This is a genomic window from Duganella guangzhouensis (assembly GCF_009674535.1).
GTDB classification, from domain to species: domain Bacteria; phylum Pseudomonadota; class Gammaproteobacteria; order Burkholderiales; family Burkholderiaceae_D; genus Rugamonas; species Rugamonas guangzhouensis.
This window is the reverse complement of the sequence record NZ_WKJK01000020.1, coordinates 1-57,671: the sequence shown is the minus strand read 5'-3', so window position 1 is coordinate 57,671 and position 57,671 is coordinate 1. Positions and strand designations below refer to the sequence as shown.

Sequence of the window (57,671 nt, the reverse complement as noted above, 5' to 3'; positions counted from 1 at the left end):
CTCGATCTCGACCAGCCAGCCCGGATTGCTCAGACCCGCCACCTGCACCACCGCGCGCGCCGGCAGGTTGAGCTGCGGGGCCGGTTGGGCAGTGGCGCCGAAGTACTGCGTGTACGCTTCCATGAAGCCCTTGGTGTCGGCCTTGCCGCCCTTGGCCGGATCACCGACCAGGAACACCGTCATCTTCACCACATCCGACATCTCCAGCTTCATGCCGTTGAGGATTTCCTTGATCTTCTTCAGCACCGTTTCGGATTGGGTCTTGGTGTCGCCAAAAGCTTCCAGCGAATCGGCCGGCGCATCCTTGTTGACCACCGCCGGCACCTGGCCGCTGACGAAGTGGATGGTGGCGGTCGATGGAATGCTGACCGCCAGCGCGATCGGGAAATCGGAGCCAGGAATTTTCTGGCGCACGATGTCCGCTTTCGGTGCCGCGTACGCGCCGCCGCAAGCGGCCGCAATCAACATGCTTAACAGTGCTTTTTTCATCTTTGTCTCTTTCAGTGTTTGTTGGACATGACGGAATTACCGAACGGATCTAAGCCCAGCGTGGCGCGCAGCGCGCTGACATCGTCCGCTTTCAAGCCATCGGCCTTGTTGCCCCAGTTGGAGCGCACGAAGGTCAGCACGGTAGCGATATCACGATCGCTGAGCGAATCGCTGAAGTCGGGCATGCCGCCACGGCCCTTCAGCAGCACGCTGGCCACCTCGCTGCTCTTGCCCTGCACGAAGCTGTTGCCGGCCAGCGCAGGGAAGGCGCCGGGAATGCCCTTGCCGCTGGCCTGATGGCAGGCCGCGCAGTTTTTCAGGAATAGCGCCTTGCCATCCATCTCCTGCGCCCGCGATGGCGACGATGCCGCCGCCGCCAGCGCCGCCACGATCAGCATCGCGGCCTTGATCAAGCCTTCTTTCATGCGCTGGCCCTTTCATGGATCTTGGCGATCTGCTGCCATGCCGATTCAATCGCGCCAGCCTGCCAGCCGGTCAGATAGCTCATGTGCTCACCGGCCAGCAGAATCCGGCCCTCGCCCTCCAGCAGGGTTGGATAGGCTGCCGCGCGGGTCTTGTCGGTCCACTCGGCCCAGCCGCCCAGGTTGTACTGCACGCGGTGCCAGGCCACCGAGAACGCGGTCTCGAAACTCTCGCTGTACTGCGGGAAGATCTTCTGCCCCGCCGCCACCGCGTATGCGGCGCGCTCCTGCGGCGACAAGGCGCTGATCTCGATCGCCTGCGTCTGATAGTGGTAATAACCGAGCAGCACGCCCTTCTGTTTCTGGAAGCCGTAAGACGGCAGCGAAATCTGGTTGATGTTTTTCAGGTCGGTCAGCACGTGGCCGCCGTAGATGTGATCGTCCTCTTCCCAGAAGCGGCGCTTCATCTGCAGGCCGATCTTGCCCACCGGCGCGTACGCCACGGTGGCGACGGCCTTCTTGAATTTGTCCGAAAAATCGGTATCGATCTGGCGCAGCACCGACAGCGGGATGGCGCACAGGCAGAAATCAGCGCTGATGGTGCTGACCTTGTTGGTGCCGGTATCCTTGTAGGTCACCGTCACACCTTTGTCGTTCTGACGAATGGTTTGAACTTCCGACTTGTAGCGGATGTTTTTGCCGACGCGTTTTTCAAACGCCTTGGCGATGGCGTCCATGCCGCCGACCGGCTGGAACATGGTGTTCTGCATTGGGAAATCCTGCACCGCGCTGTACACATTGCCCAGCTTCGATGCCAGCAAATCCTTGAAGCCGAGCGGATCGGACGGCGTGCCCGGATTGGCGCCGGCGCCCGGATTGACCGCCCAGCCACGGCCGCTGCGGCCCTTGTACTGCAGATCGCCGGCGGTCAGCGCGCCTTCGTGCTGCAGATAGTCCAGCAACAGGCGCTGGTCGTCGGCGGTCAGTTCCTGGTCCAGCGCGTGGTTCTTGACCGATTTGGCCAGCAGCTCCGCCACATGGCCGCGCATATCGGCCTTGATCTCCTTGATGCGCATGCGCTTGCCCGCGAACGGACCGGCGTTCTCCGAATAGATATACGAATGATCGTTATCGTTGACCATGACCTCCAGCGGCACCTCAAACTGCTTGGTGTAGTGCAGCGTCGAGCGGTGGTGCAGCGGAATGCGCCATGGACCGTGGTTGATATAGTGGCCGTCGTCAAACGCGCAGGTCTGCTTTTCGCCACCCAGCTCGGTCAGCGAGAAGCCCTTGCGCGCGGTCTGGCAACGGCCGCCGGCAAAGGCGCGCGCTTCCAGGATCTGTACCTTGTAGCCGAGCTTTTCCAGCTCAAAGGCGGCTGTCATGCCGGCCAGGCCGGCGCCCAGGATCAGTACCTTCTTGCCCTTGCCGCTGCCGCTCAGGGCCGGCGGCGCGGAGGCGGTGGACTCGATGCCCATGCCCCAGGCGCTCATGGTATTCAACAGCAATCCGGTGCCGCCAACGGCAGCCACCCGGTACAGAAAATCCCTCCTCGTAAACGAACTAAACGATTTATATGGTTTCACTGTTTTACTATCCATCTGTTCCTCGCCATTCTGCTGAAAAGACCTTGGGTGACTTGCTATCCCATAGTCCCTATTTAGCAAACGGCGTGCCATGTCATGAACAAAAAATAAACATGTTTCCGCCAGCGTGCCGCGATGGGGTGAAACGAAATAAACGGTATAAACAATGTGCAGACTTTATTCGGGCAAAAAAAATGCACCGCACCTTTACGATGCAGTGCATTTCGGTGCCCGGATCGATCAGCCGACCAAGCTGGCGTAACTCTGCGTAGTACTGCGTAGCGCCGCCGCCGGCAAGGCCGCCTGGCCGCGCGGCAGATGCGCGATCTCCGCCGCCGACAAGTGCAGATGGGCGGCGCTGACGTCGGCCAGGTGGCAGGCATGGAACTGCATCGGCGCCGATGGGTCCAGCAGAAACACCATGTCCAGATTGGCCGGATCGTAGGCCACCCGCACATGCCACGCACCACGCAGGCGCGCGCGCTCGAACCAGCGCTCATTGGTGGCGCGGCCGCAGGTGTAAATACTATCGAACAGCGTGATGCCGTCCGCCGTCACGCTGGCCTGCGCCACCGGCATCAGGCTGCAGCGCACCAGCTGTTCCGGATACACCTTCAGACCGCCGCCGCGATGCTCGACACCCCAGTCCCACAACTGGCGCGGCGTCGCGTTGCCGGCTTGCGCCAGCGGCTGGCGGCTGTTGTGGTACAGGACGCAGTCGATGACGATGCGGGTGAACTGGTCGAGGTCCATCACGCCATCCAGCCGGCACGGCATGCCCTCGGCCGTCGGCGCCAGCAGATTGAAACGCTTGGCCAGCACCGCGCGCCACTCGGCCGGGCCATCGTCGGCCGCCACGCAACGCAGGTTGAAGTTGTTGAGCAGGGTGTCGCCGCTCCAGCCCAGCGTCAGGCCGGCGTTGACGAACAGCGTTTCCGGCAGATGCTGCACCGGCCACTGGCCGTCCTCGATGCGACGGCCATACTGCTGCGCGTAGCGCTGCTTGTCGGCGCCGCAGTTGGCCAACGCCAGCATGGCCTGCGGCCACTGCGGCTCGCCGATGCCGACATAGACCCCGCACACCATGCGGCTGAAGGTGTCCGTCACCACGTACACCAGCGGCCGGCCGATGGCCTGGTGGCGGTCCGCGCGCGACACCAGTTGCACCTCGGCGCGCACCGCGTCCAGATAGAAGCCGGCGCCGGGCCGGCCCTGCGGCAGCGCGCTCATGTCCGGCGTCGCCTGCTGCGCCATCGGCATCGCCGCCAGACTATGCTGGCGCCGCGCCACTTCCGGCGGCCGGTCATCGTCGTGATCCAGCCAGTAATTGAACTGGCCGAAGGTCGGCACTTCCTTGGCCGGATGGGCCAGCGCGGTCAGCACGCGGCCACTGGCGGCGTCGATGCGGCGCTCGACGAAGAAATCGTTCAGCATCTGCTGATAAGCGCCCAGCCGCGAGAAGCGCGCGTTGGCGGCCGCAAAGCGCGCGGTGGCGACACGGAAGGTGCGGCGGATCTCTTCGTCAGCGTTCAGGCCCGGCCCGGCCTCGGCGCCGTTCTTGCGCGGCCGCCCGCGCTTGACGCCGGCCGACGATTGACGCACCTTGCCGCGCCCACCCGAGTTGCCATAGTCCGGCAACAGCGCGTTGGGGGTCTGCCCGCGCTGCCAGTAGCGGCGCAGATAGCGATAGATGGTGGGATGCGAGACGTCGTGCTGCGCGGTGGCCTGGGCGATCATCTGGCCGCGCAGCCGCGCCTCATAGATATCCGGCTCTTGCGCCACCAGCGCGCCGATGATTTCCCAGGCGCGCGCGCGCAACTGCAGATGCTTGGCTGGCAGCAGCTCCTGGCTGACCACCATCAGATAGGGGTCGGCCGGCAGCACGCTGGCGTGGCCGGCCCGGATGTCGGCGTGCAGCACCGACAGATGGATCAACTCCACTTCCGCCGAATGCGCCGCCACGTCAAATACATAGGCGTGGCTTTGCTCCGGCGAGATCCACAGGATGCGGAGGGTGCGCGGCGACGGATGCGTGTAGTGCAGCAGGTCGTTCCGCAGCAGCATTAGCGCCCCTTGGAGAAGTTCGATACGTTAAAAGGACGCGTATCGACGTAAATCGAATGCAGCCCGCCTTGACTCGTTTCGCGCAGCAGTTGCGGCTTGATCGAGTCCACCAAGGTCGTCCACAGCTTCCTGAATGAAGTCATTGCCCTACTCCCATGCTTAACGTCTCCAGGTTAGAGGCGCTGGTACAGCCGCCATTAATCACGATTGTGCTGACACATATGCAATAAGTGGGCCAGCCCGGCTTCCCCTATGGGAGCCAGAGTGAGTATGGAATGACAAGCTTGGTTTTGGTGCAATGCAGCACCAACGTAGGGAACGCTGTGGGAAACCACGGGGCAAGAAAAAAGGGGCCGAACGGCCCCTTGAATCACAACATTAGTACTTCTTCGACTTCGGCTTGGCGCCCGGCGCCGGCTTCTTCGGCGGCGTGTGCTTGGCCGATTCCGGCGGCATGCGGTCGACCTGACTGATCTTCAGCTGGGCGCCGCCCACCCACACCTTGCCGAGGTTGCGGAACATATCGTCCGGCATGCCGTCCGGCAGCTCCAGCATGCTGTGGTCATCGAAAATCTCGATGCGACCGATGTATTTCGCTTCCAGCCCGGTCTCGTTGGCGATGGCGCCGACGATGTTGGCCGGGCTGATCTCGTTGTTGCGGCCCACTTCGACACGGAACGCCGACATCGGCACCGACTGCTTGCCCGGCTTTTCCTTTTTCTTCTTGGCCGGCGCTTCCTCCGATTCCTCGGCGGCGGCGCGCACGGTGCGCTCCAGCGGCGAGCCGGCCGGCTTGACCGGCTTGTCGGCGCGCGCCGCTTTGGCGGCCGGAGCGGCCGGGGCGGACGATGCTGCCGGGGCGGCTGGCGCGCCTTCGCCATCGACGCTGATGCGCAGCGACTGGCCGGCGACGCGGATGCCGCCCATCAGCTCCAGCGCTTCGCGGCTCAGCGTGTCCGGCATGTCCAGCACGGTGAAGTCATCGAAGATCTCGATGCGGCCGATGTTCTTGGAATCGATGCCGCCCTCGTTGGCGATGGCGCCAACGATGTTGCCCGGCTTGACGCCGTGCTGGTAGCCGACTTCAATCCGGTAGGTGCGCATGCCCGGCTCGGAATCGCGCGGAATCCGCTCCTTCTTGCCGAAACGCTCGCTGCGCTCAGGACGCTCGCCACGATCGAAGCGCTCGGCGCGCTCCGGGCGGTCGAAGCTCTGGCGCGCCGGACGCTCTTCCCATTCGGTCTTCTGCTTCTTATCCAGCAGCAGCGGCACGTCGCCACGCGACAGCTTGGCCAGCGCGGCGGCAATTTCCACGGCCGGGATGTTGTACTCCTGCTCGTAATCCTCGATCAGCGACTGGAACTGTTCCAGGCCACCTTCGGCCAGGGTCTCGGTGATCTGTTGCTTGAACTTGGCGATGCGCACATCGTTGACCGCCTGGATGGTCGGCAGCTCCAGCTGGCCGATCGGCTGGCGGGTCGAACGCTCGATCATCTTCAGCAAGCCCTTTTCGCGCGGCGTGATGAACAGGATCGCCTCGCCGCTGCGGCCGGCGCGGCCGGTACGGCCGATACGGTGGGTGTAGCTTTCCGGATCGTGCGGCACATCGTAGTTGATCACGTGCGAAATGCGTTCCACGTCCAGGCCACGGGCGGCGACGTCGGTCGCCACCAGGATATCGATCTTGCCATCCTTGAGCATCTGCACCGTGCGCTCACGCTGCGCCTGCTGGATGTCGCCGTTGATGGCGGCCGCCGAGAAACCGCGCGCCTGCAGCTTCTGCGCCAGCTCCTCGGTACCCAGCTTGGTGCGCGAGAAGATGATCATGCCATCGAAATTCTCGGCTTCCAGGATACGGGTCAGCGCGTCCAGCTTGTGCATGCCGGACACCAGCCAGTAGCGCTGGCGGATATTCTCATTGGTGCCGGTCTTGGCCGCCACCGTCACTTCTTTTGGATTGTGCAGATAGGTATTGGCGATGCGGCGGATCGCCGACGGCATGGTGGCCGAGAACAGCGCGGTCTGGCGCGACTCCGGAGTCTCCTGCAGGATGCGCTCGACGTCGTCGATAAAGCCCATGCGCAGCATCTCGTCGGCCTCGTCCAGCACCAGCGTTTTCAGCTTGGACAGATCGAGCGAGCCCTTGTCCAGGTGATCGATCACACGGCCGGGAGTGCCGACCACCACATGCACGCCACGGCGCAAGGCCGACAGCTGCGGGCCGTAGCTCTGGCCGCCGTAGATCGGCAGCACATGGAAGCCGGGGATGTGGCTGGCGTAGGTCTGGAACGCTTCCGCGACCTGGATCGCCAGTTCGCGCGTCGGCGCCAGCACCAGCGCCTGCGGCGCGGTTTGTTTGATATCGATGCGCGCCAGGATCGGCAGCGCGAAGGCGGCGGTTTTACCGGTGCCGGTCTGGGCCTGGCCCAGCACGTCGAGGTTTTGCAGCAGCAGCGGGATGGTCGCGGCCTGGATCGGCGATGGCGACTCGTAGCCGACGTCATTTAGCGCCTTGACTAGCGGCGCGCCGAGGTTGAGATCGGAAAATAGGGCAATTGGGGATACAGGGGATGCAGATGCAGACATGGCGTCACTCACAAAATTGTTCGAATCGCCTAATTGCGAAAGAAATTGCCCGTAGTTTACTCTGTCTTGACCCAACTAGCGTTTTTTTACGTGATTTGACGCCGAAATGCCAGCTTTTCGCACGCCTCCGGCCGCGCCGTGACCAAGCGTGAACTATTCACTTGCGTAAAATGCTATTCTTGCCAAATCGCCAGCCGGCGAACTTTGTTCCTTAATCCAGGATACGTCAGCCAGACGCCAAACGTATGAATGCAACTATCATCGGAAAAAATGATATTTATTCAAATCGCAGTGGTGTTGTTCACCGTGGTACTTGGCATACCGATTCAAATCATCGACTACAAGCATCGCAAGAAAAAAGCGTATGAGCCCGGAGATGCCTGGGCCTATTACTCCAGGCTCAGCAAAGAAGGCAATCCGGAAGGCAAGTTCATGATGGCGGCAACCTATTGCGGCATTGCCATTATCGTAGCGGCGCTAGTCCTTCTCACATATCGACTTTTTTCAATGTAAATGCAGCGCCTGCAGCCCGCCAGTAGCCGTCATTCCCGCGAAAGCGGGAATCCATACTTCGCAGGCACCCTTCTGACCTATGGATTCCGGCCTGCGCCGGAATGACGGCAACGGAGGCGCGATCACTGACACCATGTTTTTTACCATTCATGCCCTATATCTGCCCGTATAGCGCAAGTTGGTAGACGCAGAGTCTGTGCGGCTTATCCTGAGAAAAAGGAGGAGTGAAATGTTTGCCAATGAAAAAATGTACGGCTTTCTGCGCTTGTTTACCCTGTCGCTAGTGGTCACGCTGGTTGCGAATGTATTGGTGCTCAACTACCTGCCAGGTTACGGGCTTATTTTTGTGATGTTCTGTTTTATCGGCGGCCTCGGCATGCTGCCCTGGTTTCATAGCCTGAAAGGGACGACATTCTCGGCGGGGGTCTGTCTAGGTGTAATCTTCGCCACAATGTTCTTCTTCCGAGAAACCCTATTCAGCTGAGGTATGGGGTGATGACCCCATCGCCTTGACAAGCTCAAGCGCAGGACCGCGCGCACGCCGATTCGGGGCTTCGATTATAGTAAGTGTTTTACTTACCCGGAGTACCCGCATGCGCATCCTGCTCACCGCCGCCCTGCTTGCCGGTTCGGCGTCCGCCGCCACTTATGGCCCGCAGCTGGAAGGTTTTACCTACCCGCACCCGGTGCAGAAATACAGCTTCACCTCGCAAGGTCTGAATCTGCAGATGGCGTATATGGACGTGGCGCCGACCGCTAACGCCAACGGCAAAACCGCCGTCCTCCTGCACGGCAAAAACTTCTGCGGCGCCACCTGGGAGCAGACCATCACCGAACTGACCAAGGCCGGCTACCGCGTGGTGGCGCCGGACCAGATCGGCTTCTGCGCCTCGTCCAAGCCGGAGCATTATCAGTACTCGTTCCAGCAACTGGCCGCCAACACCAACGGCCTGCTGAAGAGCATCGGCGTCCAGCAGGCGATTCTGGTCGGCCACTCCACCGGCGGCATGCTGGCCACGCGCTACGCGTTGATGTATCCGGACGCGGTGGCCAAGCTGGTGATGGTCAACCCGATCGGGCTGGAAGACTGGAAGGCGCTGGGCGTGCCCTCGCCCGGCGTCGACACCTGGTATCAGCGCGAGCTGAAGCTGTCGGCCGACAGCGTGCGCGCCTACGAGCGCGCCACCTACTACGGCGGCACCTGGAAACCGGAATACGAGAAATGGGTCGACATGCTGGCCGGCCTGAACAACGGACCCGGCAAAAAGGTGGTGGCGTGGAATTCGGCGCTGATCTACGACATGATCTTCACCCAGCCGGTGGTCTACGAGTTCCCGCTGCTGAAGGTGCCAACCACGTTGCTGATCGGTGACGCCGACACCACCGCCATCGGCAAGGACATGGCGCCGCCCGAAGTGAAGGCCAAGATCGGCCACTACAACGTGCTGGGCAAGGAAACCGCGCAGAAGATTCCTAATGCGCGGCTGGTGGAATTCAAGGGCATGGGGCACGCGCCGCAGATGGAAGACCCCGTGGCTTTCCATCGCGCGCTGCTGGAGGAACTGAATCGCTGATGTGGTAAACGCAATGCAGGAAAGACGGAGTTGGAATCCGTCTTTCCTCTTGCACCGCCCAGGCCCGAAGGGTCCGGGGCGATACGTCAAGCCCGAGGCTTAATTACTTGCTGGCGGCTGGAGCCGAAGCTGCAGGGGCCGATGCGGAAGCCGATGCCGATGCGGCGGCGGCTTTTTCTTTCTTATGATGCTTGGCGGCCTTCTTGGCGGCTGGTGCCGAAGCGGCAGGCGCTGCAGCGGTGGCGGAAGCGGATGCCGAAGCGGCTGGAGCTTGAGCGAAAGCAGCGGAAGCGAACAGACCAACAACCAGGGTAGCGATTACTTTTTTCATGATTCAATCCTCTAGTGATTTATATGGTTTATATCGTTAATTAACTGCTTACTTGCTTGCTGCTGGTGCTGCTGGTGCTGCGGCGGTTGGTGCCACTTCCGCAGTTTTGGATTCTTTTTTGGCCTTGTGAGTTTTTTTCTTGGCGGCTGGTTTCGCTTCGGTTTTTTCCACGGCAGGCTTGGCTTCTGGAGCTGCTGCAGGGGTCGCAGGCGCTTGAGCGAATGCTGCGGTTGCGAACAGGCCGGCGATCAGAGAAGCGATTACTTTGGTCATGATGTTTCCTTTTTCGGGGTTTTCGGCATCGGGACAATTCCCGTGTCGCATGAGCAAAAAACGCGGCCATCGACAGCCTAGTTGACGCCAATTACAATTTCTTACAATCACGTTTTCAGCGCCGCCAGCGCCATCTTTTCCACCAGGCCCGGCGCGATCAGTTTGAGCCAGCGGCCCAGCTTGCCCTTGGCCGACATCACCACCTCGCGCCGGCGCGCCTGCATGCCGGACACGATCAGCGCCGCGCATTCTTCCACCGACATCGCCTTGTCTTCCTTCAGGCTGCTGTGACCCAGCTGACCACCGGCGGCGTTGTAGCCGCGATGCCGGATCTGGGTCGCCACCACGCCCGGATACGCGGTCGTCACGCTGACGCCGGCCGGCTTCAGCTCCACCCGCAGCGCCTCGAAGAAGCCGCCCATGGCGAACTTGGTGGCGCTGTAGGCGGTGCGTCCCGGCACGCCCACCAGCCCGGCCAGCGACGACACCGCGACGATCCGCCCGCGCGCCTGCTTCAGCTGCGGCAGCGCGGCATGCGTGCACCACACACTGCCCCACAAATTAATCCGCATCAGCTCCTCGTACCAGCCGAGGTCCGTCACCTCCTCGAACAGCGCGTGCGCCGAGCGGCCGGCGTTGTTGATCAGCGCATCGATGCGGCCGAAGCGCGCCACGCAGGCCTGCACCAGCGCCTCGCACTGCGCCTGCTGCGCCACGTCGGTCGGTACCACCAGCGTCTGCGCCCCGGCCGCCGCGCACTGCGCCGCCACCTGCTCCAGCATGGCCGCATTGCGCGCCGCCAGCACCAGCGCCACGCCGGCGCCCTGCCCACGCGCCAGCTGACGCGCGATCTCCGCTCCGATGCCATCCGAGGCGCCGGTGATGATGATGACTTCCATAGGTCTCCTGTTTTTGTCGATATACAGTAAGATTATCGCCTTCCGCATCACATCATGGAGTTAAAAATATGCGTCTGCCACTGATCGCCCTCGCCGCCGGACTGGCGCTGCAAGCCCACGCCCAGCAACCCGTCGTCGCCGAGGCGCCGCTGCGCGCCCACCTGTCCTTCCTGGCCGACGACCTGCTTGAAGGCCGCGGCACCGGCCAGCGCGGCGGCGCCCTCACCGTGCGCTATCTGGAAACGCAGGCCGCCATCATCGGCCTCAAACCACTGGCCGGCGGTGGCTACCGCCAGCCGGTCAAGGCCGAAGGCACCAAGCTGCTGCCGGGTAGCTTTACCCGCTTCAACGCCGATAACGGCAAGGTCCTGACACCGGCCAACGGCACCGAAATCGTCTACGGCACCATGAGCGGCAAGGAAGACATCACCATCGACGCGCCGCTGGTGTTCGTCGGCTACGGCGCCGTCGCCCCGGAGGAAAACTGGGATGACTACAAGGGCGTCGACATGAAGGGCAAGATCCTGGTCATGATGGTCAACGACCCGCAGCCGACCGCCGAAGAGCCCAACCGCTTCGCCGGCAAAGCCTATACCTACTACGGCCGCTGGATGTACAAGTATGAGGAAGCGGTGCGCCAGGGCGCGGCCGGCGCGCTGTTGATTCACACCACGCCGTCCGCCTCCTACGCCTGGAGCGTGCCGGCCACCAGCTTCGCGCACGAGCGCTTCCACCTGGCCGGCAGCGGCAACCCGATCGAGGGCTGGCTGCAGGAAGACACCGCGCGCCAGCTGTTCGCCGCCAGCGGCTTCGACCTCGACACGCTGCGCGCCGCCGCCGAGCGCCGCGACTTCCGCCCGGTCGACCTGAAAGTCAAACTGCACGCCGAAGTGAAGAGCAAGATCCGCCAGATTGAGGAGTTCAATGTGGCCGGCATCGTGCCCGGCACCGATCCCAAGCTGAAGGCGGAAGCGGTGGTCTATTCGGCGCACTGGGACCATCTGGGCATCGACGAGAACAAGCAGGGCGACAATATCTGGAACGGCGCCATCGACAACGGCTCCGGCGTGGCCGCGCTGCTGGCGATGGCGCAGGCGGCGGTGCAGCATCCCGCCAAGCGCACCCAGGTGTTCCTGTGGCCGGCCGGCGAAGAGACCGGTTTCCTCGGCAGCAGCGCCTACATCCGCAACCCGGCCTGGCCACTCAACAAAACCACGGCCGACCTCAACCTGGACAGCATGAACTTCGTCGGCAAGACGCACGACATCGGCGTCGCCGGCGCCGAGCGCAGCAGCCTGCTGGAAGCGTCCGCCGTGGTGGCCAAGAAGATGGGCCTGAAACTGGCGCCAGCGGTGCCGGACCTGTCCGGCGCCTACTTCCGCGCCGACCACTTCCCGTTCGCCAAAGCCGGCGTGCCGGCGTTTAACGTGGGCTCGGCGGTGTTCTCCGGCGACGGCTACTTCGACTTCGTGTCCGACCAGGACAAGAACCGCGCCCGTCTGGTGGCCTTCAAGAACGACTACCACCAGCCGTCCGACGAATACCACGCCGACTGGGATCTGTCCGGCATGGTGCAACAGGCGCAATTCACGCTCAACCTGGGCTACGAAGTGGCCAACGCGCCGAAAATGCAAACCTGGAAGGCCGGCGACGCCTTCGGCAAAGTCAAACGTTAAAAAACTGCCACACGGAAACGCCAGCTGAGCGCCTATAATTCAGGCACCCAGTCAATCAAGGACGAATCCGTGTGGCTTAATGTTTTGACCATGTTGCGCCGCGCCACCGCCCCGCTGGCGGCGCTATCGCTGCTACTGCTGCTGGTCCACAGCGGCAGCGCAGCCGCCGCCAACGTCAACTTCAATGGCGGCGCCGTCAGCAATTGCACGCTCAGCGGCAGCACCTATAGCTGCACCAGCATCCCGCTCGGCAGCAGCGACTTTGCCGTCATCGCCAGCGGCTACACGGTGGTGGTCAGCAGCAGCTTCGCGCCAGCCTACAACCAGGGGCTGACCATGAGCGGCACAGCGGTACTGCAGACCAGCGGCAGCAACAACATCGACCTGTCCGCCTCCAACAACCTCAGCGTCAGTGGCGGCACCATCAGTGCCGGCGGCAACTTCAAGCTGGGCGCCAGCACCCAGAGCATCACCGCCAACGTCAACGCCGCCACCATCACCACCGCCGGCTCGGCCACCTACATCACCGGCAACGTCAGCGCCAGCGGCGCCATCAGCTTCGGCTCCAGCACCACCGTTACCGGCTCGGTCAGCGCGGCCAGCATTACCACCGGCTCCGCCACCACCATCACCGGCTCGCTGACCGTCAGCGGCACCGCCGATCTGGGCTCGGCGATCAAGGTCAACGGCAATGTCAACGCCAACGCGGTCAAGACCGGTTCGCCGGCCACCATCGGCGGCAACATCGTCTCCTCCACCACCATCGACCTCGGTTCCGGCACTGCGGTCAGCGGCAGCATCAGCGGCACCACCATCACGACCACCTCGGCGGTCACGCTGAGCGGCAACATCAACGCCAGCACCTCGTTCACGCTGGCTTCCGGCAGCACGGTGACTGGCAACATCACCGCGCCGGTGGTCACGCTCAGCTCGTCCAGCTCCACCGTCAAGGGCGACATCACCGCCACCACCTCGCTCGACATCGGCAGCAGCGATATCGTCACCGGCACCGTCACCGCCGGCTCGCTGAGCATGCGCGCCTCCGGCTCCACCATCAACGGCACCACCAAAATCAGCGGCGATGTCGACATGGCCTCGGGCAGCACCATCAACGGCGACCTGACGGCGCGCAACGTCACCCAGCACGCCAGCAGCGCCGTCATCAACGGCAACGCCGCCGTCAACTCCATTTACATCGACTGGGGCGACAGCGTCAGCAAGACCATCACCTGCACCGGCACCGGCGCGGTCGGTTGCAGCTGCGTCACCAAGGCCGATCCCAACTACCAGCCGACCTGCGGCGCCGCCACGCCCAGCGTGGCCGACCATATCCTGATCACCCACGGCGGCAGCGCGCTGACCTGCCAGCCGCAGAGCGTCACCCTGACCGCCTGCGCCAACTCCAGCTGCAGCTCGACCTACACCGGTTCCACCACCGTGACGCTGACACCGGGCGGCGGCAGCGTCACCTTCACCGGTTCCACCACCGCCACCGTCAGCCAGTCCGCCGCCGGCACCACCAACCTGGCCACCAGCGCCACCACCACCTGCCTCAACACCAGCACCAATCCCAACACCAGCAGCTGCGCCATGACCTTCAGCGACAGCGGCCTGGTGCTGACGGCGCCGGACCATGTGTCGATGGCCAGCGCCACGCTGAATATCCAGGCGCTGAAGGCCAGCGCCAACAGCACCAAGAGCTGCGTGCCGCTGGTGCAGAACAGCACCGTGCCGCTCAAGTTCAGCTGCGGCTACACCAATCCGAGCAGCGGCACCATGTCGCCCAGCATTGCCAGCAGCCCGGTCGCCTGCAATGGCGGCACCACCAACGTCAACGTCACCTTTGATGGCAACGGCCTGGCCACGCCGGCGCTGGCCTATGCCGACGTCGGCACCATGAGCCTGCAGGCCAGCTACACCAGTGGCAACAACGGCGCCAGCGGCAGCACCAGCTTCACCACCGCGCCCGCGTCGTTCAAGATCGACGCCACCGCCACCAGCCCGGTGTCACTGCTGAACGGCGCGTTTGCGCGCGCTTCAGACACCTTCACTCTCAAGGTCTCGGCCATCAACACCAGCGGCGCGGTCACACCCAATTTCGGCCGCGAGAGCACGGCGGAATCGTTCATCATCAGCCAGAACCTGAAGCTGCCCAGCGATGGCGTCAACAACATCACCAAGGGCACGTTTGCCGCCATCAGCAGCGGCGTCGGCAGCAGCACCAGCGGCAACGCCGGCCTGTGGGCTTTCACCGAAACCGGCACCATCACGCTCAACGCCGCGCTGACCAACAGCAGCAGCTACTACCTGGGCAAAACCGTCACCGGCTTCAACACCAAGGGCACAGTAGATCTGCGCTTCGTGCCGCACCACTTCGACACCGTGCTGGTCAGCGGTATTCCGATGAAATGCACCGACGTCGGCGGCTATAGCAATCCCTGCACCGGCAACACCAGCGGCAGCTTTGTGTATTCCAAACAAGGCTTCTTCCTGACCGTCAACGCCTACCGCGACAGCAGCACCATCTCGCAGAACTACCGGCTCAAGACTGTCAGCGCGGACAGCGCCGACGTCTCGCGCGCCATCACGCTGTCCGCCTGGACTGCGGCCGGCGGCACTACCGCCGCCCCCTATCTGAGCTTCACCACCACGCCCGCCTTCACCTTTAGCAGCGGCGTCGGCCAAATCCTCGGCGCTCCCAACGTGGTCGTGCTGCCCATCCTGGCCTTCACCGGCACCGCCGTCGGCCCGACCACCGTGTTCCTGCGCGCGATTGATGCCGATGGCGCCACCTCGCTTCGCAGCAGCGCGGTGGAAGCGCCGCTGACCATCGTCAGCGGCGGCATGATGATCAACAATGCCTACGGCAGCTCAACCAGCGCGGTGCCGGTGGAGGTGCGCGCAATGTACTTTTCCAGCGCCGCCGCCACCTACCTGTTCAACCCGACGTTCTCGCCGGTCAGCTCGGCGGGCAACGCGGTGGTGGGTGCCGCCATCCCGCTGGCCACCAGCGATGGCAGCTACGCCACCTGCACCGGCGCGCTCAGCTGCACCACTTTGCAACTGGTGGCCGGCAAACTGCAATTCAGCGGCGGCAAGGGCAGCTTCTCGCTGGCCGCACCCAAGGCATCCGGCTCGGTGCTGGTGCGGCTCAAGCAAAGCGTGATCGACAGCTACATCCCCTACTTGCCGATGATCAACGGCGGCACCGTCACCACCGGCGTATCCCGGCCCGGCCCGGTGGTCTACACGCGCGAGGTGTATAACTGATATCTTGCCGACCTGCGCTGCAAACTCGGGCAAAACCGGTTACGATGGCCGCTTCCCAAACCACAGACTTTAGGAACAACATGGAAACCAATTCCCAGTGGGTCGATATTGAAACCAGCGAAGGCAAATTCGGCGCCTACCTGTCGCTGCCGCGCGGCGGCAAGGGTCCGGGCCTGGTACTGCTGCAGGAAATCTTCGGCGTCAACCAGCACATCCGCAACGTCGCCGACCAGTACGCCGCCGACGGCTACGTGGTGATCGCGCCGGACCTGTTCTGGCGCCAGGGCGAGCGCATCGAGCTGGGCTATGACGGCGACGACTGGCAGCGCGCCGTCGCGCTGATGCAAGCCACCGACTTCGCCAAGGCGCAGCAAGACATCGCCGACACCATCAAGGTGCTGCGCACCCACGTTGGCGACAGCAAAATCGCCTCGATCGGCTACTGCTTCGGTGGCCGCCTGTCCTTCCACACCGCCGCCAACGGCTACGTCGACGCGGCCGTGGCCTACTACGGCGGCGGCATCCAGAACGCGCTGGAGCGCGCGCCGGAAATCAAAGTACCGGTGCTGATGCACTTCGGTGCCGCCGACAGCCACATCCCATTGGACGCGGTGAAGAGCATCGCCGAAGCCTTCGACAGCAACGAGCAAGTTGAAATCCACGTCTACGAAGGCGCCGAGCACGGCTTCAACTGCAACCATCGCGGTTCCTACAACCAGCGTGCCGCCGCCGAAGCGCGCGGCAACTCGCTGGTGTTCCTCAGCGAACAGCTCTAAGCGGTCGCCAGACCCACTGTGGCGCCCCGCTTCAGGCGCCGCAGCTGCCAGCCGGCGCCCAGCAGGAACAGCACGAACAACGCGCCGGTGATGGCTTTCAGCTCCGGCGCGTCAGCGTTGGGCAGCAGCGGCGCCCCCAGCGGCAAGCGGGTGGTGGTTTCGGTCACGGCCGGAATCAGATGGAACAAAAAGGTCAGCGAATAGCTGACCGTCGATATCGCCAGCGAGCGGGCGCCGAACTTGCGCTGGTCCGCCAGCCAGGCCAGCCCCAACACCAGCAACGTCAGCACACCGAGCGCATGCGGCTTGCCGAAGCCGCCATGCTGGTAAATACCGAATCCCGTCAAGCAAGTCAGTACCGTGGTCCAGATATAGACCTTGCCCAGCGTGCTGGCCGGCGGTATCGCCTGCTCGCGCACGAAGGCGATCAGCGCGGCGGCCACCGCCACCAGGCTGATCAGGGTATGAATAACACCAAGGTAGGTTAAACCGTAGATCATGGCGCGCCCTTTCAGAGTGAGGTGCTCTGATCGTACACGCGAACATGGCCGACTACGTACCCCGAAAAGGGTATTGCAGGCTAGGCTAAAATAGCGAGATTGCAGACAAGGATAGCGCCATGGCCCGCCTCAAACTGGATTTCCCGGACGACCTGTTCATTTACTCGACCCAGCTGACCGTACGCGTCACCGACATCAACGGCGCCAACCACCTGGGCAATGATTCCATGATCTCCATGCTGTCGGAAGCGCGGGCGCGCTTTCTGTACGAGCAAGGCGTGCTGGAAACCGGAGCGGACGGCGTCGGTATCATCGTCACCGACCTTGCCACCACCTACAGGGCCGAGGCGCACGCGCGCGACCAGCTGGTGTTCGAAGTCGGCGTGATGGATTTCAACCAGTACGGCGGCGACATCATCTTCCGCGTCAGCCGCCCGCGCGACAACCGGCTGGTGGCGATGGCCAAATACGGCTTTGTGTTCTTCAATTACAACAGCGGCCAGGTCACCGCTATGCCGCCGGAGTTCCTGGCCAAATTCCCGAAAGTGAACCGGCTCGACTGAGCAGGACTATTTCTGCGCCACCTTGGGCACGATCGCCTTGTTGAACCAATCGTCCAGCATCTGCTTTTCATAGCGCATCGGATCGCTATCAAAATAGCTGCTGCGCTTCCACTGGTAATTCATGTCGGAGATCTGATCGTCGCCGCTGCGCAGCACCTGACCGTTTTCCTCCAGCGTGTAGCGCAGATGCATGCGCGGCCAGTCGGCGCCGCCGTTCATGACGCGGATATCATCGGCCGCACGGCGCGGATACAGGCGCCCGGCCAGATCGATGTCCAGCACCTCGATCTTCAGATTCTGCCCCGGCGGCAGCTTCTTGTTCAGCGTGGCGAAATAATCGCTGAAGTCCTTCAGCGTGCGATCGCGCTCGATCACGCTGCGCGGCACATCGCTGTAATCCTCCGGCTTGACGTAGGTGACAGTCACCTCCGCCAAAGCGGCGCTGGACGCCAGCAGCGCGGCCACGCCTGCCAGCACGGTTTGGGTCATGGTTCGCATGGCGCTCTCCTTGCAAAGTGTACACCAGCCAATATAGACCTTTTCCCCGCCACGCGCCCGAGCTGAATAAGTTTGTTACCAATCGGCGGCCGCCGGCCACGCTGCCCGCGCCGTGTATCAACATGTATCGCACTGTATCGCCATGTCACAACCCTGTCATACCAAATAGCTAAGATTGCCGCCGCTTCGCATGCCCTCATGCGAACCACCAAACACTACAACAGGGTAAACAACATGACCGAACAACTTGATCCATCCCGTCGCAGCCTCCTCAAATTCCTGTCCAGCGCGCCGCTGCTGCCGCTGGCTGGCGGCAGTGCCACCGCCGCCCTGCTGGCCGCCTGCGGTGGTGGCGACACCGCCTCGCCGGCGCCGCAACTGATGTCGGTCAGCTTCTCCGGCATGGCCGCACCGACGCTGGCCAACGCCGCCGCCATGGCCACCACCAGCGTCGCCTCCAGCATGCAGGCGCTGTACTCGGACGGCAAGACCGTGCCTTACAGCCTGGCCTACCAGACCTTCTTCATCACCGGCGCCCAGGTGTCGAACGGCAGCGGCGGCACCATCCTGGCCGGCGGCTACTACGACATCAACAACAAAGCCATCCTCGACAGCACCGACGCCAACAAGCGCCAGTTCTTCTCCGACTGCCCGGACGGCACCTCGCTGATCAAGCTGGCGTCGCCGACCGTGTCCGGCATCAAGGGCAACACCGTGTTTGCCGTGGTGCAGTTCGAATACACCACCCGCAACGTCGCCGGCAGCTCGATGTACGGCATGCTGCCATCGCCGATCGCGATCCTGACGTTGGACCAGGACAAGACCACCGGCGCGCTGTCGCTGGTCAAATACCACAACGTCGACACCAGCCCGGCCAACGGCCTGTGGATCACCTGCGGCGCCAGCCGTTCGCCATGGAACACCCATTTGTCGAGCGAAGAGTACGAGCCGGACGCCACCGTCATCTCGACCAACACCCAGTTCGCCAACTTCAGCACCAATCTGTACGGCGACGCCACCAAGGCCAACCCTTACCACTACGGCCATCTGCCGGAAATCACCGTCAACCCGGACGGCACCGGCAGCTGCAAGAAGCACTACTGCCTGGGCCGCATCTCGCACGAGCTGATCCAGGTAATGCCGGACGAGCGCACCGCGCTGATGGGCGATGACGCCACCAACGGCGGCCTGTTCATGTTTGTCGCCGACAAGGCGCAAGACCTGTCCAGCGGCACCCTGTACGTCGCCAAATGGACCCAGAAAACCGCCGACAACGGCGGCTCGGCCACGCTGACGTGGATCAAGCTGGGCAGCGCCACCTCGGCCGAGATCAAGGCGCTGGCCGACTCGCTGAAGGCGGCCGACATCATCGACGTTAAAACCGCCGATCCAGCGGACACCAGCTACACCAAGATCCCGTTCAGCGGCAAGAGCAACTGGATCAAGATCAAATCGGGCATGGACAAAGCGGCGGCCTTCCTGGAAACCCACCGCTACGCCGCCTACAAGGGCGGCAGCCTGGGCTTCACCAAGATGGAAGGCACCACCGTCAACGCCAAGGACAAGATCGCCTACACGGCCATGAGCTACATCCAGGCCGCGATGACCAACGGCTCGGGCGGCATCTCGGTCAAGGGACCGAACGCCGGCGTGGTGTATGCGTTGAATCTGAAGAGCGGCCAGACCGACACCAGCGGCACCGCCATCAACAGCGAATGGGTACCGGTCGACATGGCCGCCGTGCCAGCACTGGTGGGTGAAGACCTGACCACCGCCGACGCGCTGGGCAATCTGGCCAATCCGGACAAGATCGCCAACCCGGACAACATCAAGTTCTCGGAAAAGCTGCGCACCCTGTTCATCGGCGAAGACAGCGGCCTGCACGTCAACAACTTCCTGTGGGGCTATAACGTCGACACCAAGACCCTGACGCGCATTCTGTCGACGCCGTCGGGCGCCGAATCGACCGGCCTGCACGCGGTGGACGACATCAACGGCTTCGCCTACATCATGAGCAACTTCCAGCATCCGGGCGATTGGGACAGCGCGCTGCACGGCAAAGTGCAGACCACGCTGGATCCGCTGATCCGCGCCAACTACCGCGACCGTTACGGCGCGGCAGTTGGCTACATCACCGGTTTCCCCGGCCTGACCTTCAGCTGATCCGGCTCAGCCGACCACCTGACGCCGGCGCACCACGCCGGCCAGCAACGCCAGCCCGCCCAGCAGCATGGCGGCGCTGGCCGGCTCCGGCACAGCAGTGATGGTGTAGCTCTGCAGCGGCGACTCGTTCAACTGATCGAAGTAGGCATAGTCGCTGCTCCAGTCATACAAGCTGTTGCTCGCCGTGGCATCCAGCACCAGCTTGCCGCCCTGCTCCAGCAGATACAGATAGAAGCCGGCATCATGGCCGCCGACCTCGGCTGGATTGCTGTTGGCCAGGAACACCCACGCGCCATCGGCCGCGCTTTCCGGATACACCAACGTGCTGATCGCCGTGGTCTGCGCCACATCGGTCAGCGTGCCCTGCACCGCCACGATGCCATACGACGAGCTGCTGTCGTACTGGAACTGGCCGCTGAACGAGCCGTTCAGCCAGGTCGCATCCAGCTGATACCAGCCGCTGGCCGCCGCCCACACCACCTGCGGCAGCAGACCGCACACCAACGCAAACAGGATCGCAATTTTCTTCATGGTCAGCCCTTTCATGGCACGATCAATTCATCGATATTGGCCAGGCTTTGGCCGGTGGATTCCAGCCGCAGCGTATTCACCGCGCCCGGCAGCAGATTGACCGATGCCGTCAGCGTGGTCCAGGTGGTCCAGCCGCCGCTGAGACGGAACGTTACCGCCTGCGGCACGCCATTCACGCGCAACACACCGGTGCGTGGCGTCGCGCCGCCATTGGCGTAGCGAATGGTGATGGTCTTGGCGCCGCCGCTGCCACCGTTGATGCGGCCATATTCCGCCGTGCCGCCCGCCACCGGGAAGGCCAGGAAGCCACTGCCGTGATAGCCGCTGCGGTCGGTGCGCGCCGCCGTGCCGCCCGCCACGATGGCGTTCTCCGCCTGTACCGTGCCGGTGCCGTCATACGGAATGTGCACCGGGTCTTGCGGGAAGATGGTCGCGCCCGCGCCCAGATAGAAGCTCGGATGCGGCGGCTGGTTGTAGCCGGCGTTCTGCCCGGCCACTTGGGTGCGGTACTGCGGGTTGTGCATCAGCGTGGTGATGCGGGTGCTGGTCGGGATCGTGGTGCTGAACACCAGCAGCGCGGTATTGGTGCTGTTGCGCAGCACCAGCTCCTCGCGCCAGTCGCCGAACAGGTCGGCCGACAGCACCGGCGTCGCCTTGGTGCCGTTGTTGGAGGCGGCGCCCAGCGATGCCGCGTTCAACAGCGGCGTCAGCGAGCTGCTGGCCGCGTCCCATTTCTGGATCGCGACATTGTCCAGCAACTCGCGCTGCAAGTCGCCATCCCACCAGGTCGCGAAGTTGGTCAGGCCCGGCGTGCCGGTCGAGATCTGCGCACCGGTCGGGCTGCGTTCGCCGCCACGCGTGGCCCAGCATTCCTCGCCTGGATAATTCGGATCGATATCCGCGCACAAGCCCCGGCCAACGTCGGCGCCAGAGCCACTGACGCCCCAGATAATGGCGCCGGTGGCGGCGTCGTGCATCTCCGAGCCGTAATCGCCGTACACGGATGGGGTTTCATGCACCATATAGATTTGCTGGCCGGCGCGGTCCGGGATCAGCTTGCCGAAATGCAGTGCGTCGCCGTGGCCGCGGCCGGTGCTGTACAACAGCTGGCCGTAGCTGCTGATGGTGGCGGCGCCGTACACGATGTCATCCTTGCCGTCGCCATCGGCATCGCCGGTGGCGAACCAGTGTGCGCCTTGGCCGCGCGCGGCGCTGCCGGCGACGTCGGTGTCGAACACCCAGCGGCTGGTCAGCGCGCCGTCACGCCAGTCCCAGGCCGCGATTACGGCGCGCGTGTAGTAGCCGCGCGAGAAGATGGCGCTCGGACGGTTGCCATCCAGATTGGCGACGCCGCCCAGGAAGCGGTCGACGCGGTTGCCGTAGGAATCGCCCCAGGCCGATACCGTGCCGCGCGCCGGCAGATAATCCACCGTCTTCATCGCCGCGCCGGTAAGGCCATTGAACACGGTCAGAAACTCGGGACCAGTGAGGATGTAGCCGGCGCTGTTGCGGTAATCCGCGCTGGCATTGCCGATCACCACGCCCTGACCATCGATGGTGCCATCGGCGGTTTTCAGCATCACCTCGGCCAGGCCATCGCCATCGAGGTCATACGCCACCATCGTGGTGTAGTGGGCGCCGGCGCGGATATTGCGACCAAGGTCGATGCGCCACAGGCGCGTGCCATCCAGCTTGTAGGCATCGATGTAGGTATCGCCGGTGTAGCCCGACTGCGAATTGTCCTTGGCGTTGGTGGGCTGCCATTTGACGATCAGCTCATAGGTGCCATCGCCATCGAGATCGGCGGCGGTGCCGTCGTTGATCTCGTAGGTATAGGCTTCGCCGGTCGGCGTGACACCTGCCGGCGGCGCCGTTACCGGTATCGATTTATAGTAGGAGCCCCAGGTGGCGCCGGCACTGGCGTTGTCCTGCTCGACACCGCCGACCACCGCGCGCACCGTGTAGCTATTGGAAGCGGTGCCGCTGCTGTCGGTGTAGTTCAGCACATTCAGCGGCGAGCCATTCAGCTTGACGTTGTCGCGGTAAACATTGAACAGCGTACCGCTGGCATCGGTGGCTAACTGACGCCAGCTGATGAACACACCGCTGTCGGATTTGATCGCGACTGCGCCGCGATTGAGGAACTCGATCTGCTTACCGGGCGTTGTAATCACTGCGCCAGCGCCGCCCGCCGCCAGCAATGAAATCAGAATAGATGTAGCAATGCGCAATCTCATGTGTGTGTCCCCTATGGTTGTGTTTATTGAATTGCACAGCCATTCTAATGAGACACACTGCTACTTTTTTCATCGCCTAATAAAGAATCACGCAGATGATTAGTCGCCTTAATTTCCAGCCAGCGCGCCCGCGCCTTGCGGACTTTTCTGCGACGCCGACCACAACACCAGTGCCAGCGCCAGTATCGTCAGGCCAGCGCCGGCATACATCACCGCCGCATAACCGAGGTTCGCATTCAGCACCGCCGCACCCGCCGCCGCGCCGATCGCATTACCGAGATTGAAGGCGCCGATATTGACCGACGATGCCAGACCAGGCGCCTCGGTGGCGGCGCGCATCACCCGCATCTGTACCGGCGGCACCAGCGCGAAGGCGGCAATGCCCCACACCAGCAGACCGGCAGCCGCACCGGCCGGCGTTTGCGCCAGCCACGGGAAGGCTAGCATCACCAACGTTTCCAGCACCAGAAAACCGATCAGGGTTTTATCGATCGAACGGTCGGCCAGCTTGCCGCCGAGCGAATTACCGATCGTGAAGCCGATACCGATCAGGGCCAGCATGGCGGTGATGAATCCCGGCGAGGCATGCGTGAACGATTTCAGCGCCGGGTTGATGTAGGTGTACAGCGCGAAGGTCGCACCCGATGCCAGCACGGTAGTCAGCAGCGCTTGCAGCACCACCGGACGCAGCAGCACTTTCAGTTCATTGCGCACATTCGGCGCCTCGCCTTTGCTGCCCTCATGCAGAAACATGAACAGCGCCGCCATCGCCAGCACGCCCAGCGTGCCGATCGCGGCAAAGGACTCGCGCCAGCCCAGGCTCTCGCTGACCCAGGTCGCCGCCGGCACGCCACCGATATTGGCGATGGTCAGGCCGAGGAACATCGCCGCCACCGCGCTGGCCTGCTTCTCGCGCGGCACCAGGCTGGCGGCCACCACCGAGCCGATGCCGAAGAAGGCGCCATGGGTCAGGCTGGTGATCACGCGCGCCACCATCAGGCTGGCATAACCGGGCGCCAGCGCCGACAGCACATTACCCAGCGTGAAGATAGCCATCAACGCGATCAGCGCCTTGCGGCGTGGCCAGCGCGCCAGCAGCAGCGTCATGAACGGCGCACCGACCGTGACGCCGATCGCATAGGCGGACACCAGCAGGCCCGCCGTCGGGATCGAAACATTTACGCCCTGGGCGATGGTCAACAACATGCCCATTGGGCCGAATTCCGTGGTGCCGATGCCAAACGCACCGATCGCCAGGGCTAACAGAGGCAGCGCAGCGCTGCGGGAAGTAGGGGTAGGCATAGCAGTCCTTGCAAAAGGAATTATTCAGGAATGTATTATGCAAGATATCACTTTCTCAGATAAAGTAGGGAATCTTCAAAATACTTTTGCGGATAGTGGAAAAATGAAGCTGGAAATTGACGAACTGGCAGTGTTTCTGGCGGTGGTGGACAGCGGCTCGCTAACGGCGGCGGCGGACCGTCTGGGCCAGCCCGTCTCCACCATCAGCCGTCTGCTGGCGCGGCTGGAAGACAAGTTGCAGACCACACTGCTGCGCCGGACCACGCGCCGGCTTGACCTGACCGACGAGGGCCACTGCTTCATCAAGGATGCGCGCAACATCGTCGAATCGGTGCGGCTGGCGGAGGATCGCGCCATGGAGCGCCGTGGCCAGCTATCCGGCCCATTGCGGGTGGACGCGGTGACGCCTTTCATGCTGCATGTGATGGTGCCGCTGATGCCGGGCTATCGCGATCTGCATCCGCAGGTGGAGCTGGCGTTGTGCAGCAATGAGGGCTATGTCGACCTGTTGGAGCGGCGCGTCGATTTGGCGATCCGCATTGGTGAGCTGAAGGATTCCACACTATACAGCCGGCTGCTGGGACGCACCCGCATTCGTCTGGTGGCCAGCCCGGCGTATCTGAGCCGGCACGGCGTACCGCAAACGGTGGCCGATCTTGAGCGCCACCAACGCCTGGGCTTCACCGAGCCCGACATCCTGAACCAGTGGCCGCTGCGCCACGCTGATGGCAAGCCGGTGCAGATCACACCATCGCTGGCAGCCGCCAGCGGCGAGACGCTGCGCCAACTAGCCTTGCAGGGCATGGGCATCGCCTGCCTGTCCGATTTCATGACCGCGATCGACATTTCCGAGGGCAGATTGGTGGAAGTGCTGCCGCACCAGACCGAGGAAAAGCACAAGCCTATCCACGCGGTCTACTACCAGCATTCAACGGTATCCGCCAAAATCGCCTCCATGGTCAACTACCTGGCCGAATCCATGCGCGTCCCCGAAAGCGTCTGGCCAACCCTAATCACGCGCTGATAGCGCGTGCCTGCCACTCCTGCAGGCGCGCCGTCAACAGCTGCTCATCCGGCAGCAACATCCGGTACTCGCCGGCCATCACCGGCCCCGGCAGACCATCCAGAGCATAACGCGCCTCCGCCTCGCCTTTTTCCGTGCAGAGGATGAGTCCGACCGGTGGATTCTCATCAGGCTTGCACCAATGCGCGCGTGCATAGTTGAGATAGAGATGCATCTGCCCCGCGTCGCTGGCGGCCGACGAAGGCGAAGTCGTCGCCAAGTTCAAGCAGAAAGTCCGCCATATGCTGAACAAGCGCCTCCTCCAGCTCGGACTCTGAATACTCATCTTTCAGATTGAGAAATTCCAGCACGAACGGATCCCTGATGGCCGCTTCCGGCGTGATTACATCCTCCGGTTTCGCCACTGCCGCGTCGCGCAGCATCTTCGCCTTATTAACCGACAGCAACGTACGCTCATAGAACTGACTACTCACCTGCCGCTCTAGCTGCTTAACCGTCCAGCCATTGCGCAGCGCCTCCGCCTCATAAAATTCCCGTGCGGCAGAACTCCTGACCGACATCAGGCGAACATACGCAGACCAAGGCAATTCGAATTTGCCAGACGGTTTCTGGCAAATTTCCGGCCAGCACAAATAGAAATTTCGCATCTGCTGCAAATTGCGCTGGCTGTAACCACGCCCGAAGTGCCTGGTCAAATCAGCAGAAAGTCGGAGCAGCAGTTCATCGCCATAGGCCGCGCGCTGTGCGCTGCGGCACGGCTAACTTATTCGTGCAAGTAGTGCACGGCCGGTGGCGTGGGCACAAACGGCTCGATGCCTAACGTCCGCTCGATTTCAGCGGGATAGATCAGGCGCCCGCGCGTCATCACCAGCGCTACTTTGCGGATGTCCGAAATATTGGTGGTTGGGTCGCCATCAATGAGCACCAGGTCGGCCAGCTTGCCGGGGGTGATCGTGCCGCGTTCGTGCAAAGTCTGCGAATAGCGCGCGCCATTCAGCGTCGCCACCTGCAACGCCTGGGCCGGCGTCAGGCCGGCCCGCACATACAGCTCCAGCTCCGCATGCACGCCAAACACCACCGTATCAGTGCCAGTCACCAACGGCACGCCCGCTTTATAGAGCATGCCAGTCAGATCGATCATCTTTTGATACGACGCCTGATAACGCGCCGCCTTCTCATCCGGCACCTTCATGATGCCGATCGCGTAATTGCGCCGCACATCGGGCGGCATGTACTCCGCAATCGGCGCATACACCTCCGTCACCTCGCCTGCACGCTGCTTCATGAACGCCATCACGCACAACGTCGGATCGACCACAATCTGCTTATCCACCAGCGTGCGAATGAAATCCTGCACCGGCGCCGATTGCAGATCCAGCTCCGCCGCCTTCTCCGCCGGCAGCGTGATGCGCGCCAGCGTGCGGGTATCGGTGTCCGGACCAATCAGAAAATTCAGGATCACCATATTCATGTGTGTCAGCTCATCGTAGCCAGCGGCAACAACGTCTTCGGCCTTCAGCCCATATGGCACATGGCCCGCGACCCGCATGCCACGGCTATGCGCATACGCCACCGCGTCCGGCACCTTCTGCGCCGGGAAGGAACCGTAAATCTTCAACTGCCGATAACCATGCTGCGCATACCAGTCGATCGCGCGCTGCCACTCATCGTCGGTCTTGATGACAAAACCATAGTTGCCAGTATAAGGACTCACGCCATCGACAAATCCGGCCGGCACCACGTTCGCCGCCAGCAGCTTGCCGGCATTGGTCTCATCCATCAGCTGCTGCAACTGCGTGTTCACATTCGCCATATCACGCACCGTGGTCACGCCAGCCGCCAGATCCAGCGCACTGTCCCAGCGCTTGACGTGAGCGTGCATGTCGAATAGCCCTGGCAGCAGCACGCGCCCACCCGCGTCGATCTCCTGATCCACCTCAGGACTCGGCGTCCCGGCCGGAACAACCGTAGCAATGCGGCCGCGTATCACATACACATCCGACGCCGCACCCAGCACCGCCTTCTCGCTGTCAAATACGCGCGCGTTGCGTATCACCGTCAGGCCGGGCAACTTGTGCTGCAATTTTTCCGCCATCTCGGCGAGCAGCCGAGACTCCGCCGCCGCCTGGCGATCCGCCAGCTGCGTGATGCTGTCCTTCCAGCCCTCCTCAATCAGCGACATCTCTGGATTGCTGCCCCGGACAATCGCCGCGAACAGGCGCGGTTTGGCTTCCACCATGGCCCAATAAAACTTGGGCGACAGCCCCAGGCCAGTCTGCGCCAGCAATTGCACCATGCGCTTCTTGCCGCCTGCGCTAATCTGCACCTTATCCAGCACCTGCTGACGCAGCGAACCAAATGGCAGCAGCGGCAGCTCCTCGCCTGGCTTCCTGGCCGCCAACAGACCAATCGCGATCGACGTCGGCGCCAGCGAACCTTTGAGCGGCATATACATCGCCAGGCCGTTGACTTCACGCTCGCCCCGATCGGCGGTGGAACGCCACTCCGCGTGCGTGCCGCTGCGCTGGAATCGTTCATCCACCCTGGAACCGAACATCAGCGTGCCCTGCACCCGATACTCGCCAAGACTGCCGTCCGATGCCAGACGATAGTACTCGTCATATTCCGGCCCACGCCCGTCATCCTTGAAGATGTAATGCACATGGACCACTCCCGCCGCCGACCGCGTCACCACCTGCTCCCCCGCCAGCTTGCCGTTATCCAGGAAGATTTGATAGCGCAAGCTACTGTCGGCCGCTTGAGCCGCAGGCACGACCAGCAAGCCAACCAGCAAAACGGCCAGGAGAGCTTTCATTACTTATCTCCGCCAAACGGAACGATATTAATCGCCGAGTAGATCTGGTCGGGGTAATACACCACGCCGCCCTTCACCACCATGCCGATGCGATGCAGCAGGCTCAGATCCTGCAATGGATCGCCCGGCACCAGCAGAAAGTCGGCCCGCTTGCCACGTTCGATGCTGCCGTATTGCTGGTCGCGGCCGAAGTGGCGCTCGCACTCCAGCGTGGCGATCTTCAGCGCCTCGGCGGGTGTCAGGCCGGCTTTGACATACAGCTCGATTTCACGGTGCAGCAAGAAACCGCTCGGATCATCGGTGCCTGGCCATAGCGCAATACCCTCGCGATGCAGCATGCCGGTGGTCTCCAGCACCTTGGCAAAGGCATCGGCATAGCGCTGCTTCTCCGCGTCGTCCTTGAACTTGATGTAGGAGCGCTTGCGATAACGCTGATAGCCAATCGGCAGATGCTCCAGATACGCGGCCGCGCCTTCCGCCACCTCGCCGGTGCGGCTCATCATCAACTGCTCGACGATCGACAACGTGGTATCCAGGCCGGCGTTACGCTGCTTCATCAGCGCCACCGTGTGCTTGACCGGCGCGCTGTCCAATTGCAGATCGGCCGCGCGCGACAGCGCGGTCAGACGCAGCGGCGTGCGCGTATCCTCACCCGGCTTCAACAGCCATCCCAACATCAGTTGATTGATGTGGGTGACCTCATCGTAGCCCGCTTCCAGCATCTGATCCGGCGTCGCAAAAGCCGGCACGTGCCCCAAGACGCCCAAGCCCAGACGATGCGCCTCAGCCGCCAGCGGCGCCACCCACGCCGGGTTCATCGAGTTATACACCTTGATCCAGCGATAGCCATGATCGGCATACCAGCGCACATCGCGCTTGCCCTCTTCCAGCGTCGCCGGCAGGAAGCCCAGCGCCGCCGAGTAATCGCTGCGGCCTTCCAGGAAACCGGCGCGTATCATGTCCGGGCCAGCCAACTCGCCGGCCTCGGTGCGGCGACTCAGTTCCAGCAAACGCGGATTCTCATTGCCCATGTCGCGCGTGGCGGTAACGCCAGCGGCGATGTAGAACAAGCCGCTCCATGCCGTGTTATGCGCGTGCATATCGTGCAGGCCCGGCACCAGCGTGCCACCCTTGCCATCGATCTCCTTGTCGGCCGCCTCCATCTCGCTACCTTCCGGCGCCACCGTGCTGATCACGCCGCGATAGTAAGTCACGCTGGACAAAGGACCACGCTGGCCGCTGGCAGGATCGAATACATGCACATTCCGTATCCGCACCGTGCCATCGAAACGATGCGCGAGCCGCTGCTGCAAGGACGCCAGGTACTCGCCAGCCAGCGCGTCACCCAAGGCCTTCAACTCCTGATAGTGGTTTTCAAAACCGCCACGCACCAACAGGCTGTCATCCAGAACGGCGAACAGCTGCTGCTGATCATCCAGCAGCAGGAACTTCGGCACCAGCGTCACACCACTGATCACGTACGCGGTCAGCTTCAACGCGCGGCCGTTGTGCTTGAGCGGCACGGCGCGCAGCTTGGCCAGGCTAAGCGTACCGGCTGGCAGCACATCCAGCTTGAGACCGGGCGCCTTGAGCAGCGCCTGCGCGTACATGCCCAACGCCCACGGGCTGGTGTCATTGCCGATGTACAGGCCCGGCGCGGCCAGCTTGCGCTCACCGCTATCCGCCTGACTGGTCCAGCGCAGCGTGCCATCCTGATACGCCATCGACTCCTGGACGTCACCGCCCATCAGCGAATTGCCATTGATCTGCCACGACGACGGCATGCCGCCAGCGCCCAGCACCAGCTGCTCTTTCAGCTTGGGACCACGGCCATTGCTGCTGACGGCGTAGGCGATATCCACCGCCTTGCCCTTGCGGTCGGCCGTCAGGCTGCCGACCTTGGCGCCGTTCTCCATCACCGAATAGCTGTCCACGGCGGCCTGCGAGGCCGACGCGCACAACGCCAGCAGCACCGCCGCCAGCGAACGCGATGGGCGCATCATAATTTGCAGTTCCCTTTGGCGGCGGCCGGGGTAGGTTCCCAGCGCCATGCGGTCACGCCAGCACCACGCGGCAGGTAATTCACCGACAACTTCTCGTCACCGCGCTGCAGTTCCACCGCCAGCTCCTTGCCATCCTTCTCGCGCGCTTCTTTCAACGCCGGTAGCGACAGGATCTTGTCGCCTTCATGCACGCCTGCAGCGGCGGCGGCCGATTCCTTGCGCAGGTTCTTCACTACCCCCAGCGACATTTCATCGAAGCCCAGATCGAACGGACGCACGGTGTACGACACCGCCGTCAGGCATGCGCCCAACGAGTCCTTCTGCGGCACGATATCCTTGCCGGCCGCCATATCGTCAAACTCGGTGCCAGCCACCGCACCCAGCTCCTTGACCACCAGCGCGCGCCATTGCGGCAGGCCGACCTTCTCGTTGGCCTTCTGACGCTTCAACACTTCCTGCACCAGATTGTCCAGGCTACGCTTGCCACCGGACTTCTTGACGATTTCCGCATTCAAGCGCACGAAGTACATGAAGCCACGGCCATACGGCACACGCTGCGCGCGCGCATCGCTCCAGAAGATCTTGCCCGACTCGGTATTGCTCAGCGATTTGTACGGATTGCCCGCATAGTTCGCGGCGCGCTCATTAACATTGGCGAGGTATTTATCCAGATTGATGGCGCCAGCGCGGTAAGCCAGCGAGGTCGAATAGTATTCAGCCGTGCCTTCGGTGTACCAGGCGGTGTCGCTATGGCTTTCATCGCCGTTCAGACGTGGCCAGTTGTGCGCCATCTCGTGGGCCAGCAGCATCTGCTGATCGCCGCCGCTGGCGGTTTCGCCGCCAGGGCCGTAGCCGAACATGAAGGACTTGGCCAGCCCGGTGCCTCCACCCGCAGGATAAGGATTCTGGCGCGCGAACACGCGGTAGCTCGAATCTGGATCGTGGAAGAAGTTGGCCATGTAGCGATACAGCTTCTTCGTATCCGCCGCCAGCTTGGGCATGTCGAACGGCGGTTCCTGCAGCCAGTACAGGCCGAAATTACCCTTGCCATCTTCCGGCTCGCTCTTCACTGGCCCCATGGCGTAAGCACTGAAGGCCAGCATTTCCGCCGTGCCCACCGTATGCTGCTCGCCCTCGCCCAGGCTCCACACGCCGCGCGATCCCGCCGGCAGCTTGGACAAATCCCACTTCACACTCAGCTTGTATGGCTGCTCGCCGGGTGGCAGCGCCAGGAAGTAAACACCCGCGCCCAGCGCACCGGCGCCTTGCGCCCGCAGGTCGAACAACGGACCGTTGCGAGTCTGCGCATTCACCTCGCGCGGCTTGCCGGTGTAGTGCACGGTGACATCGCCCACGGTGGCGCGGTCCACCTGATACTGGCGATAGTTACCGGTCGGCGTAGGCGCCTCATCAAAGACCGTCAGCTTCAGCGGACCGGATGCATCGCTGGCATGAAGCGCTTCGGCCGGATACGCGGCGGTCGGCGTCGACGCCACGAAAGTCGGCATGCGCAACAGCGCCTTGCCCGCTTCCACTTTTGGCTCCTGCACGCGCACCTGCACATCGATGCCATCCACCGTGCCGCCGACGGTGTGCGGCGTCAATTGCAGATCCAGTGCTGACAGTGCCGGCTCGGCGGCGTGTGCGGAAAGACTTTGCATCAACATCGCGATGCCGGCGGATACAGCTAAACGTTGGTACATGGTGAAATCCTCTGTTGGAAATGAAGAGAAAAACAAATCTTTAGCTGGCCTCGTGCCGGCGGCGCGCCAGATACACGATCGCGCCCAGCACCGACCATCCGGCCAGTAGCGCATAGGGACGCCAGTCCGAGTCGAAGCCGATAATCAGGATCAGCACCGTCATCACCGCGCCGATCACGGCGCTGGTCAGCACCGTGTTGCGGCTCAGCGAAAAGCCATCGCACAACTGCGGCTGGGTTTTCAACACCACGCGCGCGGACAGGCAGATGCAAAAGTACTTGATCAGGATCGGCACATTAATCGCCAGGAACAGGAAAGTCAGCTCGGTGGGCAGCAGCAGCCCGCCCACCGCCAGCGCGAATACCGCGATGCAGGCGACGTGCGGCGAATTCCAGCGTGGATGCACCTTGGCGAAAGCCGGCGGCAGCGCACCGCTGCGGCCCATCGCAAACAGGCTGCGGCTGAACACCATGAAGATCGCGTTCATCGACTTGGCAATCGCCAGCACCGCCGCAAACACCACCAGCGGCGTGCCATACGGTCCCATGGCCAGCTTGGCGGCATCGACGATCGGCGCTGGGCTCTCGCCCAGTACCGTGGCGCCAACCAGTCCGAGGCTGGTGCCAGCCACCGCCAGATACACCAGCACCGCAGTGCCGATCGACAGCAGGATGCCGGTGCCGACGGTCTTGCGGCTGTCGGCAATTTCGTCACCCAGCTCAGTCGCGGACTCGATACCGTAGAAAAGATTAATCAGCAATGGCACCGCCGCCACCACACCCGCCCAGCCATGCGGCAGCAGTGGTTCCAGATGCGCCGACTGCCACTGACCGCTGGCCGCACCACAGGCGCAGAACACCGCGAACAACACCAGCAGCCCGGCCATCATCAGCTTCTGCACATTCGCCGCCACGCCAACGCCAATCAGATTGGCAATCAACAGCAGCAGGAAGGCAGCGAACATGGTCGGCTTGACCGGCACCGGGATCAGCATCGACAGATAGCGCGTCAACACCAGCGCCAGGATCACCAGCGCGCCGGCGTTACCGGCGATGCGCAGCCACGAAACGCCAAAGCCGACGGCAGGATGAAGAAAGCGGCGCGGCCATTCGTAGGAAGCGCCGGAGGTCGGCAGCACGCTGCCCATGAACGCATAGGCCACCGCGATAAAGCCCATTGGAATGGCGGCGATCAGCACCGCCAGCAGCAGGCCGGGACCGGCCATCTTGGCGGCCGCGCCCAGCGCGGAAAAGATGGACACCCCCATAGCAGTACCGAGACCGAGGGCGACCACGCCCCACAAATCCACCCGACGACGCAATGCCTGATTGCCTGTTGCCTGAGCCATGCCACCTTCCATTGATGTACATATGATGAGCCATTATAAACAACAAAATGTTCAGGCTTTAAACTTTTTGTTGCAGCCAATGGATGGTGTGGCCAGAATGCAAAAAGCCAGCAAGGTCACCCCTGCTGGCTTGGCATATTGCGGTGGCGTTCAGGCGTTAATGACGCCGCGCTTCAGCTGGTCACGCTCGATCGATTCGAACAGCGCCTTGAAGTTACCTTCGCCAAAGCCGTCATCGCCTTTGCGCTGGATGAATTCAAAGAACACTGGACCCAGCTGGGTCTCCGAGAAGATCTGCAGCAGCAGGCGTGGCTTGCCGCCTTCGGTGCTGCCGTCCATCAGCAGGCCGCGCGCCTGCAGCTGCGCCACATCTTCGCCGTGGCCTGGCAGTCGGCTTTCCAGCATCTCATAGTAGGTCGCTGGTGGTGCGGTCATCAGCGGCACACCGGCTTCGCGCAGCGCGTCGATGGTGGTGATCAGGTCATCGGTCAGCATGGCGATGTGCTGGATGCCTTCGCCATTGAACTGCAACAGGAACTCTTCGATCTGGCCGCCGCCCGCCTTGCTCTCTTCGTTCAGCGGAATGCGGATCATGCCGTCCGGCGCGGTCATCGCGCGCGAGGTCAGGCCGGTGTATTCGCCCTTGATGTCGAAGTAGCGGATTTCCTTGAAGTTGAACAAGCGCTCGTAGAAGCCGGCCCAGTAGCTCATGCGGCCACGATAGACATTGTGGGTCAGGTGGTCGATGATCTTCAGGCCGTGGCCGACCGGATGGCGGTCCACGCCGTCGATGAATTCGAAGTCGATATCGTAGATCGACTGACCATCTTCAAAGCGGTCGATCAGGTACAGCGGCGCGCCGCCGATGCCTTTGATGGCCGGCAGACGCAGTTCCATCGGGCCGGTTGGAATCTCCACCGCCTGTGCGCCCAGCTCCAGCGCGCGCGCGTAAGCCTGGTGCGAATCCTTGACGCGGAACGCCATGCCGCAAGCGGCGGCGCCGTGTTCGGCCGCGAAGTGCGCGGCATTGCTGCGCGGCTCACTGTTGATGATGAAGTTGATGCCGCCTTGGCGGTACAGGGTCACGTCCTTGGAGCGGTGCTTGGCCACCTTGGTGAAGCCCAGCTTTTCGAAAACCGGCTCCAGCACGCCCGGCGTCGGCGACGCGAATTCGACGAATTCAAAGCCCATCAGGCCCATTGGGTTCTCAAACAAGTCTGCCATTATTTTTCCTTAGAGTTGGGTGGTGGTAGTGAGAGGTGCCGCGCGACAGCACGCTGTCCTGCGGCAGAATCATGCCGGGCTCCAGTTCGGACTGTCCCTGCACGCGGTCGTACAGCGGGGCAAAGTCGGTGTGTGCCAGGCTTAAAAGTTCTTCCAGATTGCGGATGACGAAATAGGTTTCCTGGAAATCGTCGATGCGGTAGCGCGTGCGCATCACGCGTTCCAGATCGAAGCGGACGCGGTTGGGTGAGCTGTCGTCGAGCGCAAAAATCGATTCGGTGTAAGAAGACACGATGCCGGCGCCATACAGGCGCAAGCCATCGCGCTGTTCGACCAGGCCGAATTCCACCGTGTACCAGTACACACGCGCCAGCAGATCGAGCACGCCCAGCTCCTTGGCGCGCATGCCGCCGGCGCCGTAAGCCTGGATGTAATCGGCAATCACCGGATGCATCAGCAGTGGCACGTGGCCGAAAACATCGTGGAACACATCCGGCTCCTGCAAATAATCCAGCTGATGCGCGCCACGGATGAACTGCCCGGACGGGAAGCGGCGGTTGGCCAGGTGCTCGAAGAACACCTCATCCGGCACCAAGCCGGGCACCGCCACCACCTGCCAGCCGGTGTGGCGCATCAGCACCTCGCTCAGCTCTTCAAAGTTGGGGATGCGGTCGGCGGCGATCGGCAGCTCGCGCATGCCGGCCACGAATTCATCGCAGGCGCGGCCCGGCAGCAGCTTGGTCTGGCGCTCGTAGAGCGTCTTCCAGACCTGGTGCTGCTCCGGCGTGTAAGCCTGCCAGTTTTGGTCTATGGTCCAGTCGTGATTACGCATTTACGCCTGCTGATAGCGACGGAAGGCTTGGTTGGCCGCTTCAGCCAGCACAAAATCGCGCAGCGTCAGGCCGCTGGCGTCATGCGTGGTGAAGGTGACGCTGACCTTGTTGTACACATTCGACCATTCCGGATGGTGGTTGTGTTTTTCCGCCGCCAGCGCCACTTCGGTCATGAAAGCGAAAGCCTGAACGAAATCGGCAAACACAAACTGGCGGTGGATGGCCAGACCCTGCGCATCCAGATTCCAACCCGGCACGGTGGCCAGTGATTGCTGTACAACGGTGGGATTGAGTTTTTCCATGATGATCACCTGCGTTAGGGTTACGATACGATTACGATAGCGCTGCGATAGCTTGTGCCACATACGGCAGCACATCCTTGGTCAGGGCGGCCACACACAGGCGCCCCGTTTCGATCAGATAGACGCCATGCTGCTGGCGCAGCGTTGCCACCTGCTCGGCACTCAGCCCGGTAAAGCTGAACATGCCCTGCTGCTTTAATAGATAGTCCCAGTCGCGCTGCGGCGCAAGCGTATTCAACTCCTGATGCAGCAATTCGCGCATGGTGCGCATGCGGTTGCGCATCTGCGTCAGCTCCTGCTCCCACTGCGCGCGCAGCGCCGCGTCGCCCAGCACGGAGGCGACAATGCGGCTGCCGAAGGTCGGTGGACTGGAATAGTTGCGACGCACGGTCAGCTGCAATTGGCTCAGCACCGTGGCGGCCTGGCGCGCGTCGGGACAGGCCACCTGCAAGGCGCCGCAACGCTCGCCGTACAGCGCGAAATTCTTGGAGAAGGAGCTGGCCACCAGCAGCGGAATACCCAGATCGTGGAAGTGGCGCACCACGAACGAATCGCCATAGATGCCGCGCCCAAAGCCCTGGTAAGCCATGTCGAAGAAGGGAATCAGGCCGCGCTGGCTGAACAGATCCGCCAGCGCGCGCCACTGCTCATCGCTGAGGTCAGCGCCGGTCGGATTGTGGCAGCAGCCGTGCAGCACCACCACGTCGCCGGCGGGCAGCGCGTTCAGCGCGTCGCACATGGCGTTGAAGTCGACACCCTTGGTCTGCGGGTCGTAATACGGATAGTCGCTGACCGGGAAACCGGCGCCGCTGAAGATCCCCCAGTGGTTGTCCCAGGTCGGGCGGCTAAGCCAGACGCGCGCCTGCGGGAACCAGTCGGCCAGGAAGTCGGCGCCGATGCGCAGCGCGCCCGAGCCTCCCACGGTCTGGATGGTGGCGATGCGGCTGGCATCGGACGCGCCGAACAGCAGCGCGCGCGCCTGCGCGCGGTAGTCCTGCAATCCCTCCATCGGCAGGTAGGGATGCGATGCCTGCTGCAGTTGGGCCTTGGCCGCCGCCACCGACGCCATCATCGGCAACTGCCGGTTGTCATCGAGGTAGACGCCGATGCTCAGATTGACTTTGCGCGGGTGCGTATCCTCGGCAAATTGGGCGTTCAGTGACAGGATCGGGTCACCCCGAAACAGGGCTACATGCTGGAACATCGGCGTCCTTCTGCGGCGGTTGAAAGGTGCAGAAAGCTTAGCTGTGACGCCACGATTAAAGCGCCCGAAATACTCCACGTTTTATATAATTGATGCACATTTTGTGCATGGTTTCGCTAATTGGAGAAGAATTGTGTCGGCAATCACCGTGGATCGCTTTGATTTGCAGCTGTTGAAGGAGTTGCAGCTGGATGGGCAGGCTACCAACCAGGGGCTGGGCGACAAAATCCACCTATCGGCCTCGCAGGTCAGCCGCCGCATTTTGCGCCTGCAGGAAGCCGGCGTGATCGACCGCTACTGCGCGCTGATCGATCCTTCCGCCATCGGGCTGGATGTGATGGCCTTTACCGAAGTCTCGCTGGTGCACCACCACGCCGCCGCCGGCGGCCAGTTCGAGCAGGAGATCGCCCGGCTGCCGCAGGTGCTGGAGTGCTACACCCTGGCCGGCAGCGCCGACTACCTGCTGCGCATCGTCGCTGCCGACCTGCGCGCGCTGTCGGATTTCATGACGCGCCACATCCTCAGCATCCAGGGCGTGGCCAACGTCAAATCCACCATCACCCTCCGCCGCATCAAACAAACCAATGTGCTGCCGCTCGACCACGTGCTGCAACCGCCCGAAAGCAAACGCAAGATTCAGTTCACCAGCTAAGCGATCTGTCACATCCGGCGCAAAATCTGCAACAAATTTAGTTTAGTGATAGCAATATTGCCAAAAACGAAGTATTGTTGAGCGTGCACATAAGCGTTACTGAAGACTAACGCTGCGCCGTCGCAAAATATCGCGTCGTACAATCTTTGCAGCCGAGTGTTGTGCGTAGCAGCAGGAATATTTATTGCCTGTTGTTAATGGCTGTAGGTAAGACTACAATCGAGTGTCATCTTGCTGAAATAACTGCGGAAATTGTTCATATGTCATTCTTGTCTTCTGCTGCGCCCAAGTTAGCACCGTGGAAAGTCCTGTTGGTCGACGATGAGCCGGACATCCACGACATCACCAAACTGACACTGAGCCGTTTCCGCCTCGATGGCCGCGCGCTCAGCTTTGTGCACGCCTACAGCGGCGCCGAGGCCAAGGAAGTGCTGGCGCGCGAGACCGACATCGCGCTGGTGTTCCTGGACGTGGTGATGGAAAAGGAAGACAGTGGCCTGGAAGTGGCGCGCTGGATGCGCGAAGACCTCAACAACCAGTTCACCCGCATCGTGCTGCGCACCGGCCAACCCGGCCAGGCGCCTGAAGAACGTGTGATCGTCAATTACGACATCAACGATTACAAGGAAAAGACCGAGCTCGACCGCACCAAGCTATTCACCACCACCTTTGCCGCGTTGCGCGCCTATCGCGACATCATGAAGGTGGAGGAAGCCCACCGCGCCCAGAGCAATTACCGCGAAGGGCTGGAGCGCGTGATTTCCGCCTCCGCCCACATTTTCCGCCAGCGCAATCTGAAAGACTTCGCCAACGGCCTGCTGCAACAGGTGGTGGCGCTGCTGCGTCTGGAACACAGCATGCTGCTGCGTCTGCGTGGTGCTACCGCTATCAGCGGTCAGAACGATTACGAAATCCTGGCCCAGATCGGCGACGAAGACGGCACCCTGCTGACCGCCGAAGTGCTGGCCCAGCTGGACCAGGCCAAGAGCAACCAGATCTCGCGCGTGCAAGGCGACACCTACATCGGCTACTTCCCCAACGCCAGCGGCAAAGCGTCGCTGCTGGTGCTGAAAGGCGTGGAAGAAATCTCCGAGATCGACACCAAGCTGCTGGAAGTATTCTGCTCCGGCGTCGCCATCGCCTTCGACAACATCCTGCTGAACCAGGAAATCACCGACACCCAGGCCGAGCTGATCCTGCGCCTGGGCGACGTGGTGGAATCGCGCTCCAACGAAGCCGGCAACCACGTGCGCCGCATGGCCGAGGTATGCCATATGCTGGCGCGCGAAGCTGGCCTGCCGGACGATGAAGTGGCGGTGCTCGGCCACGCCGCGCCTATGCACGACATCGGCAAGATCGCCACCCCGGACGCGGTGCTGCTGAAACCCGGCAAGCTGGATGCGGCCGAATGGGAAATCATGAAGCAGCACCCGACCGTCGGCGCCTCCATCCTGGACGGCTCGCAGCGTCCGATCCTGAAGGCGGCGGCGGTGATCGCCCACCAGCACCACGAAAAATACGACGGCACCGGCTACCCGCAGGGGCTGAAGGGCGAAGAGATCCACCTGTACGCGCGCATCGTCGCCGTGGCCGATGTGTTCGACGCGCTGATGCACAAGCGCTGCTACAAGGAAGCCTGGCCGATCGAGCGCGTCACCGAGTATCTGCGCGAGGTGGCCGGCAAGCATCTGGACCCGCTTTACGTCGATCTGCTGATCAAAAACATCGACCAGGCGCTGGCCATCAACGAACGCCTGCCAGACTGAGGTTGCTCTCGCATAAGCATATACACAATTGTTCGTAGGAACTAGATTTCCTTGCTCGTAAGATCGTAGTTTGACCTAGCAAGGAAATCGCATGCCTCACACTCGCCCCACCCTGCGCCTCAGCTCCCTGGCCTGCGCCCTGCTGGCCGCGCTGCCGGCGGCTCAAGCGCAAACCCAGGACAACAGCGGCGACAACGCCGCCGCCATCGACCAGGTCACCGTAGTCGGCTCGCGCGCCCGCAACCGCACCGTGTTCGACTCCGCCGTGCCGATCGACCGCTTTGGCGCGCGTGAAGTCGAGAACGCGCTGTCCAGCGGTGAAGTCGGCGCCGCCCTGCAGGCGCTGTCGCCATCGATTAACTTCGCCCGCATCGAATCCAGCGGCGCCTCCGACTCGGTGCGCGGCATCCAGCTGCGCGGCCTGGCGCCCGACCAGGTGCTGGTGCTGATCAACGGCAAACGCCGCCACGCCAGCGCCGTGCTGGACACGGAAAGCAGCTTCGCCGGCACCGTGCCGGTCGACATCAATGCGATTCCGCCCGGCGCCATCGACCACATCGAAATCCTGCGCGACGGCGCCGGCGCCCAATATGGCAGCGATGCCGTGGCCGGCGTCATCAACATCGTGCTGAAGCAGCAGCGCACTGGTGGCTCGGCCTCGGTCAGCTACGGCGCCAACCACACCGACTTCAAACCCACCAACGAGAAGAAGACCGACGGCCAGACCAAGATCGTCAACGCCGACTACGGCATTCCGCTGGGCGATTCCGGCTTCCTGCGCTTTGGCGCCGAAAGCCGCAGCCGCAACCCGACCCAGCGCGCCGGCTTCAGCGACGCCGGCTGGACTTCGTGGAACTACACGCCAGCCGATCAGGCGCTGGACGGCAAGGTGGTGTTCAAATCCGGCGACTCGCAATCGCACAACAGCTACGCCTTCTACAACGCGCTGCTGCCGCTGAGCGACAGCGTTGAACTGTATTCCTTCGCCACCGGCAACCAGCGCAAGTCGGATGGCAGCGCCTACTTCCGCTATCCGGGCGACCCGACCAATGTGGCAGCGATCTATCCGAATGGCTACCGCCCGGTCACGCATGGCGACAGCAGCGATGTCAGCGTGGTGGCCGGCGTGCGTATCGCCAACGACGGCTGGAACTGGGACATCAGCGCCCGCCACGGCGGCAACATCTTCCGCTACGACGTCAGCAACTCGCTGAACGCCTCGCTGGGCGCGGCCAGCCCGACCAGCTTCCACCTGGCCACCTTCGACTACCGCCAGGACGCGCTGAACGCCGACGTCACGCGCGAACTGAACATCGGCGTGCCGCTCAACCTGGCGCTGGGCGCCGAGTACAGCCACGAGACCTACGTCAGCTCGCCAGGCGACGCCGCCTCTTACGCCGCCGGCGCCTATACCGACGCCTCGCCGGGCGCGCAAGCCGGTCCCGGCCTGCGTCCGCAGGATACGTTTGACGGCAGCCGCAACCAGCGCTCGGTCTACGTCGACCTTGAAAGCGACCTCAGCAAGCAACTGCTGGTGGGCGTGGCCGCGCGCTACTCGGATTACAGCGACTTCGGCAACGCCAGCACCGGCAAGCTGTCGGCGCGCTACAAGTTCAGCGACAACTTCCTGCTGCGCGGCTCGCTGTCGAACAGCTTCCGCGCGCCGGCGCTGGTGCAGACCGGCTTCCGCTTCTCCACGCTCAACTTCAACAGCGACGGCACCGGCCTGCAAACCGCCTCGCTGCTGCCGGCCAGCGATCCGCTGGCACAGGCGTTTGGCGCGCAGGCGCTGAAGCCGGAGAAATCCACCAACCTGTCGCTGGGCCTGGCGTGGAAGCCGGCGCGCAACACCAGCTTCACGCTGGACGGCTACCGCATCAAGATCAAGGACCGCATCACCCGCACCAGCGACCTGCAAAGCGACGCCGTCACCGCCTACCTGGCCAGCATCGACCGCAGCGACATCCAGTCGGTGGCCTACCTGGCCAATCTGCTGGACACCACCACCACCGGCCTGGACGCGGTGCTGAACCACGACCTCAGCTTCGCCGGCGGCAAGCTGGATCTGAACGCCGCGCTCAATCTGAACCACACCAGCATCGACAGCGTGCACCAGAGCTCGGCCGCGCTGCAGAAAATCGACTCGTCGCTGACGGTGCTGACCAACGAAAGCCTGTTCCGCATCCGCAACGCCTCGCCCAAAAACAAGCTGGTGCTGAGCGCCGACTGGCAGGCCGCGCAATGGAGCTTGCTGGCACGCGCCACCCGCTTCGGCAAGCTGATGGACTTCTCCTACGATGAAAACGCCGAAGTCATCGACGGCGTCCACGCGCAGCGCTTTGCCGCCGTGTGGACGGTGGATCTGGAAGCGCAATACAAGCTCACCAAGCAGCTGACGCTGGCACTGGGTGCGGACAATCTCTTCGACCGCTACCCGAGCCGCGTGCGCGAAACCAACGATGCCACCTACGGCGGCGCCCTGCCCTACAACTTTATCAATCCGATCGGCGTCAATGGTGCATATTTCTATGCACGCGCCCGTTACACCTTCTAAAAGGACACCATGAAAAAACTGTTTACCGCTCTCTGCATCAGCGCCGCACTGGCGACCGCCGCCGGCTCGGCGCAAGCCGCCTCCGCGCTGGTGCTGCAAACCGACTTCGGCACCTCGGACGGCGCCGTCTCCGCCATGCGCGGCGTCGCCTACGGCGTCGACCCGAAGCTGACCGTGGCCGACCTGACCCACAACATTCCCGACTACGACATCTGGATCGGCGGCTACCGTCTGTTCCAGACCGCTAACTACTGGCCGGAAGGCACGGTGTTCGTGTCGGTGATCGATCCGGGCGTCGGTACCACCCGCAAATCGGTGGTGCTGAAGACCAAGGCCGGCCGCTACTTCGTCGGCCCGGACAACGGCCAGTTCACGCTGATCGCCGAGCGCGACGGTGTGGCCGAACTGCGCGAGATCGATGAAAAGGTCAATCGCCTGCCGGGCTCGGGCGAGTCCTACACCTTCCACGGCCGCGATGTGTATGCCTACGTCGGCGCGCGCCTGGCCTCGGGCGCCATCACCTATGAGCAAGTCGGCCCGCAGTTGCCGAGCGAATCGGTGATCAAGATCGATTACCAGAAAGCCGTCAATAACAATGGCACTTTGCGCGGCATCGTGCCGGTGCTGGACGTCAAATACGGCAACGTCTGGACCAATATTCCCAAGCAGCTGTTCGCCCAGCTGGACGTGAAGGAACACGACCTGCTGCAGGTGCGCATCTTCCACAACAAAAAGCTGGTCAACACCGTGGTGGCGCCGTTCGAGCACACCTTTGGCGGCGTCGGCAAGGGCAAGCCGCTGGTCTATCTGAATAGTCTGCTGGACGTGTCGATCGCCCTCAACCAGGGCAACTACGCGGCCAAGAACAAGATCGAATCCGGTGTGGATTGGGAAGTGGAAGTCAGCAAGGCGAAGAAATAATCAGCGCCGGTCTTCGCCATTTTTGATCATGCGCTCCAGGCTGGAGCGCAGCGATTTCAGCGCCTGAGTGGCGGCCTCCAGCTGGCGGTCGTCCTCGGCGCGCTGCGGGTCGCTCGACACGGTGGGCACCACGCCAGCCGCGTCGGCATCGGCCGATGCCTGTTGCTCGGCATAAGCGTTGCGGCCCTCGCTATAGACGTCGGAAGTTTCGTTTTCCGCCGATGGCACGCTGGTGTCGGCTGACATAGAGGTGGCATCCGGCAAGCCGGTTTCGGAGGATGCCTGCAGCACGCCAGCCGCCTGTTTCAACTGGCTGCCCAGCTGTTTCAGCTGTTGCAGCACCGCCTTGGCATCCTTGCCGCCAAACAGCATCAACATCCTGCGCAAGGCCTCGATCTGCTCCTTGATTTCCTTCACACGCTGCCGCGCCAGTGCCTTCTGATCCAGATCGGTGCGGCTGGACAGCTGATCGATCGCCTCGGCGTTCTTGCGCGCGTTCTCCATCTGCTTTTGCAGCAGTTCCAGATACGCCTCGCCACTGGTGGCGGAATAGTTGGTGGAAATGGAGAGCATGATGGCACTCGCGAATAGAGACTTGGTCATCTATAACAGGCGACTGGCGCGACCGTTTCGTTAAACTGGTAGATGCCGGCACTGGTCTTTGGGGAGATAAAAAGCACAACATTGCTTGTTAGCATAGCCCTTCCCTATCTGAAAGGACTCTGCCCATGAAAACCGCCTCTGTCCGCCTGTCCCTGCTGGCCGCCACGCTGGCCGCCCCGCTCGCGTTTGCCGCGCCCACCAAACCCACCGTGGTGCTGGTGCACGGCGCTTTTGCCGATTCCTCCAGCTGGGATGGCGTGGTCGCCAAGCTGGAACAAGATGGTTATCCGGTGATCGGCGCCGCCAATCCGCTGCGCAGCGTCAAGGGCGACGCCGCCTCGGTGGCCGCGGTGGTTAAAAGTGTCAACGGTCCGGTGGTGCTGGTCGGCCACTCGTACGGCGGCTCGGTGATCAGCGCCGCCGCCAGCGGCGCCGACAACGTCAAGGCATTGGTCTACGTCGCAGCGTTCGCGCCGGAAGCTGGCGAAACCGCAGTTGGCCTGTCCGGCAAATTCCCCGGCAGCACGCTCGGCCCGACCTTGGCACCGCCGGTCGCGCTGGCCGATGGCGGCAAGGATCTGTACATCCAGCAAGACAAATTTCCCCAGCAGTTCGCCGCCGACGTGCCGGTCGCCAAGGCGCGCCTGATGGCGGCCGGTCAGCGCCCAATCACCGACGCCGCGCTGAACGAAGCCTCGCCGGCGCCGGCCTGGAAGACCATCCCGTCGTGGTTCATCTACGGCAAGGCCGACAAGAACATCCCGGCCGCCGCGCTGGACTTCATGGCCAAGCGCGCACAGTCCAGGCAGACCGTGGTGATCGCCGGCGCCTCGCACGTGGTGATGACCTCGCACCCGGCCGAAGTGGCCAAGCTGATCGAGGCGGCCGCCGCCAGCGTCAAATAATCACTTGCGCTTGACCTTGGGGAAGCGCAGCTTGTAGTGCAGCCCCATGCCCGGCGCGCTGACCACTTTCACCGTGCCGCCCAGCGCGCCGGTCACCAGGTTGTACAGGATGTGTGCGCCAAGGCCGCTGCCGCCGGAGCCGCGCTTGGTGGTGAAGAAGGGATCGAACAGCTGCGCCAGCGTGGCGCTGTCCATGCCGACGCCATCATCGCTGTAATCGAACTCGACATTGTCACCCTCGACCTTGCCGGTGATGGTGATCTTGCCCGACTGCCCTTCCTCGAAACCGTGCACCAGCGAGTTGACCACCATATTGGTGACAATCTGCGAAATCGCGCCGGGGAAACTGGCCATGTTGATGTGCTCGTCGCACTTGATGTCGATCACGATCGGCTTGCCCTTCAGCTTGGGCTGCAGCGACAGCAACACTTCGTCCAGATACTTGCGCAGATTGAAGCTGCGGATATCGTCCGACGACTGATCCACCGCCACCTGCTTGAAGCTGCGCACCAGCGCCGCCGCGCGCTGGGTATTGGTGGTCATGATTTTCAGCGACTGGTCGATGATGTCGAAGAACTGGTTCAAGCCATCCTCGTCCAGCGCGCCGTTGGCCAGATCCTCGCGCGTCAGTTTCAGCTCCTCCACCAGATGGCTGGTGGCGGTGACGCAGATGCCGAGCGGGGTGTTGATCTCGTGCGCGACGCCGGCCACCAGCCGGCCCAGCGAGGCCAGCTTCTCCTGCCGCACCAGCTCGCCCTGCGCATCCTTCAGCGAGGTCAGCGCGTTTTCCAGCGCCGCGTTTTGCTGCTCCAGCGTTTCCTTGGCCTGACGGATTTGACGATCGGCCTGCATGCGCGCGATCGCCACCGCGACGTGGCTGGCCATGAAGGCCAGGATGTCGAGGTCGGCCTGGGTATAGCACACGCTGTCGTCATAGCTTTGCACGATGATCACGCCGTAAGCGTGGTCGCCCAGCAGCATCGGCGCCCCCATCCAGCTGGCGATCTCGACATTGCCCAGCGGATGCTGCATCTCGCCGCTGTCCACCAGCGCCTGGAAGCCGACGCGGTCCAGCAGCATCGCCTGCTTGCGCTGCAGGATGTATGAGGACATGCCGATGCCGTAATCGAAGCGCTTGACCGGCGCTATCTCATCCTTCTCATCGACAAAATAGGGAATGCTGATTTCCTGGGTATCCGGGTGATACAGCGCCATCAGGAAATTCTTGGCCGGCACCAGCTCGCTGATGATCTGGTGCAGCCGCAGATTGAGACGGCTGCCGCCGGTAGCGGTGGCCGACAGATTGGCCAGCTCGTACAGCGCGCGCTGGATGTTTTCGGCACGGCTGCGCTCGGCCACCTCGTGCTGCAGCTGGGCGGTGCGCTCGCGCACCGCGCGTTCCAGCCGGTCCACGCTCTGCAAGCCCTGCAGCGCGCTCGACACATGATTGGCGATCAGCTTGAACAGCGCCTGATCTTCCTCGCCGAAGGTATGTTCCTTGTCATAGCTCTGGATCACCACCGCGCCCAGCACCTGGTGGTCCTGGTCCAGCAGCGGACAGCCCATCCAGTGTTCGGCCACGGTACCGATGCCGAAACCGGCGTTGTCTTCGCGTTTGGAATGGTGTTCGGCGGCGGTCATCACCATGCTCTCGCCGCTCAGCAGCACCGCCACCGTGGGCGATTCGCCAGCCACCAGTTCAAAGTATTCTTCGCGCGCCGGCGGATCGTCGAGCTCGTCGACAAAGTACACAAAGCGCACCAGGTTGACCGGGCCATCCTGACGCGACAGCGCGACAAAGAAGTTGGCGGCATACATGATGCGTCCCAGCGCCGCGTGCACGGCCTGCAGGAATTCGCTGATATCGGTACAACTGCTGGATTTCTGCCCGATTTCGAGCAGCACGTTTTGAACGGCTTCCAGCCGGGTGAGACGACTTTCCATCGGTTTTCCTATGTCCTTTAGATGCGCATAGGAAATACTAGCAGGTCCGGTACGGTCTGGGCCAGTAACTTGCTTGATACTGCGTCAGCCGGGTAGCGCGCACTCCCCGGTCGACGCAATCCGCGCAGAGCGGCTAGTTACGCAACATCCTTACGCTTGCGACGCGCGGCCAGCGCACCCACCAGGCCCAAGCCCCCCAGCAGCATGCCGTAGGTCGCCGGTTCCGGCACCGCGGTCACGGTAACGCCACCGCTGTAAAGACTGGCCGAGCTCGACAGTACAGTACCGCTGACCAACAGGAAATAGCTGCCGGCTGACAGCGTACCCGAGCTCAGCTCCCACTGGTCAACCTTGCCGGTCGACAACAGGGTACCTTTCAACACCTGGCCATCCGCGTTGAACAGGCTCAGGCCCAAAATATCCAGGCCGCCGTTCACGGTACTCGACAACGACGAGACATCAGCATAAATCGTGCTGGCCGAGCTCAGGGTGAAGTTGTAACGCTCGCCAAAGGTATTGCCGGTGTTGTTACTGGTGAACAACGTCCCAAAGATGCTACCACCACTGGTCACATCCAGCGGCGTGTCCGCTTTGCTGATGTCGGCCGCCATCGCGCCCTGAGCCAACAATGCTGCGCCCGCCACCACCACTGCACCTACGATGCGTTTTGCTGTTTTCATTAAAACCTCCCTGTAAATATAAGAAAAACGGTGTAAAAACACCGTCGAGGAGGTTCTGAATTTATCAGCCGAGCTGTTCAAAACAGGGGGCGCACGATTGAGTGTTACATCCCCTTACACGTTTATTTAACGAAATCTTAATTCTGTTCAAGTATTCGAGCTTCCAAGAACTAAGCCGCCGCCGGCTTCTTGAAACCGTTTTCTATCCATCCGGAAGCGGAAGTTGCATTCAGTTTAAAAGTTGGTGCCACCCTTACCTGTGCCAGCTGCTCACCGTACTGATCGAACGCGCTCAGCATCGCGTAGGGGTCGTCCTCGTCCGGGGTGATGTCCAGGCAAACTTTGACCGGACCATCGTCGGTGCCGACCGTGACGTTTTTGTGCAACTGCGCATGCAGTTGCTGCTCGTGGCGGCGGATCACCTCATTGGCGGTCTTGACCAGCGTGTTGAAGGCGTTGACGTCCAGCGGTTTCGGATTCTTCTTGTCGCGGCCCATGGTCCAGGGGCCGACCAGCGCCGGTTCCGGCTCGCCATCCTTGATCATCGCCACCGCCCAGCCATCATCATCCTCGTTCTTGATGACGCGCGCGGTCCAGCCATTGCCTTGCCACAAACGGTCTTGTTGCACCAGGCCATCATCGTCTGCATCGGGGTAGTCATTACTCATACTTATGAATGTGTCGAAAGAAAGTCGGGGCTGGAATAATAAGCGGCTCGCAGCGTAACAACAATAGGAACCCGGCAATGAAGTGCAAGATCATCCCCGCCCTGCTGACCGTTTGCAGCGGTCTCGCCTGCGCCCAGAGCGACGTCACCCTGTACGGCCGCCTCAACGTCGGCCTGGAAAGCCTGCAGAACGATGACCAGCGCGTTGCGCGGTTGAGCAACAACCGCTCGGTGCTGGGCTTCAAAGGCAGCGAAGATCTGGGCGGCGGCACCCACCTGATTTTCCAGATCGAAGGCACCTTGTCGCCCGACACCGGCGCCGGCAGTCCGGCCGCGCGCGACACTCGCGTCGGCCTTGAAGGCGCGGCCGGCACCCTGTTCGCCGGCAACTGGGTCACCCCGTACAACGGCGCCACCGCCGGCCTCGACCCGTGGTATCCGACCACCGCCGGCTACATGAGCATCATGGGCAATGGCGCCGGTGCTACCGTCAACAACACCAGCGACACCTCGTCCTTCGACCGCCGCCAGCAGAACAGCCTGCACTACTGGACGCCGCTGTGGAATGGACTGCAGTTGCGGCTGGCGCAAGGGCTGAGCGAAGAACGTCCGGCCAGCGGCGCCAAACCCGCGCTGAGCTCCGGCGCGCTGGTGTATGAACAGGGAGCGTGGTACGCCAGCGCCGCCTACGAGCGCCACCACGAATACCAGGGCGTCGGCCTGAACGACAGCGGCGCCAAACTGGGCCTGGGCTACCGCTGGGGCGACACCCGCCTCGGCCTGGCCGCCGAGCGGCTGCGCTACGAAACCGCGGCCGGCACCTTGACGCGCAACGACGCCTACCTATCGCTGACCCAACAGATCGGCCGCCACGCCATCAAACTCGGCATCGGCCACGCCGGCGACGGCGGCGGCAGCGCGCCGGACGGCACCACCATCGGCTTCGCGCGCAAGGGTGCCGACACCGGCGCCAGCCATTACACGCTGGGCTACGACTACACCCTGTCCAAACGCAGCGCCGTGTACGCCTACTACAGCCACATCCACAACGAGCGCAACGGCGTCGTCGACTTCGCCATCAACAGCCTCGGCGCCGAGCCCGGCGCGACATTGAAGGGCGTGGTGCTGGGACTGCGTCACAATTTCTAAAGACAAACAAAAAGCCCGCAATACAAGCGGGCTTTGTCTTTTACCGACAGCAACAACTCTAGCAAGTGATACAAGGCGGCCGCTCGGCAATAGGCGGTTTCAGCGGCGTGACGCGCGGATCGATGGCGGGCTCAGGCATCTGATAGCTGAACGGCGTAATGATAATAGGCGGTATCGTGGGCGGCGCCGAAGGCGGGCCTTTAGGGCCACCGCCGGACAGGCGCTGGGCGCTACGCTGGCGCCGTATACATTTCGGTGCCGAAGGGATCGATTGCCCCTCGCTCATTGCTAGCCAAGCCATGTTCATGTCCTCCATGAGCCAGTGAGATTATCAGTTTAGACCACCATATCTTTAAATCAAGGACTTAAATCCGGGGTCAGGTCCATCATTTCTACACGGGCTCTGCTGTGGCGGTCGCCACAGCAGAGCCCGTGTAGAAATGATGGACCTGACCCCGGATTTGCACCGCCTGTGCCGCGATTTTGCCGGTCTGTCGCAATCCGATGGTTGCTGAGGCAGCGCGCCGATACAGTTCGATCATGCCAAACGGCATTCGATAACAAACACATCGGGGTACGCCATGAACATCAACGCAAAAAAACTGGTCTTCGCAGCCTTCATTTTCCTGCTCGTCATTGCCGTCTGGCAGTCGGTGCTGGGCGACACTATGCACATCAATATCGATGGCGATGAATTCGACGGCCCGCTGGGCGCGGTGCTGAGTGTGCTGTTTGGCGGCGCCGGCATGCTGCTGGCCGGCCTGATCATGACCTGTGTGGGGATTTTCCTGTGTGTGCTGTTCGCCAGCCTCGGCGTGCTGGCGGTGGCCGGTGTGGCGCTGGCGGCCACCATCGTGCTGGCGGTGATCTCGCCCCTGCTGCTGCCACTGCTGATTCCGTTCGCGCTGTACTGGCTGCTGGTCAGCCGCCCTCGCAAGCAACGCCTGCAAGCGACGCTGCAACAGCCGGTCTAAGTTTCAATCGGAAGCGGCCGGGACTTGAAGCCCCGGCCGATCCGCCTCGACATCCATCAGTTCCACCCGGTTGCGGCCGCCACGCTTGGCGCAGTACAGCGCCTGATCGGCCCGGCTCAGCGCGGACGCACCACCCGGTGCCTTGCCGCCCAGCGCCGCGATGCCGATGCTGACTGTGACCTTCAGCACCAAGCCATCATCCAGCCGCATCGGCGTCTGCTCCACCCGCAGCCGCAGCCGCTCGGCAAACACCGCCGCCGCATCCAGCGCGGTGCCCGGCAACAGCAGGGCAAATTCCTCGCCGCCGATGCGGCCCAGCATGTCGATCTTGCGCTGGCTGTCGCGCATCACGTCGGCCAGCTGGCGCAGCACGGCATCGCCGGCGGCGTGGCCGTATTCGTCGTTGATGCGCTTGAAGTGGTCGATGTCCAGCAGCAGCACGGCGGCGCAGGCGCTGATGTCGCGCTGCAGCCGGCCCTGTTCCTCATCCAGCCGGCCCATGAATTCGCGCCGGTTCGGCAACCCGGTCAGGAAGTCGGTGGTGGCCAGCACCCGCAGCTCGTCGTTCATGCGACGGCGCTCGGTGATGTCCAGCGTCGAGACGATGACGAAGTCCAGGCTGTGCGTATGGCCCGGCATCACCAGCAGCGTCAGTTCGTTCAGGCGCGCCACGCCGTCCAGCCGTTCGAAGCTGCCCTCGCAGGCGTAGAAGTGCTGGCCCTGCGCCAGCGCGGTCAGCGCGCGCGCGAAATTGGGCATGGCGGCGGCGTCGAAATTCTGCGCCAGCGTCAACGCCGACATGTCCTTGCGGCCGGACGGCGCCGCCACCTGCTCCAGCGCCGCCGCATTGCAATCGACGATGCGCACCAGCGATGCCAGCCGCCGCAGCTGGCTGGGGTTGGCCTGCAGGTAAGCGGCCAGGTCGTCGATGCCGGACAGTTCCAGCTCGGCCAGCGCGCCACGCACCGCCGACCAGTCCTGCTCCCACAGCGCCACCGGCGCGTGGTCGTACAGGCTGCGGAAGCGCGCTTCACCGGCGCGCAGCGCCACCGCAGCCTGCGCCTGTTCGATGGCGATGCCGGCCAGCCGCGACGCCTGTTCGATCAGCGCGATATTCGCCAGGCTGGGCAAGCGCGCATCGCGGTGGTAAATCGCGAAGGTGCCCAGCACCGCGCCATTGGTGCTGACGATCGGATCGGACCAGCATGACCCCAGCCGCGCCTGCAGCGCCAGGTCGCGATGCTCGGCCCACGACGGCGCGTTGCGGATATCTTCGACGATCACCCGGCTGCGCGAGCGCACCGCGTCGCCGCAGGCCCCCAGGCCGCTGTGGATCGATTTGCCATGCACGGCGGCGTTGAAGAAGGCCGGCAGGCTGGGCGCCGCACCCACCAGCAGATGCTCGCCCTGCTCGTCCAGCAGCAGCACGCTGCACAACATGTCCTCATTGGCCGCCTCGACGCCGGTGACCACGCTCTCCAGGATGGTTTGCAGCGGTGCGCCGGTGGCCAGCAGTTCCAGCACATGACGGCGGGTCTGCTCGCGCTGCTCGATCTGGGTACGCTCGGTGATGTCGCGGAACGACCAGATGCGCGCCGGCTCGCTGCCCAACTGCAGGCCGCGCGTGTGCTTTTCGATCACGCGGCCATCCTTCAGCAGCAGCACTTCCAGCTCCTCGGTCAGCGGCATGCCGCGCTGCAGTCCGGGCAACGCCAGTTGCGCCGGCTCGTCCAGCCGCAAGCCGCAATCCGGATGGCGCAGCTGCGCACACATATGCTCCATCAACACCGCGCCGTCGCTTTGCCAGTCCAGGTATTCCGGCACATTCCACAGTTCGCGGAAGCGGCGGTTGGAGTTCAGCACCGTGCCGCGCAGATTGTCGACCAGGATGCCGTCAATGGTGGAGTCCAGAATGCTGCGCAACACCGCCTGGCTGCGCTGCGCGCTGTCGGCCACCACCATCAGCGTAGTCTGGCCTTCCTTCAGTTCATCGGCCAGCGCGCGGCTGCGTTCCAAAGCCCGGCGCGCACGCACGCGGCCGCGCGCCAACAACCAGGTCAACCACGTCAACAAGGCGCTCAGCGCCACCCCGAACAGCACGATCTGCTGCGCCCTGTCGCTGCGCGCAGACGCTACCGTCGGCAGCATCGAAATGCGCAGCGTCCAGCGATGGTTGGCGATGCTGATCTGCTGGCGCGTGGAACGCAGCCGCTGGCTGGCATTCGGCACGCTGTCATACATCAGCGCCTCCGGCGTGATGGCATCGCCGTCATACACTTCGATATCCAGCGCGGCGGCGCGCGGCCCGCCCAGACCGGCCATCAGATCGCCGGTGCGGAACGGCGCATACACCCAGCCGTTGATGGCGGCGCGGCGTTCGGCCAGGCTGCCGGTCGGCTGCGGATGGTTATACACCGGCAGCACGACCAGGAAGCCGGCTTGCGGCTGCGTGCCGGTTTCCTGCACCAGCCGGATTTTCGCGCTCATGGTCGGCTGGCCGGAGTCGCGCGCCTGTTCCAGCGCAACGCGCCGCTGCGGCTCGGAAGCGGCATCGAAGCCGAACGCGCGGCGATTGTTTTCGTTGAACGGTTCAAGGTAGACGATGGGCGCGTACCACGGCCGCGTCCCGTCCGGGAACATGTGATAGTCGGGATAACCCTGGCGCCGCACCAGCGCTTCATGCGGCGCGACTTGCTGCTCCCCCACCAGCTGCATGTAGCCGACACCATGCACGCCGGGGAAATGGCGGTTCAGTTCCTGCCCGGTGAGGTAGGTGCGGAACTCGTCGCGGTCGACTTCCCGCGAGCTGGCGAATAGTCCCTGCACGCCGTACAGCGCCTGCACATAGGTTTGCATGCGCTGGTCCAGATTATTGACCAGCTCACGCACCCGGCCATCGAAATCGGCCTGCGCGTCCTGCTCGGCGTCCGCCGTGGCGCTATGCCACAACAGCGCCGTCACACCCAGGCAGCCACTCAGCACCAGCACTGGCAGGACGCCCGGCGAGAGCAGATCCTGCAGCAGGCGGCGCAGCCGTGCCGGGGTGTGAGTGGGCATTTACACCTCGGCGCCCACAAACTGCCGATAACCACGCGCCCGCAGCGCACAGGCCGGGCAGGTGCCGCAGCCATACCCCCAGTCGTGCAGCGCGCCGCGCTCACCCAGATAGCAGGTGTGGGTGCCGTCGCGGATCAGGTCCACCAGCGGCTGGCCACCCAGTTCCATGGCCAGTTCCCAGGTCTGCTTTTTATCGCGCCACATCAGCGGCGTCTCCAGCTTGAAGCGGGTGTCCATGCCGAGATTGAGCGCCACCTGCAGCGCCTTCATGGTGTCGTCGCGGCAGTCCGGATAGCCGGAGAAGTCGGTCTCGCACATGCCGCCCACCAGCACCGTCAGGCCACGCCGATAGGCGACGGTGGCAGCCACCGTCATGAACATCAGGTTGCGGCCGGGGACAAAGGTGTTGGGCAGGCCGTTGGCCTGGGTTTCGATCGCGATGTCGTGGGTCATCGCGGTGTGCGAGATGGCCGAAATCAGCGACAGGTCGATCATATGGTCTTCGCCCAGCCTGGCGTTCCAGCCGGCGTTGTGCTCGCGCAGGCTTTGCAGCAGCTTGGGACGCACGGTCAATTCAACGGCGTGACGCTGGCCGTAATCGAAACCGATGGTTTCAACGCGCGCGTAATTTTTCAATGCCCAGGCCAGGCAGGTGGTGGAGTCTTGACCTCCGCTAAACAGGACCAGGGCGGAATCGGTAGGCAGCATAGTTCTTTCCAGATGAAGCAATATTATTAGTACGCCATCTTTTGGGGCAATCCGGTAACATGCACATTAGCGTACACCTTGATGGAGTCTCATGTTACCGGCATCGCCAGCAAAAAAACGGACAGGATCACGAATTTTGGCACAAGTTGTGACAAAAGGGTCCGCCTGCCTGGTTGCGGCCCTGCTGGCCACGCTGGCGCAGGCCGCCGATGGGCTCAAATACGAGGTCCGCATCGATGCGCCCAGCGAGGTGCGCGCGCTGCTGGAGCATAACCTGGACCTGGTGCGCTTTAGCGGCAACGAGCGCATGGACCGCGAACAGCTGCAACGCCTGGTGCGGGTGGCGCCGGAGCAGATCCGCACCCTGGTGGCCACCGACGGTTACTATTCGCCGGTGGTGAGCGCGACCTTCGACCGCGAGGCTGCCGCGCCGGTGGTGCAGGTCAAGGTGGAGCCGGGCGAGCCGGTGCGGGTCGGCGAAATCGATCTGCAGCTGGAGGGCTTCACCGCCAATCTCGATCAGCCGTCCACCCAGCGTTTTGACGTCGAGGCGCTGAAGGCCGGCTGGCCGCTGAAAAAAGGCGAGGTATTCCGCCAGGAGAACTGGGAGTCGGCCAAGCGCGCCATTCTGCGCTCGGTGGTGCAGACGCGCTATCCGCGCGCGCAACTGGTGGACAGCCAGGCCACGGTGGACCCGGAACTGCATCAGGCCAATCTGCGGGTGGTGATCGAGAGTGGGCCGGAGATGCGCTTCGGCGAATTGCGCATCGAAGGCCTGAAGCGCTATCCGGCCTCGGTGATCAGCAACCTGAATCAGATTCATGCCGGCGACTACTACAGCGAGGCGGCGCTGCAATCGTATCAATCGCGCCTGCAGGACACCGGCTACTTCGCCAGCGTGGAAGTCAGTGCCGACACCAGCGCGATTCTGAACGAGCAGCTGGACGCCGCCGCCAGCACGCCGCAGCAGAATGCCAACGCGCCGATGGCGCCGTTGCCGCTGCTGGTGCGGGTGGTCGAGAACAAGCGCAAGAACGTCAGTGCCGGTCTGGGTTATTCCACCAACACCGGTAACCGCGCCTCGCTGACCTATGACGATCTGTCGGTATTCGGTCTGCGCATGAAAACCGCGCTGACGATGGAGACCAAGAAGCAGACCTTCACCAACAACTTCTACTTCCCGGTCACGCCGGACGGCTACAACGACAGCATCGGCGCGTCGTTCGAGCGCACCGACGTCTCGGGCGAAGTGACCAGCGTGGCCAGCATCGCCGGCAAACGCACCTGGGGCACGGCGCTGCAGGAGCGCAGCCTGACGCTGGAGCTGCTGACCGAGACCAAGACCATCGGCGGTATCCCGTCCAGCCAGAGCAAGAGTTTGCCGCTGACCTATGGCGTCACCTGGCGCAAGCTGGATAATCTGCTGTTCCCGACCAAGGGCTATGCGCTGAACGCGCAGCTGGGCGGCGCGCTGCTGCCGGTGCTGACCGACGAGGCGTTCATTCGCGGTTATGCGCGCGGCGTGGCGTATCTGCCGCTGGGCGCCAGTTCGAATGCGATCTTCCGCGCCGAGCTGGGGGCACTGGCGTCGCGCGACAAGGACGGCGTGCCGTCCACCTATCTGTTCCGCGCCGGTGGCGATCAGTCGGTGCGCGGTTATGGCTATCAGGAGTTGGGCGTTTCGGTGGACAACGCGATTACCGGCGGCCGTTATCTGGCCACCGCCAGCGCCGAGTATCAGTACTGGTTCAAGCCGCAGTATGGCGCGGCGGTGTTCTACGACGCGGGTAATGCCGGCGATACCTTCAACGCCTTGCGTCCGAAGTCGGGCTACGGCGTGGGTGCGCGCTGGAAGAGTCCTGTGGGGCCGATCAATGTCGACGTGGCGTACGGCCACGCGGTGCATAAATATCGTTTGCATTTCTCGCTGGGGTTCACGTTCTGATGGCTGACCAACAAGACACTCCTCAACCTGTCGTAGCTGTCGTCGCACGCCGTCGCTGGCCGCGCCGGGTGGCGATCGGCTTTGCCGTGCTGGTGGCGCTGCTGTTTGGCGCGTTCTGGCTGCTGGGGCGCGAGTCGACCTTGCAGCAGCTGGTGCAGCGGCTGTCCAATGCCAGTGGCGGGCAGATTGCGGTCACTGGGGTCAGCGGCTCGCTGTACCACCGCATGCATATCGATAAGCTGGTGTATCGCGACAAGGGTACGGTGGTGACGGCGGAGCAGATCGATATCAACTGGTCGCCGTTGCAGTATTTTTCGGAGGGGCTGACCATCAGCGAGCTGCATGCGCGCAGTTTGACGGTGTTGAGCACCGGGCCATCGGAGCCGTCGAAGATGCCAGCGTCGCTGGCGTCGCCGATCAAGCTGAGTATTTCGGATGGGCGGCTGGATAAGCTGACCATCAGCAGCGAGACCGGCAGCGATGTGATCGAGCGCCTGCGCTTCAAGCTTGATGGCGACCGCGCGCGCTGGCAGTTGCGCGATGCGTCGGCACATACGGCGTTTGGCGATATCACCGCCGAACTGTCGATCGCCGGCGCCAAGCCGTTTGCTTTGCAGGGCAAGGCATCGCTGGCCTATGGCGATGCTGCTGCGGCGCGGGTGGCGGTGCAGGCCAGCGGCGATCTGGCGCTGTTGCAGCTGAAGTTGCAGGCAGCGGCCAACGGCGCGAGCGGCGAGGCCGCGCTGGCGCTGGCGCCGTTCGACGCCATCATCCTGCGCGCCATCGACCTGACCGGCCGCGATCTCGATCCCGCCGGCTTCGACGCCACCTGGCCGCAGGCCAAATTCAATCTGAAGCTGACTGCCGCCATCGCCAAGGATCAAAAGCTGTCCGGCCAGTTCGCCTTGCTCAACCAGGGCAAGGCCGGTCCACTGGATCAGGGTGCCCTGCCGCTGCAAGCCTTCAGCGGACGCCTGGACGGCACGCTCACCGCCTCGCTGCTGGACAACGTGCTGTTGGACCTCGGCCCGGCCGGCAAATTCACCGGCGGCGGCAAGGTAGACCGCAGCGGCCCGGAAGCTGGTATCGACAGCGCCAACTTCAAGCTGCACACCGACCGTCTGGATCTGAAAAACCTCCACACCAGCATCAACAAAACCGCCGTCGCCGGCGACATCGCGCTGGCCAGCACGCCGAAACAGCAATCGCTGAACGCCAGCCTGTCCGACAAGGGCTTGCGTCTCGACCTGCAAGCCACGCTGGCCGACGCGCTACTGCAGCTGCATCAGGTCCGTCTGCAGGCGAAGAAAGGCAGCATCACCGCCACCGGCAAGGCCAGTCTGAAAGACAAGCAGGAATTCAGCGCCAAGCTCACCGCCGATCATTTCGATCCATCCGCGCTGGGCGCCGGCTACCCGATTGCGGATCTGAACGCGGACATCAACGCCAGCGGCGCGCTGTCGCCGGCGTGGCAGGTGGCGGCGGGCTTCCAGATCAAACCGAGCAAAATCGCGGGACAGCCACTCACCGGCAACGGCAAGCTGAATGCGGACGCTAAGCACATCAGCGGCGTGGATGCGCACCTGTCGTTGGCGCAGAACACGGCCGACATCAGCGGCAATTTCGGCGCGCCGGGCGAGCAGTTGCGCTGGAAGGTCGATGCGCGCCAGCTGTCGGCCATCAGCAGCGATCTGCTCGGTGCCATCACCGCCAGCGGTGCGCTCAGCGGCAGCATGGAAGCGCCGCGCAGCAGCTTTGAGGCCGATGCGCGCGGGCTGGCGTTTGCCTCGGCCAAGCGCCCGTCAGACAGTGTGTTGCACGCGGCTGGCGATGTGGCTGTGGTCAAGGGTACGCCGGAGCTGAAGATGAATGGCAGCCTGCAGCGATTGAATCCCGCATCATTTGGCGCGGCGCAGGCGGGGTCGGTCAATGCCACGTTCAGCGCGGAGGCGCGGTTGGCGCAGGATTGGCGCGCCAGCGTGAATCTGGATTTGCAGTCGTCCACGTTTGCCAACGCGCCGCTGTCTGGCTATGCGAAGCTGACCGCGACCAAGGGCGCGATCAGCAATGCGGATGTGGATCTGCATCTGGCGTCGAACAGCCTGCAAGCCAAGGGCAGTTTCGGCAGCGCGCTGGATAAGCTGGAGTGGAAGCTGGATGCGCCGCAACTGGGTGCGCTCGGGCCGCAGTTCGGCGGCGCGCTGCAAGCCAACGGCACGTTGTCCGGCACCAGCGCGCGGCCGGCGCTCGCACTCACGCTCAACGGCAGCAAACTGCGCGCGCCGGGCCAGCAGGAAATCGGCACCATCCACGGCACCGCCACGCTCGGCAACACGATAGCGATGTCGTCCAGCGCGGGCGGCGCGGCGATGGCGACTGATGCCACGCGCGGCCGGGCCGCAGCGGGCGATGCAGCGCTGGGGCGCGCGGCGGCAGG

46 protein-coding genes and 1 pseudogene (1 of these 47 running past the window's edge) are annotated in these 57,671 nt (G+C 63.1%); 18 read left to right on the top strand and 29 right to left on the bottom strand.

Going from position 1 to position 57,671, the window contains the following annotated elements; all coding sequences use genetic code 11:
• The 6 genes from GJ699_RS28155 to GJ699_RS28130 all read right to left on the bottom strand — a co-directional run.
• A protein-coding gene (locus tag GJ699_RS28155; RefSeq protein ID WP_154382724.1) for a RidA family protein crosses the window boundary here: on the bottom strand, positions 1–489 show its 5' portion. The gene continues 21 nt to the left of window position 1, outside the view; only the first 489 of its 510 coding nucleotides appear in the window; the start codon lies at positions 487–489; the stop codon falls past the left edge of the window.
• A gap of 11 nt (positions 490–500) precedes the next feature.
• Positions 501–914 carry a c-type cytochrome gene (locus GJ699_RS28150; protein WP_154382722.1) on the bottom strand — a complete coding sequence of 138 codons (414 nt, stop codon included), beginning with the start codon at positions 912–914 and terminating at the stop codon, positions 501–503.
• Complete coding sequence (locus GJ699_RS28145) at positions 911–2,404, bottom strand: flavin monoamine oxidase family protein (RefSeq protein ID WP_229262343.1); 1,494 nt, start codon at positions 2,402–2,404, stop codon at positions 911–913. The genes GJ699_RS28150 and GJ699_RS28145 overlap by 4 nt, the downstream gene beginning before the upstream one ends.
• Before the next feature lie 333 nt (positions 2,405–2,737).
• On the bottom strand, positions 2,738–4,561 hold the full coding sequence (locus GJ699_RS28140) for a TnsB C-terminal domain-containing protein (protein WP_154382719.1): 1,824 nt from the start codon (positions 4,559–4,561) through the stop codon (positions 2,738–2,740).
• Positions 4,561–4,704, bottom strand: a complete 144-nt coding sequence (locus GJ699_RS28135) for a hypothetical protein (RefSeq protein ID WP_154382717.1) — start codon at positions 4,702–4,704, stop codon at positions 4,561–4,563. The genes GJ699_RS28140 and GJ699_RS28135 overlap by 1 nt, the downstream gene beginning before the upstream one ends.
• Positions 4,705–4,939: 235 nt before the next feature.
• Positions 4,940–7,147 (bottom strand): DEAD/DEAH box helicase, encoded by a 2,208-nt coding sequence (locus GJ699_RS28130; RefSeq protein ID WP_154382715.1) that lies wholly within the window; start codon positions 7,145–7,147, stop codon positions 4,940–4,942.
• Between the two features lie 270 nt (positions 7,148–7,417).
• Here GJ699_RS28130 and GJ699_RS28125 point away from each other — a divergent pair, with 270 nt between their 5' ends.
• From GJ699_RS28125 to GJ699_RS28115, 3 genes are all read left to right on the top strand, one after another.
• Complete coding sequence (locus tag GJ699_RS28125) at positions 7,418–7,660, top strand: hypothetical protein (protein ID WP_154382713.1); 243 nt, start codon at positions 7,418–7,420, stop codon at positions 7,658–7,660.
• A gap of 229 nt (positions 7,661–7,889) precedes the next feature.
• Positions 7,890–8,144, top strand: a complete 255-nt coding sequence (locus GJ699_RS28120; RefSeq protein ID WP_154382711.1) for a hypothetical protein — start codon at positions 7,890–7,892, stop codon at positions 8,142–8,144.
• A 109-nt stretch (positions 8,145–8,253) separates the two neighbouring features.
• Complete coding sequence (locus GJ699_RS28115; RefSeq protein WP_154382709.1) at positions 8,254–9,234, top strand: alpha/beta fold hydrolase; 981 nt, start codon at positions 8,254–8,256, stop codon at positions 9,232–9,234.
• A 103-nt stretch (positions 9,235–9,337) separates the two neighbouring features.
• Here GJ699_RS28115 and GJ699_RS28110 read toward each other — a convergent pair whose 3' ends face one another.
• From GJ699_RS28110 to GJ699_RS28100, 3 genes are all read right to left on the bottom strand, one after another.
• On the bottom strand, positions 9,338–9,565 hold the full coding sequence (locus GJ699_RS28110; protein WP_154382707.1) for a hypothetical protein: 228 nt from the start codon (positions 9,563–9,565) through the stop codon (positions 9,338–9,340).
• A 48-nt stretch (positions 9,566–9,613) separates the two neighbouring features.
• Positions 9,614–9,838 carry a hypothetical protein gene (locus GJ699_RS28105; RefSeq protein ID WP_154382705.1) on the bottom strand — a complete coding sequence of 75 codons (225 nt, stop codon included), beginning with the start codon at positions 9,836–9,838 and terminating at the stop codon, positions 9,614–9,616.
• 107 nt (positions 9,839–9,945) lie between these two features.
• Complete coding sequence (locus tag GJ699_RS28100; protein WP_154382703.1) at positions 9,946–10,737, bottom strand: SDR family oxidoreductase; 792 nt, start codon at positions 10,735–10,737, stop codon at positions 9,946–9,948.
• A 68-nt stretch (positions 10,738–10,805) separates the two neighbouring features.
• Between GJ699_RS28100 and GJ699_RS28095 the strand changes: the two genes are divergently transcribed.
• The 3 genes from GJ699_RS28095 to GJ699_RS28085 all read left to right on the top strand — a co-directional run bounded on the left by GJ699_RS28095 (position 10,806) and on the right by GJ699_RS28085 (position 16,459).
• The gene (locus tag GJ699_RS28095; protein ID WP_154382701.1) at positions 10,806–12,413 is read left to right on the top strand and encodes a M28 family peptidase; all 1,608 of its coding nucleotides are present in this window, start codon (positions 10,806–10,808) and stop codon (positions 12,411–12,413) included.
• Between the two features lie 69 nt (positions 12,414–12,482).
• A complete protein-coding gene (locus tag GJ699_RS35035) occupies positions 12,483–15,683 on the top strand; it encodes a DUF6701 domain-containing protein (protein ID WP_154382699.1) in 3,201 nt (1,066 codons plus the stop codon).
• 80 nt (positions 15,684–15,763) lie between these two features.
• Positions 15,764–16,459 (top strand): dienelactone hydrolase family protein, encoded by a 696-nt coding sequence (locus tag GJ699_RS28085; protein ID WP_154382697.1) that lies wholly within the window; start codon positions 15,764–15,766, stop codon positions 16,457–16,459.
• On the opposite strand, the gene GJ699_RS28080 is transcribed toward GJ699_RS28085, so the two are convergent.
• The gene (locus GJ699_RS28080; RefSeq protein WP_154382695.1) at positions 16,456–16,959 is read right to left on the bottom strand and encodes a hypothetical protein; all 504 of its coding nucleotides are present in this window, start codon (positions 16,957–16,959) and stop codon (positions 16,456–16,458) included. The two genes, GJ699_RS28085 and GJ699_RS28080, sit on opposite strands and share 4 nt — an antisense overlap.
• Positions 16,960–17,078: 119 nt before the next feature.
• Here GJ699_RS28080 and GJ699_RS28075 point away from each other — a divergent pair, with 119 nt between their 5' ends.
• A complete protein-coding gene (locus tag GJ699_RS28075) occupies positions 17,079–17,522 on the top strand; it encodes a thioesterase family protein (protein WP_154382693.1) in 444 nt (147 codons plus the stop codon).
• A 6-nt stretch (positions 17,523–17,528) separates the two neighbouring features.
• Here GJ699_RS28075 and GJ699_RS28070 read toward each other — a convergent pair whose 3' ends face one another.
• Positions 17,529–18,020, bottom strand: coding sequence for a DUF3016 domain-containing protein (locus GJ699_RS28070; RefSeq protein ID WP_154382691.1), 492 nt, complete (start codon positions 18,018–18,020; stop codon positions 17,529–17,531).
• 234 nt (positions 18,021–18,254) lie between these two features.
• Here GJ699_RS28070 and GJ699_RS28065 point away from each other — a divergent pair, with 234 nt between their 5' ends.
• A complete protein-coding gene (locus GJ699_RS28065; RefSeq protein ID WP_154382689.1) occupies positions 18,255–20,183 on the top strand; it encodes a PhoX family protein in 1,929 nt (642 codons plus the stop codon).
• A 6-nt stretch (positions 20,184–20,189) separates the two neighbouring features.
• On the opposite strand, the gene GJ699_RS28060 is transcribed toward GJ699_RS28065, so the two are convergent.
• From GJ699_RS28060 to GJ699_RS28050, 3 genes are all read right to left on the bottom strand, one after another.
• Entirely contained in the window at positions 20,190–20,729 is a 540-nt protein-coding gene (locus GJ699_RS28060) for a PEP-CTERM sorting domain-containing protein (protein ID WP_154382687.1), read from the bottom strand.
• Positions 20,726–22,951: a rhamnogalacturonan lyase family protein gene (locus GJ699_RS28055; RefSeq protein WP_195763670.1), complete on the bottom strand. Its 2,226-nt coding sequence runs from the start codon at positions 22,949–22,951 to the stop codon at positions 20,726–20,728. The genes GJ699_RS28060 and GJ699_RS28055 overlap by 4 nt, the downstream gene beginning before the upstream one ends.
• Positions 22,952–23,059: 108 nt before the next feature.
• Positions 23,060–24,253: an MFS transporter gene (locus GJ699_RS28050; RefSeq protein ID WP_154382685.1), complete on the bottom strand. Its 1,194-nt coding sequence runs from the start codon at positions 24,251–24,253 to the stop codon at positions 23,060–23,062.
• A 103-nt stretch (positions 24,254–24,356) separates the two neighbouring features.
• Between GJ699_RS28050 and GJ699_RS28045 the strand changes: the two genes are divergently transcribed.
• Positions 24,357–25,277, top strand: coding sequence for a LysR family transcriptional regulator (locus GJ699_RS28045; protein ID WP_154382683.1), 921 nt, complete (start codon positions 24,357–24,359; stop codon positions 25,275–25,277).
• Here GJ699_RS28045 and GJ699_RS28040 read toward each other — a convergent pair.
• From GJ699_RS28040 to GJ699_RS28000, 9 genes and pseudogenes are all read right to left on the bottom strand, one after another.
• Positions 25,267–26,020, bottom strand: a pseudogene (locus GJ699_RS28040) (PDDEXK nuclease domain-containing protein); the annotation flags it as partial. The gene GJ699_RS28045 and the pseudogene GJ699_RS28040 overlap by 11 nt on opposite strands.
• 20 nt (positions 26,021–26,040) lie before the next feature.
• Entirely contained in the window at positions 26,041–28,092 is a 2,052-nt protein-coding gene (locus GJ699_RS28035) for an amidohydrolase family protein (protein ID WP_154382681.1), read from the bottom strand.
• Positions 28,092–30,095, bottom strand: a complete 2,004-nt coding sequence (locus GJ699_RS28030) for an amidohydrolase family protein (protein ID WP_154382679.1) — start codon at positions 30,093–30,095, stop codon at positions 28,092–28,094. Before GJ699_RS28030 ends, GJ699_RS28035 begins: the two co-directional genes overlap by 1 nt.
• Positions 30,092–31,798: a M61 family metallopeptidase gene (locus GJ699_RS28025; protein ID WP_195763669.1), complete on the bottom strand. Its 1,707-nt coding sequence runs from the start codon at positions 31,796–31,798 to the stop codon at positions 30,092–30,094. The genes GJ699_RS28030 and GJ699_RS28025 overlap by 4 nt, the downstream gene beginning before the upstream one ends.
• Before the next feature lie 40 nt (positions 31,799–31,838).
• Complete coding sequence (locus tag GJ699_RS28020) at positions 31,839–33,146, bottom strand: APC family permease (protein ID WP_154382675.1); 1,308 nt, start codon at positions 33,144–33,146, stop codon at positions 31,839–31,841.
• A gap of 150 nt (positions 33,147–33,296) precedes the next feature.
• Positions 33,297–34,370 carry a 4-hydroxyphenylpyruvate dioxygenase gene (gene hppD / locus GJ699_RS28015; protein WP_154382672.1) on the bottom strand — a complete coding sequence of 358 codons (1,074 nt, stop codon included), beginning with the start codon at positions 34,368–34,370 and terminating at the stop codon, positions 33,297–33,299.
• Entirely contained in the window at positions 34,354–35,202 is an 849-nt protein-coding gene (gene phhA, locus GJ699_RS28010; RefSeq protein WP_154382670.1) for a phenylalanine 4-monooxygenase, read from the bottom strand. Before phhA ends, hppD begins: the two co-directional genes overlap by 17 nt.
• Complete coding sequence (locus GJ699_RS28005) at positions 35,203–35,505, bottom strand: 4a-hydroxytetrahydrobiopterin dehydratase (protein ID WP_154382668.1); 303 nt, start codon at positions 35,503–35,505, stop codon at positions 35,203–35,205.
• A 31-nt stretch (positions 35,506–35,536) separates the two neighbouring features.
• A complete protein-coding gene (locus tag GJ699_RS28000; RefSeq protein WP_154382666.1) occupies positions 35,537–36,709 on the bottom strand; it encodes an amino acid aminotransferase in 1,173 nt (390 codons plus the stop codon).
• A gap of 133 nt (positions 36,710–36,842) precedes the next feature.
• On the opposite strand from GJ699_RS28000, the gene GJ699_RS27995 reads away from it, so the two are divergent.
• From GJ699_RS27995 to GJ699_RS27980, 4 genes are all read left to right on the top strand, one after another.
• Entirely contained in the window at positions 36,843–37,361 is a 519-nt protein-coding gene (locus GJ699_RS27995; RefSeq protein ID WP_371867693.1) for an Lrp/AsnC family transcriptional regulator, read from the top strand.
• Between the two features lie 260 nt (positions 37,362–37,621).
• On the top strand, positions 37,622–39,127 hold the full coding sequence (locus GJ699_RS27990) for a DUF3369 domain-containing protein (protein WP_154382662.1): 1,506 nt from the start codon (positions 37,622–37,624) through the stop codon (positions 39,125–39,127).
• Positions 39,128–39,218: 91 nt separating this feature from the next.
• On the top strand, positions 39,219–41,681 hold the full coding sequence (locus tag GJ699_RS27985; protein WP_154382660.1) for a TonB-dependent receptor plug domain-containing protein: 2,463 nt from the start codon (positions 39,219–39,221) through the stop codon (positions 41,679–41,681).
• A 9-nt stretch (positions 41,682–41,690) separates the two neighbouring features.
• Entirely contained in the window at positions 41,691–42,602 is a 912-nt protein-coding gene (locus GJ699_RS27980; RefSeq protein WP_154382658.1) for an SAM hydrolase/SAM-dependent halogenase family protein, read from the top strand.
• On the opposite strand, the gene GJ699_RS27975 is transcribed toward GJ699_RS27980, so the two are convergent.
• Positions 42,603–43,175, bottom strand: coding sequence for a hypothetical protein (locus GJ699_RS27975; RefSeq protein ID WP_154382657.1), 573 nt, complete (start codon positions 43,173–43,175; stop codon positions 42,603–42,605). It abuts the gene before it with no gap.
• Positions 43,176–43,330: 155 nt separating this feature from the next.
• Between GJ699_RS27975 and GJ699_RS27970 the strand changes: the two genes are divergently transcribed.
• Positions 43,331–44,110 (top strand): alpha/beta fold hydrolase, encoded by a 780-nt coding sequence (locus GJ699_RS27970; protein ID WP_154382655.1) that lies wholly within the window; start codon positions 43,331–43,333, stop codon positions 44,108–44,110.
• Here the strand turns inward: GJ699_RS27970 and GJ699_RS27965 are convergent, their stop codons facing one another.
• The 3 genes from GJ699_RS27965 to GJ699_RS27955 all read right to left on the bottom strand — a co-directional run bounded on the left by GJ699_RS27965 (position 44,111) and on the right by GJ699_RS27955 (position 47,402).
• Positions 44,111–46,054 carry a GAF domain-containing sensor histidine kinase gene (locus tag GJ699_RS27965; protein WP_154382653.1) on the bottom strand — a complete coding sequence of 648 codons (1,944 nt, stop codon included), beginning with the start codon at positions 46,052–46,054 and terminating at the stop codon, positions 44,111–44,113.
• A gap of 137 nt (positions 46,055–46,191) precedes the next feature.
• On the bottom strand, positions 46,192–46,734 hold the full coding sequence (locus GJ699_RS27960) for an FxDxF family PEP-CTERM protein (protein ID WP_154382651.1): 543 nt from the start codon (positions 46,732–46,734) through the stop codon (positions 46,192–46,194).
• A gap of 170 nt (positions 46,735–46,904) precedes the next feature.
• Positions 46,905–47,402 carry a hypothetical protein gene (locus tag GJ699_RS27955; RefSeq protein WP_154382649.1) on the bottom strand — a complete coding sequence of 166 codons (498 nt, stop codon included), beginning with the start codon at positions 47,400–47,402 and terminating at the stop codon, positions 46,905–46,907.
• Positions 47,403–47,479: 77 nt separating this feature from the next.
• Between GJ699_RS27955 and GJ699_RS27950 the strand changes: the two genes are divergently transcribed.
• Complete coding sequence (locus GJ699_RS27950) at positions 47,480–48,550, top strand: porin (RefSeq protein WP_154382647.1); 1,071 nt, start codon at positions 47,480–47,482, stop codon at positions 48,548–48,550.
• A gap of 581 nt (positions 48,551–49,131) precedes the next feature.
• The gene (locus GJ699_RS27945; protein WP_154382645.1) at positions 49,132–49,524 is read left to right on the top strand and encodes a hypothetical protein; all 393 of its coding nucleotides are present in this window, start codon (positions 49,132–49,134) and stop codon (positions 49,522–49,524) included.
• A gap of 3 nt (positions 49,525–49,527) precedes the next feature.
• On the opposite strand, the gene GJ699_RS27940 is transcribed toward GJ699_RS27945, so the two are convergent.
• Both GJ699_RS27940 and queC read right to left on the bottom strand, forming a co-directional pair.
• Positions 49,528–52,581, bottom strand: coding sequence for a sensor domain-containing diguanylate cyclase (locus GJ699_RS27940; RefSeq protein ID WP_154382643.1), 3,054 nt, complete (start codon positions 52,579–52,581; stop codon positions 49,528–49,530).
• Positions 52,582–53,289 (bottom strand): 7-cyano-7-deazaguanine synthase QueC, encoded by a 708-nt coding sequence (gene queC / locus GJ699_RS27935; RefSeq protein WP_154382641.1) that lies wholly within the window; start codon positions 53,287–53,289, stop codon positions 52,582–52,584.
• A gap of 91 nt (positions 53,290–53,380) precedes the next feature.
• Here queC and GJ699_RS27930 point away from each other — a divergent pair, with 91 nt between their 5' ends.
• Complete coding sequence (locus tag GJ699_RS27930) at positions 53,381–55,234, top strand: autotransporter assembly complex protein TamA (RefSeq protein ID WP_154382639.1); 1,854 nt, start codon at positions 53,381–53,383, stop codon at positions 55,232–55,234.
• On the top strand, positions 55,234–57,671 hold a 2,438-nt coding region (locus tag GJ699_RS34795), incomplete at its 3' end, for an AsmA family protein (protein WP_503826200.1). The genes GJ699_RS27930 and GJ699_RS34795, both read left to right, overlap by 1 nt.

Bases quoted from the DNA above. Each gene is read 5' to 3' on its own strand.
- GJ699_RS28150 (WP_154382722.1), bottom strand. From the start codon at position 914: ATGAAAGAAGGCTTGATCAAGGCCGCGATGCTGATCGTGGCGGCGCTG.
- GJ699_RS28145 (WP_229262343.1), bottom strand. From the start codon at position 2,404: ATGAGCGCCTGGGGCATGGGCATCGAGTCCACCGCCTCCGCGCCGCCG.
- GJ699_RS28140 (WP_154382719.1), bottom strand. From the start codon at position 4,561: ATGCTGCTGCGGAACGACCTGCTGCACTACACGCATCCGTCGCCGCGC.
- GJ699_RS28135 (WP_154382717.1), bottom strand. From the start codon at position 4,704: ATGACTTCATTCAGGAAGCTGTGGACGACCTTGGTGGACTCGATCAAG.
- GJ699_RS28130 (WP_154382715.1), bottom strand. From the start codon at position 7,147: ATGTCTGCATCTGCATCCCCTGTATCCCCAATTGCCCTATTTTCCGAT.
- GJ699_RS28125 (WP_154382713.1), top strand. From the start codon at position 7,418: ATGATATTTATTCAAATCGCAGTGGTGTTGTTCACCGTGGTACTTGGC.
- GJ699_RS28120 (WP_154382711.1), top strand. From the start codon at position 7,890: ATGTTTGCCAATGAAAAAATGTACGGCTTTCTGCGCTTGTTTACCCTG.
- GJ699_RS28115 (WP_154382709.1), top strand. From the start codon at position 8,254: ATGCGCATCCTGCTCACCGCCGCCCTGCTTGCCGGTTCGGCGTCCGCC.
- GJ699_RS28110 (WP_154382707.1), bottom strand. From the start codon at position 9,565: ATGAAAAAAGTAATCGCTACCCTGGTTGTTGGTCTGTTCGCTTCCGCT.
- GJ699_RS28105 (WP_154382705.1), bottom strand. From the start codon at position 9,838: ATGACCAAAGTAATCGCTTCTCTGATCGCCGGCCTGTTCGCAACCGCA.
- GJ699_RS28100 (WP_154382703.1), bottom strand. From the start codon at position 10,737: ATGGAAGTCATCATCATCACCGGCGCCTCGGATGGCATCGGAGCGGAG.
- GJ699_RS28095 (WP_154382701.1), top strand. From the start codon at position 10,806: ATGCGTCTGCCACTGATCGCCCTCGCCGCCGGACTGGCGCTGCAAGCC.
- GJ699_RS28085 (WP_154382697.1), top strand. From the start codon at position 15,764: ATGGAAACCAATTCCCAGTGGGTCGATATTGAAACCAGCGAAGGCAAA.
- GJ699_RS28080 (WP_154382695.1), bottom strand. From the start codon at position 16,959: ATGATCTACGGTTTAACCTACCTTGGTGTTATTCATACCCTGATCAGC.
- GJ699_RS28075 (WP_154382693.1), top strand. From the start codon at position 17,079: ATGGCCCGCCTCAAACTGGATTTCCCGGACGACCTGTTCATTTACTCG.
- GJ699_RS28070 (WP_154382691.1), bottom strand. From the start codon at position 18,020: ATGCGAACCATGACCCAAACCGTGCTGGCAGGCGTGGCCGCGCTGCTG.
- GJ699_RS28065 (WP_154382689.1), top strand. From the start codon at position 18,255: ATGACCGAACAACTTGATCCATCCCGTCGCAGCCTCCTCAAATTCCTG.
- GJ699_RS28060 (WP_154382687.1), bottom strand. From the start codon at position 20,729: ATGAAAGGGCTGACCATGAAGAAAATTGCGATCCTGTTTGCGTTGGTG.
- GJ699_RS28055 (WP_195763670.1), bottom strand. From the start codon at position 22,951: ATGAGATTGCGCATTGCTACATCTATTCTGATTTCATTGCTGGCGGCG.
- GJ699_RS28050 (WP_154382685.1), bottom strand. From the start codon at position 24,253: ATGCCTACCCCTACTTCCCGCAGCGCTGCGCTGCCTCTGTTAGCCCTG.
- GJ699_RS28045 (WP_154382683.1), top strand. From the start codon at position 24,357: ATGAAGCTGGAAATTGACGAACTGGCAGTGTTTCTGGCGGTGGTGGAC.
- GJ699_RS28035 (WP_154382681.1), bottom strand. From the start codon at position 28,092: ATGAAAGCTCTCCTGGCCGTTTTGCTGGTTGGCTTGCTGGTCGTGCCT.
- GJ699_RS28030 (WP_154382679.1), bottom strand. From the start codon at position 30,095: ATGATGCGCCCATCGCGTTCGCTGGCGGCGGTGCTGCTGGCGTTGTGC.
- GJ699_RS28025 (WP_195763669.1), bottom strand. From the start codon at position 31,798: ATGTACCAACGTTTAGCTGTATCCGCCGGCATCGCGATGTTGATGCAA.
- GJ699_RS28020 (WP_154382675.1), bottom strand. From the start codon at position 33,146: ATGGCTCAGGCAACAGGCAATCAGGCATTGCGTCGTCGGGTGGATTTG.
- hppD (WP_154382672.1), bottom strand. From the start codon at position 34,370: ATGGCAGACTTGTTTGAGAACCCAATGGGCCTGATGGGCTTTGAATTC.
- phhA (WP_154382670.1), bottom strand. From the start codon at position 35,202: ATGCGTAATCACGACTGGACCATAGACCAAAACTGGCAGGCTTACACG.
- GJ699_RS28005 (WP_154382668.1), bottom strand. From the start codon at position 35,505: ATGGAAAAACTCAATCCCACCGTTGTACAGCAATCACTGGCCACCGTG.
- GJ699_RS28000 (WP_154382666.1), bottom strand. From the start codon at position 36,709: ATGTTCCAGCATGTAGCCCTGTTTCGGGGTGACCCGATCCTGTCACTG.
- GJ699_RS27990 (WP_154382662.1), top strand. From the start codon at position 37,622: ATGTCATTCTTGTCTTCTGCTGCGCCCAAGTTAGCACCGTGGAAAGTC.
- GJ699_RS27985 (WP_154382660.1), top strand. From the start codon at position 39,219: ATGCCTCACACTCGCCCCACCCTGCGCCTCAGCTCCCTGGCCTGCGCC.
- GJ699_RS27980 (WP_154382658.1), top strand. From the start codon at position 41,691: ATGAAAAAACTGTTTACCGCTCTCTGCATCAGCGCCGCACTGGCGACC.
- GJ699_RS27975 (WP_154382657.1), bottom strand. From the start codon at position 43,175: ATGCTCTCCATTTCCACCAACTATTCCGCCACCAGTGGCGAGGCGTAT.
- GJ699_RS27970 (WP_154382655.1), top strand. From the start codon at position 43,331: ATGAAAACCGCCTCTGTCCGCCTGTCCCTGCTGGCCGCCACGCTGGCC.
- GJ699_RS27965 (WP_154382653.1), bottom strand. From the start codon at position 46,054: ATGGAAAGTCGTCTCACCCGGCTGGAAGCCGTTCAAAACGTGCTGCTC.
- GJ699_RS27960 (WP_154382651.1), bottom strand. From the start codon at position 46,734: ATGAAAACAGCAAAACGCATCGTAGGTGCAGTGGTGGTGGCGGGCGCA.
- GJ699_RS27955 (WP_154382649.1), bottom strand. From the start codon at position 47,402: ATGAGTAATGACTACCCCGATGCAGACGATGATGGCCTGGTGCAACAA.
- GJ699_RS27950 (WP_154382647.1), top strand. From the start codon at position 47,480: ATGAAGTGCAAGATCATCCCCGCCCTGCTGACCGTTTGCAGCGGTCTC.
- GJ699_RS27945 (WP_154382645.1), top strand. From the start codon at position 49,132: ATGAACATCAACGCAAAAAAACTGGTCTTCGCAGCCTTCATTTTCCTG.
- GJ699_RS27940 (WP_154382643.1), bottom strand. From the start codon at position 52,581: ATGCCCACTCACACCCCGGCACGGCTGCGCCGCCTGCTGCAGGATCTG.
- queC (WP_154382641.1), bottom strand. From the start codon at position 53,289: ATGCTGCCTACCGATTCCGCCCTGGTCCTGTTTAGCGGAGGTCAAGAC.
- GJ699_RS27930 (WP_154382639.1), top strand. From the start codon at position 53,381: ATGTTACCGGCATCGCCAGCAAAAAAACGGACAGGATCACGAATTTTG.